Annotated in this window: 37 protein-coding genes and 1 riboswitch; of the genes, 30 read left to right on the forward strand and 7 right to left on the reverse strand. The window is 72.6% G+C overall.

What is annotated here, in order from left to right:
• Positions 1-117: 117 nt before the first annotated feature.
• A riboswitch (glycine riboswitch) is annotated at positions 118-236 on the reverse strand.
• Positions 237-360: 124 nt separating this feature from the next.
• Together C4U44_RS06900 and C4U44_RS06905 are read left to right on the forward strand one after the other, a co-directional pair.
• Positions 361-1,140 (forward strand): enhanced serine sensitivity protein SseB, encoded by a 780-nt coding sequence (locus tag C4U44_RS06900; protein WP_103884696.1) that lies wholly within the window; start codon positions 361-363, stop codon positions 1,138-1,140.
• Positions 1,141-1,303: 163 nt separating this feature from the next.
• Positions 1,304-2,032: an enhanced serine sensitivity protein SseB C-terminal domain-containing protein gene (locus C4U44_RS06905; RefSeq protein ID WP_235031848.1), complete on the forward strand. Its 729-nt coding sequence runs from the start codon at positions 1,304-1,306 to the stop codon at positions 2,030-2,032.
• 330 nt (positions 2,033-2,362) lie between these two features.
• Here the strand turns inward: C4U44_RS06905 and C4U44_RS06910 are convergent, their stop codons facing one another.
• Entirely contained in the window at positions 2,363-3,892 is a 1,530-nt protein-coding gene (locus tag C4U44_RS06910; RefSeq protein WP_103884697.1) for a DUF885 family protein, read from the reverse strand.
• 335 nt (positions 3,893-4,227) lie between these two features.
• On the opposite strand from C4U44_RS06910, the gene C4U44_RS06915 reads away from it, so the two are divergent.
• From C4U44_RS06915 to C4U44_RS06960, 9 genes are all read left to right on the forward strand, one after another.
• Positions 4,228-5,226 (forward strand): ABC transporter permease, encoded by a 999-nt coding sequence (locus C4U44_RS06915; protein ID WP_103884698.1) that lies wholly within the window; start codon positions 4,228-4,230, stop codon positions 5,224-5,226.
• A 104-nt stretch (positions 5,227-5,330) separates the two neighbouring features.
• Positions 5,331-7,073, forward strand: a complete 1,743-nt coding sequence (locus C4U44_RS06920; protein WP_103884699.1) for an ABC transporter substrate-binding protein — start codon at positions 5,331-5,333, stop codon at positions 7,071-7,073.
• A 97-nt stretch (positions 7,074-7,170) separates the two neighbouring features.
• Positions 7,171-8,184, forward strand: coding sequence for an ABC transporter permease (locus C4U44_RS06925; RefSeq protein ID WP_103884700.1), 1,014 nt, complete (start codon positions 7,171-7,173; stop codon positions 8,182-8,184).
• 14 nt (positions 8,185-8,198) lie between these two features.
• A complete protein-coding gene (locus C4U44_RS06930; protein WP_103884797.1) occupies positions 8,199-9,251 on the forward strand; it encodes an ABC transporter ATP-binding protein in 1,053 nt (350 codons plus the stop codon).
• On the forward strand, positions 9,248-10,519 hold the full coding sequence (locus C4U44_RS06935) for an ABC transporter ATP-binding protein (protein WP_407642788.1): 1,272 nt from the start codon (positions 9,248-9,250) through the stop codon (positions 10,517-10,519). The genes C4U44_RS06930 and C4U44_RS06935 overlap by 4 nt, the downstream gene beginning before the upstream one ends.
• A gap of 170 nt (positions 10,520-10,689) precedes the next feature.
• Positions 10,690-11,499: an amino acid ABC transporter ATP-binding protein gene (locus tag C4U44_RS06945; RefSeq protein WP_103884701.1), complete on the forward strand. Its 810-nt coding sequence runs from the start codon at positions 10,690-10,692 to the stop codon at positions 11,497-11,499.
• 84 nt (positions 11,500-11,583) lie between these two features.
• Entirely contained in the window at positions 11,584-12,603 is a 1,020-nt protein-coding gene (locus tag C4U44_RS06950) for a glutamate ABC transporter substrate-binding protein (protein ID WP_103884702.1), read from the forward strand.
• 9 nt (positions 12,604-12,612) lie between these two features.
• On the forward strand, positions 12,613-13,257 hold the full coding sequence (locus tag C4U44_RS06955; RefSeq protein WP_103884703.1) for an amino acid ABC transporter permease: 645 nt from the start codon (positions 12,613-12,615) through the stop codon (positions 13,255-13,257).
• Positions 13,254-14,138: an amino acid ABC transporter permease gene (locus tag C4U44_RS06960; RefSeq protein ID WP_103884704.1), complete on the forward strand. Its 885-nt coding sequence runs from the start codon at positions 13,254-13,256 to the stop codon at positions 14,136-14,138. The genes C4U44_RS06955 and C4U44_RS06960 overlap by 4 nt, the downstream gene beginning before the upstream one ends.
• Positions 14,139-14,154: 16 nt before the next feature.
• On the opposite strand, the gene C4U44_RS06965 is transcribed toward C4U44_RS06960, so the two are convergent.
• Both C4U44_RS06965 and C4U44_RS06970 read right to left on the reverse strand, forming a co-directional pair.
• Positions 14,155-15,327 (reverse strand): cysteine desulfurase family protein, encoded by a 1,173-nt coding sequence (locus C4U44_RS06965; RefSeq protein WP_103884705.1) that lies wholly within the window; start codon positions 15,325-15,327, stop codon positions 14,155-14,157.
• A gap of 262 nt (positions 15,328-15,589) precedes the next feature.
• A complete protein-coding gene (locus tag C4U44_RS06970) occupies positions 15,590-16,450 on the reverse strand; it encodes a thioesterase family protein (RefSeq protein WP_103884706.1) in 861 nt (286 codons plus the stop codon).
• Positions 16,451-16,597: 147 nt separating this feature from the next.
• Here C4U44_RS06970 and mnmA point away from each other — a divergent pair, with 147 nt between their 5' ends.
• From mnmA to gatB, 10 genes are all read left to right on the forward strand, one after another.
• Positions 16,598-17,767: a tRNA 2-thiouridine(34) synthase MnmA gene (gene mnmA, locus C4U44_RS06975; RefSeq protein ID WP_103884707.1), complete on the forward strand. Its 1,170-nt coding sequence runs from the start codon at positions 16,598-16,600 to the stop codon at positions 17,765-17,767.
• Between the two features lie 56 nt (positions 17,768-17,823).
• Complete coding sequence (locus C4U44_RS06980; RefSeq protein WP_103884798.1) at positions 17,824-18,354, forward strand: LOG family protein; 531 nt, start codon at positions 17,824-17,826, stop codon at positions 18,352-18,354.
• Positions 18,351-19,040 (forward strand): SDR family oxidoreductase, encoded by a 690-nt coding sequence (locus tag C4U44_RS06985; RefSeq protein WP_103884708.1) that lies wholly within the window; start codon positions 18,351-18,353, stop codon positions 19,038-19,040. The genes C4U44_RS06980 and C4U44_RS06985 overlap by 4 nt, the downstream gene beginning before the upstream one ends.
• Before the next feature lie 274 nt (positions 19,041-19,314).
• Complete coding sequence (locus C4U44_RS06990) at positions 19,315-20,358, forward strand: methionine synthase (RefSeq protein ID WP_103884709.1); 1,044 nt, start codon at positions 19,315-19,317, stop codon at positions 20,356-20,358.
• 48 nt (positions 20,359-20,406) lie between these two features.
• A complete protein-coding gene (ligA, locus tag C4U44_RS06995) occupies positions 20,407-22,752 on the forward strand; it encodes an NAD-dependent DNA ligase LigA (RefSeq protein ID WP_103884710.1) in 2,346 nt (781 codons plus the stop codon).
• A 233-nt stretch (positions 22,753-22,985) separates the two neighbouring features.
• Positions 22,986-25,118: a putative bifunctional diguanylate cyclase/phosphodiesterase gene (locus C4U44_RS07000; protein ID WP_103884711.1), complete on the forward strand. Its 2,133-nt coding sequence runs from the start codon at positions 22,986-22,988 to the stop codon at positions 25,116-25,118.
• A 946-nt stretch (positions 25,119-26,064) separates the two neighbouring features.
• A complete protein-coding gene (gatC, locus tag C4U44_RS07005) occupies positions 26,065-26,361 on the forward strand; it encodes an Asp-tRNA(Asn)/Glu-tRNA(Gln) amidotransferase subunit GatC (RefSeq protein ID WP_103884712.1) in 297 nt (98 codons plus the stop codon).
• Positions 26,362-26,366: 5 nt separating this feature from the next.
• Positions 26,367-27,860, forward strand: coding sequence for an Asp-tRNA(Asn)/Glu-tRNA(Gln) amidotransferase subunit GatA (gene gatA, locus C4U44_RS07010; protein ID WP_103884713.1), 1,494 nt, complete (start codon positions 26,367-26,369; stop codon positions 27,858-27,860).
• Positions 27,857-28,144 (forward strand): hypothetical protein, encoded by a 288-nt coding sequence (locus C4U44_RS42335; protein WP_235031850.1) that lies wholly within the window; start codon positions 27,857-27,859, stop codon positions 28,142-28,144. Before gatA ends, C4U44_RS42335 begins: the two co-directional genes overlap by 4 nt.
• A gap of 30 nt (positions 28,145-28,174) precedes the next feature.
• Positions 28,175-29,677 carry an Asp-tRNA(Asn)/Glu-tRNA(Gln) amidotransferase subunit GatB gene (gatB, locus tag C4U44_RS07020; protein ID WP_103884714.1) on the forward strand — a complete coding sequence of 501 codons (1,503 nt, stop codon included), beginning with the start codon at positions 28,175-28,177 and terminating at the stop codon, positions 29,675-29,677.
• A gap of 102 nt (positions 29,678-29,779) precedes the next feature.
• Here gatB and C4U44_RS07025 read toward each other — a convergent pair whose 3' ends face one another.
• Positions 29,780-30,076, reverse strand: coding sequence for a DUF3817 domain-containing protein (locus C4U44_RS07025; RefSeq protein ID WP_103884800.1), 297 nt, complete (start codon positions 30,074-30,076; stop codon positions 29,780-29,782).
• A 2-nt stretch (positions 30,077-30,078) separates the two neighbouring features.
• The gene (locus C4U44_RS07030; RefSeq protein ID WP_103884715.1) at positions 30,079-30,591 is read right to left on the reverse strand and encodes a hypothetical protein; all 513 of its coding nucleotides are present in this window, start codon (positions 30,589-30,591) and stop codon (positions 30,079-30,081) included.
• 279 nt (positions 30,592-30,870) lie between these two features.
• Between C4U44_RS07030 and C4U44_RS07035 the strand changes: the two genes are divergently transcribed.
• The 4 genes from C4U44_RS07035 (at position 30,871) to C4U44_RS07050 (ending at position 37,794) form a co-directional block, all read left to right on the forward strand.
• Positions 30,871-31,809, forward strand: coding sequence for a GlxA family transcriptional regulator (locus C4U44_RS07035; RefSeq protein ID WP_103884716.1), 939 nt, complete (start codon positions 30,871-30,873; stop codon positions 31,807-31,809).
• A 171-nt stretch (positions 31,810-31,980) separates the two neighbouring features.
• Entirely contained in the window at positions 31,981-34,308 is a 2,328-nt protein-coding gene (locus tag C4U44_RS07040; RefSeq protein WP_103884717.1) for an MMPL family transporter, read from the forward strand.
• A gap of 220 nt (positions 34,309-34,528) precedes the next feature.
• A complete protein-coding gene (locus C4U44_RS07045; protein WP_103884718.1) occupies positions 34,529-34,774 on the forward strand; it encodes a hypothetical protein in 246 nt (81 codons plus the stop codon).
• Positions 34,771-37,794, forward strand: a complete 3,024-nt coding sequence (locus tag C4U44_RS07050; RefSeq protein WP_235031851.1) for a helix-turn-helix transcriptional regulator — start codon at positions 34,771-34,773, stop codon at positions 37,792-37,794. The genes C4U44_RS07045 and C4U44_RS07050 overlap by 4 nt, the downstream gene beginning before the upstream one ends.
• Positions 37,795-37,820: 26 nt before the next feature.
• On the opposite strand, the gene C4U44_RS07055 is transcribed toward C4U44_RS07050, so the two are convergent.
• Both C4U44_RS07055 and C4U44_RS07060 read right to left on the reverse strand, forming a co-directional pair.
• Positions 37,821-39,035, reverse strand: a complete 1,215-nt coding sequence (locus C4U44_RS07055) for a PQQ-dependent sugar dehydrogenase (RefSeq protein ID WP_103884720.1) — start codon at positions 39,033-39,035, stop codon at positions 37,821-37,823.
• A gap of 238 nt (positions 39,036-39,273) precedes the next feature.
• A complete protein-coding gene (locus tag C4U44_RS07060) occupies positions 39,274-40,296 on the reverse strand; it encodes an aldo/keto reductase (RefSeq protein ID WP_103884721.1) in 1,023 nt (340 codons plus the stop codon).
• 48 nt (positions 40,297-40,344) lie between these two features.
• Between C4U44_RS07060 and C4U44_RS07065 the strand changes: the two genes are divergently transcribed.
• The 5 genes from C4U44_RS07065 to C4U44_RS07085 all read left to right on the forward strand — a co-directional run.
• Positions 40,345-41,328, forward strand: coding sequence for a 2-hydroxyacid dehydrogenase (locus C4U44_RS07065; RefSeq protein WP_103884722.1), 984 nt, complete (start codon positions 40,345-40,347; stop codon positions 41,326-41,328).
• A 256-nt stretch (positions 41,329-41,584) separates the two neighbouring features.
• A complete protein-coding gene (locus C4U44_RS42340) occupies positions 41,585-44,554 on the forward strand; it encodes a putative bifunctional diguanylate cyclase/phosphodiesterase (RefSeq protein WP_407642789.1) in 2,970 nt (989 codons plus the stop codon).
• A 201-nt stretch (positions 44,555-44,755) separates the two neighbouring features.
• Positions 44,756-46,624, forward strand: coding sequence for an acetolactate synthase large subunit (locus C4U44_RS07075; RefSeq protein ID WP_103884723.1), 1,869 nt, complete (start codon positions 44,756-44,758; stop codon positions 46,622-46,624).
• A gap of 115 nt (positions 46,625-46,739) precedes the next feature.
• Positions 46,740-47,267 (forward strand): acetolactate synthase small subunit, encoded by a 528-nt coding sequence (ilvN, locus tag C4U44_RS07080; protein ID WP_103884724.1) that lies wholly within the window; start codon positions 46,740-46,742, stop codon positions 47,265-47,267.
• 148 nt (positions 47,268-47,415) lie between these two features.
• Positions 47,416-47,882, forward strand: a 467-nt coding sequence (locus tag C4U44_RS07085) for an NAD(P)-binding domain-containing protein (RefSeq protein WP_160144990.1), incomplete at its 3' end; no start/stop codon positions are given.

Raw genomic sequence — 47,882 nt, forward strand, 5'->3', positions numbered from 1 at the left:
TCGGAACCTGAGAGGTTCACCGTGAACCCCGCTCGGGCGGGCTCCCGGTTTGCACCTTGGGTGGACGGGCCCGTGCACCCGTGGGTGTACGGAGGGACCGCCGCTTTTCAGATCTGCCTCGCCCGCGCGGTATCTGTGCCTGAGAGATTCAAGGGAGGGCTTGCTCCTTCGGCGCCCGTCCCACCGCCCGCGAGCTGGTCGCGTGCGCCGGTCCGGAACTCTCCCGCGCGGCCTCGAACGGCCGGTATGCAAGTTGTGGCCTTCATCATTGCATGCTCCGCGACCCGGGCCCCCGGCAGCGGCTAGGGTTTTCCCGGCACAGACGCCACAGACGCGGTACATGGGCGGACAAGGGTGGACATGGAGAATCCGGCACCGTACATATGGCCGGCCAACGAGCTGGAAGAGGTGCTGGGCGCGAGCCTCGGCAACCCCTCGGCCACCCCCAGGCTGCTCGAAGTGCTCGGCCGCTCCAAGGTCTGGGTGCCGCTGCCGAACGGCGGCGCACCGGACGCGGCCGGCCTCGACCTGCCCACCGTCGTGCTGGGCGGCGCGCCCTACGTGCCCGTCTTCAGCTCCGAGCAGCAGTTCCGGCAGGCGGCCGACGGCATGCCGTGCACGGTCGCCCCGGTGCACGAGTTCGCCCGCGGGCTGCCGCCGCTGGTCGGGATCGCGGTCAACCCGGGCGGGGCGGTGGGCGTGCCGCTGCCGCCCGCCGCGGTCGCCGAACTGTGCCGCCCGGTGCCGGGCGAGCGGGCGGCTGCGATCCCCGGCATCCCCGGCGTCCGCGGTGGCGACGCGCCGCCCGGCGCCCGGGTGCGGCTGTGGGAGCCGGACCACGACACCGAGCCGGTGGACTTCCTCGCCGCCTCGGCCGGCGAGTTCGCGGTCACCCCGGTGGTGCTCACCGCCCGCCGCGCGCTGGCCGCGGTGGAGGAGGAGCCGCCCGCGCTGTTCGTCGGCGTGGAACTGGACCGCTGGACGGAGGACGACCGGGCCGCGGCGATGGGCGCGCTCGGCCGGGCGATGGGCGCGGCCCCGCCGCCCTGGCCGGTGCACCTGATCCTGCTGGACGTCGCCCAGGACCCGGTGAGCGACTGGATGCTGGAGACGGTGCAGCCGTTCTTCGCCCGCGACTGAGCCCGCGCGCCGCCGAGCCGGACGGACCGGCGGGCCGGCGTTCAACGGCCGTATACCGGGCCTATAGCCGGTGCGGCTTGAGTCGATCGGCATACCGCTGGGGACACTCGACCTGGTTTGATGTCGTGCGAACAGCAAAACGAGGGGAAAGGGGCGGTCCCACGTGATCGCGGGCGCGCAAGGCGGTGCGGCGCCGGCCGGCCATGTGGAGCAGATGCTGCTCCAGGTGGCGCCCGGCCGGTTCGACGCATACGAGAACCTGCTCGCGTCACTCGCCGAGGGCCAGGTGTGGATGCTGCTGTGGCACGGCAGTTCCGGGTCGTCCGACGCGCAGTACGGCACGATGGAGATCGGCGGGTACGGCTACGCCCCGTGCTTCACCTCGCCGCGGGAGATGGCCGCCAGCGGCTGGAACCGCGAGCACGAGATGGTCTCCGGGCAGGACATCGCGCAGACCCTCTACCCGGACCGCTCCGGGCTGTGGCTCAACCCGCACGCGGCCGACGGCGGCGTCGGCATCCCCTGGGCGGACCTGCGCCGGATCGCGATCGGTCTCGACCTGCTGCCCGCCGGGCCACTCCAGATCGGGGAGCCGTCGCTCCAGATGCCGCAGTTCTACGCGTTGCTGGCGCAGGCGGCGCACCGTACCCCCGCGGTGCGGGCGCTGCGCCAGGCGTGGGTGCAGCCGGTACTCGGCGAGCCGTACCTCGCGATCGGGGTGGAGCTCTACGAGGGGGCCGGGCAGGCCCTGGAGTCGGTGCGGTTGATGATGCAGCAGGCGGTGGGCGGGGTACCGGACGGGGTGGCCGTCTCCACGGTGGCGATGGCCGATCCGTACGATGCGGTGGCGCTGTGGATGCGGACGTTCGGGCGGCCGTTCTTCGATCGCTAGGGTGCCCCGGACCCCGCCGGGGTGCCCCTGACCCTCCAGGGTGCCCCTGTCCGCCGGTTGAGGGACCACCTGCCGGTGGGGGTTGCTCGCGCAGTTCCCCGCGCCCCTTGGTTGTTGCCCTCTTCCGTGAAGGACCCGCACATCCACCAGGGTTGTTGCCCTCTTTTCGCGGAAGGACCCGCACATCCACCAGGGTTGCTGGGCTTCTTTTCGCGGAGTGAGCCGCAGATCCCTCCGGGGTTGTGACCCTCTTTTCGCGGAAGGAGCCGCAGATACCCAGGGGCGCGGGGAACTGCGCGACAGGCCACGGCGGACCGTGAGGTCCGGGGGCTACGGCAAGGGGCTGGCCTGGCGGAGGGCGCCGTCGAGAAGACCCAGCGGGGGGCTGCCCAAATGGAGAAGTGCACCGTGGAAACGGGGGAGGGAGAAGCTCGCACCCCATTCACGCCGGGCGCGGGCCCGCACGCGGAGGATCTCGAGCTTGCCCCAGGTGTACCGACCATAGGCCGCATCGAAGGTGCCGCGCCGCGCCTCCGCGGCGGCGGCCGCAGGCGACAGGTGGGCGTCGCGCACGAAGTACCCCGCCGCCTCGTCCAGTGACAACGCCCCCGTGTGCAATCCGATCGCGCAGGTGAGCCGGGTGACTCTGACCAGCGCTTCGAGTGCGACCCCGATCGCGAAGCGCGGGTCGCGCGCGCGGAAGCCCTCCTCGAGGCAGACCTCCTCGACGTAGTGCGCCCAGCCCTCGGTGAAGGAGAGGCTGTGCAGGAGCCGGCGGACCTCGGAGGGCGCGCGGCGCAACGCGCGGCCGTGGGCGAAGTGCCCGGGGGCGACCTCGTGCAGGGTGATCGACGGCAGGCTGGTGCGGCTGAAGACGGTCAGCCACTCCTCGCGCTCGTCGGCCGGCCAGTCCGCGTCGGGCGGGGTCACGTGGTACCAGGACGGCGCGTCGGGCTCGGCGGGGGCGGACCAGGTCATCATGGCCATCGCCCAGCGCCGGGAGGCCGGGGCCGGGCCGACCAGGCACTCGCCGTCGACGTAGGGGGCCAGTCCCCGCTCGCGGGTGAACTCGATGGCCTCGTCGGTGAGTCGGGCCGCCTCGGGGATGACCCCGTCCGCGGCGGGGTGGTCGGCGAGGAGTTCGGGCAGCAGCGCGTCCACGTCGCGGCGCGGGTCGAGGGCGTGACAGGAGTCGGTGAGCAGTTCGGTGAGCCTGGCGCGCTCCCGGTCGGCCTGGCCGGCGAGTTCGGTGAGGTCGACCCGCAGGCCCTCCTGCGCGCCCATCAGCGCCGCCAGTGCCGGGCCGCCGAGCCGCGGGTCGGGGTCGCCGTGCTGGGCGATGTCCTGGATGTGGGCGACCAGCCGCTCGTGGGCGCGTACGGCCGCGCGTTCGACCTCCCCCGCGTCCGGGTCGAGGTCGGCGGCCAGGCCCATCACCGAACCGAGCAGGGCCTCGGCGACCGGCGCTTTCACCTGGTCGAGTGAGGACAGTGCGGCGGCCACGGCGTCCGGCCACCGCGCGAGGTGGTCGTGGCGGGCCCGGGCGCGCGCCTTACGCGGTGCGTACTCCCGGTCGTAGCAGGCCAGTTCGAGGTTGGACAGGTGGGGATACGGGTCGCGTCGGTGCAGTTCGAGTTCGCCGTACTGCACGCGCAGGGACTGCTCGAAGATCGTCAGGTGGGCTTCGTCGTGCGGGTCCCCGAGGGCGCCGCCGCCCCGGGCGCGGTCCATCGCCGCCAGGCCGGCGCGGACACCCGCGGGGGACAGGTCCTGCACCCGGCCGTCGTATTCGTGCAGGCCGGACATCTCCCGGGCCTGGGGCATCATCAGGTCGCAGACCGCGCGCAGCCGTTCGTCCATCAGGTGACCGTACCCCCACGTACGCATCGGTAACGATGAAAGAACCACCCACATCACAGTTGCGCATCCGTTCGCGGTCAGGTCTGGCGGGTGATCACCGACGGGAAGAAGAATCCAGCGGCAAGACACCTGGACGTTGACATGTCCCACCCGCAATGCGCGTAGTGGAAGCGCACGTCGCACACATGATCACGTCGGGCGACCGCATGGGGTGACCTCCGTGTCATCTGCAACCAAACGCACCAACTGCACCAAGAGCACGAACTGATGAGGAAGCCGCTACAGCGGCGGGCGCGCGCCGGTTACCCACCGGCGAGAGGGGTCGGCACAACGCCATGACCGCACCTATCGAGACCACTTCCGGACAGGCCGAAGCGCATCCGGAGGCCGTACTCAGCGGGGCCGGGCGAAGCATGATCGAGGGCCGCTCGCTGGGACAGATCGCCTGGAGCCGGCTCAAACGCGACAAGGTCGCGATGGCCGGCGGTGTCGTGGTCATCCTGCTGGTGCTGCTCGCGATCCTCGCCAAACCGATCGAGATGGTCTTCAACCTCGATCCCAACGCCTTCCACCAGAACCTGGTGGACCCCGAACTGCTGGCGCCCAAGGGCGGGTGGGGCGGCATGAGCTGGGCCCACCCGCTGGGCGTCGACCCGAAGTTCGGCCGGGACATCCTGGCCCGGATCATCGAGGGTTCCTGGATCTCGATGCTGGTGGCCACCGGCGCCACCGTGCTGTCCAACGTGATCGGCACCGTGCTCGGCATCATCGCCGGCTACTACGGCGGCTGGGTGGACGCGCTGATCAGCCGGCTGATGGATGTCTTCCTCGCCTTCCCGCTGCTGCTGTTCGCGATCTCCATCTCCGCATCGCTGCAGGACGGCGCGTTCGGGCTGAGCGGCCTGCCGCTGCGGATCTGCGTGCTGATCTTCGTGATCGGCTTCTTCAACTGGCCCTACATGGGCCGGATCGTCCGCGGCCAGACGCTCAGCCTGCGGGAACGCGAGTTCGTCGAAGCCGCCCGCGGCATGGGCGCACGGGGGCCGTTCATCCTCTTCCGCGAGCTGCTGCCGAACCTGGTGGCACCGATCCTGGTCTACTCCACGCTGCTGATCCCCACCAACATCCTGTTCGAGGCGGCGCTCAGCTTCCTCGGGGTCGGCATCGCGCCGCCGCAGGCGTCCTGGGGCGGCATGCTGACCAGCGCGGTCGACGTCTACCAGTCCGATCCGCAGTACATGTTCGTGCCCGGCCTCGCGATCTTCGTCACGGTGCTGGCCTTCAACCTGTTCGGCGACGGGCTGCGGGACGCCCTGGACCCGCGCAGCAAGTGATCCCGCAGGGATGACCCACCGACCCCGGGTGGCACCTCGTGTGCCATTGCGGCGACCCATGGCCGACCCGGCGACTCAATAGGAAGTGAGGGGCGTAACCCGGTATGAACACCAGAAAGGTGACCTCCGCTCTCGCGCTCTGCTTGGCGATGGCACTCGGCGTGTCCGCCTGCGGCGGCTCGGGCGGTAGCAGCAGTTCGGGCAAGAAGGACCAGGCGCTCACCTCGATCGTGAACGCGTCGACCAAGAAGGGCGGGACGGTCACGGCGGACCACTCCAGTGGCCCCGACTCCCTCGACCCGGGCAACACCTACTACGGCTGGGTGCAGGACTTCTCCCGCCTCTACGCCCGTACGCTGCTGACCTTCAAGCCGGCCGCCGGCAAGGCGGGCCTGACCGTGGTCCCCGACCTGGCCACCGGGCTCGGCACCGCAAGCCCCGACGCGAAGACCTGGACCTACCACCTGCGCACCGGCGTGAAGTTCCAGGACGGCACCCCGGTGACCTCCAAGGACGTCAAGTACGCGATCGAGCGCAGCAACTTCGCGCCCGACGTGATGTCCAACGGCCCGGTGTACTTCAAGTCCTACCTGGCCGACGACACCAAGTACCAGGGCCCGTACAAGGACAAGAGCGCGAACGGCCTGGCGTCCATAGAGACGCCCGACGCGCAGACCATCGTCTTCCACCTGGCGAAGCCGTTCGCGGACTTCGACTACCTGGCGACGTTCTCGCAGACCGCTCCGGTCGAGCAGTCCAAGGACACCGGCGCCACCTACGTGCAGCACATCCAGTCGACCGGCCCGTACAAGTTCGCGTCGTACTCCGAGGGCAAGGGCGCCACGCTGGTGCGCAACCCGGAGTGGAACAAGGCCACCGACCCGATCCGCACCGCGCTGCCGGACAAGTACGTGCTGAAGTTCAACATCAATCAGCGCACCATCGACAACGACCTGCTGTCGAACAACCTGACCGTCGACCTGCAGGGCACCGGGGTCGAGGCCGAGACGCAGTCGAAGATCCTCGGCAACAAGAGCCGGCTGGACCACACCGACGACGCCATCGCCGGCGCCACCTCGTACATGGCGCTCAACCTGCACGTGGCACCGTTCGACAACGTCAACTGCCGTAAGGCCGTGCAGTACGCGGTCGACAAGAAGTCCGTGGTCGACGCCGAGGGCGGCGCGGTCAAGGGCGACGTCGCCAGCACGCTGCTGCCGCCGTCGGTGAACGGCTACACCAAGTTCGACGACTACCCGACCGCGGGCAACGCCGGTGACGTCACCAAGGCCAAGGCGGCGCTGGCGGCGTGCGGCAAGCCCAACGGCTTCACCACCACGCTGACCGCGCGCAGTGACCGGCAGCCCGAGGTCGACGGCGCCACCGCCATCCAGGCGGCGCTGAAGAAGGTCGGCATCACCGTCAACATCAAGACGTTCCCGTCCGACAAGTACTTCTCGAACTACGCGGGCGTCCCGGACTACGTGCACTCGCACGACGTCGGCATGATGATGATGGCGTGGGGCGCCGACTGGCCGACCGGCTACGGCTTCCTGGACCAGATCGTCGACGGCTCCGCGATCAAGCCGTCGGGCGGCAACAACCTGATGGAGCTCAACGACCCGCAGATCAACCAGGCGCTGGCCTCGGCGATCTCCAACACCGACGCCGCCGCCCGCACCAAGGCGTGGGGTGACATCGACAAGATGGTGATGGCCAACGCCTCGGTGGTGCCGCTGATCTACCGCAAGAACCTGCTCTACCGCCCGGACTCCGCCACCAACGTGACGGTCACCCAGGCGTACCTGGGCATGTACGACTTCCTGCTGATGGGTTCCTCGAAGTAGCCGCAAGGCTCCGTACGCACCGAAAGGCAGGTGAAGGCTCCGGCGTCCGCCGGCCCGGGTTCCAGCCCCGGGCCGGCGGGCGCCAGCCGGAACGGCCGTGATCGCTTACTTCATTCGACGCGTGTTCGCCGCGATCGTGCTGCTCCTCGTGGTCAGCATGATCACCTTCGCGATCTTCTTCCTGGTCCCCCGTATCGGCGGCCAGACCACCACCCAGCTCGCCACGCAGTACGTGGGCAAGGACGCCAACCCGGCGGCCGTCGCAGCGATCAAGAAGAACCTCGGTTTCGACCTGCCGCTGTACGAGCAGTACTGGCACTTCCTCAAGGCGCTGGTCGCCGGTGCCAACTACCACTACGGGCCCGATCCGGTGCACTGCCACGCGCCCTGCTTCGGGTACTCGTTCAAGAGCCACGTCGAGGTGTGGCCGCAGCTCAAGTCCCGTATCCCGGTGACCTTCTCGCTGGCGATCGGGGCCGCGGTGATCTGGGTGGTCACCGGCGTCGCGGTCGGCGTGGTCTCCGCGCTGCGGCGCGGCAGCATCATCGACCGGCTGTCGATGGGCGTGGCCCTGATGGGCGTGTCGCTGCCGATCTTCTTCACCGGCATCCTCGCGCTGAGCGTGTTCACCGTGCAGTGGCCGCTGTGGAGCAACGGCATGAACTACGTGTCGTTCACCCACAACCCGGCCGACTGGGCGTGGAACCTGCTGGTGCCCTGGTGCAGCCTGGCCTTCCTGTACTCCGCGCTCTACGCCCGGCTGACCCGGGCGGGCATGCTGGAGACCATGGGCGAGGACTACATCCGCACCGCCCGCGCCAAGGGCCTGCGCGAGCGGGACGTGGTGGTCAAGCACGCGCTGCGCTCCACGCTCACCCCGATCGTGACCATCTTCGGCATGGACTTCGGGCTGCTGGTGGGCGGCGCGGTCATCACCGAGCAGGTCTTCTCGCTGCCGGGCATGGGCGCCTACGCCATCCAGGGCGTGACCGCCAACGACCTGCCCATCGTGATGGCCGTGACGCTCGTGGTCGCCTTCTTCGTCGTGGTCTGCAACCTGCTGGTGGACCTCGCCTACGCCGTTCTCGACCCCCGGGTGAGGTACTCGTGAGCTCCGCCGACAGGCTGCTGAAAGCCGCCGCCGAACCGGCCACCGCCCAGGACGCGTACCTGTCCGTACGCGACCTGCGCATCCACTTCGACACCGACGACGGCATCGTGAAGTCGGTCGACGGCCTCAGCTTCGACCTCGAACGCGGCCGCACCCTCGGCATCGTGGGCGAGTCCGGGTCGGGCAAGTCCGTCACCTCGCTGGGCATCATGGGCCTGCACCGCACCGCGCGGGCGAAGATCTCCGGCGAGGTGTGGCTCGACGGCGAGGAGCTGATCGGCGCCGCGCCCGACACCGTACGGCGGCTGCGCGGGCGCAAGATGGCGATGATCTTCCAGGACCCGCTGTCCGCGATGCACCCGTACTACTCGATCGGCAGCCAGATCGTGGAGGCGTACCGGGTGCACCACCCGGTGACCAAGCGGGTCGCGGCCGAGCGGGCCATGGAGATGCTGGACCGGGTCGGCATCCCCGAGCCGCGCAAGCGGTTCCGGGACTACCCGCACCAGTTCTCCGGCGGCATGCGCCAGCGCGCGATGATCGCGATGGCGCTGGTGAACAACCCCGAACTGCTCATCGCCGACGAGCCGACCACCGCGCTCGACGTCACCGTGCAGGCCCAGATCCTCGACCTGATCCGCGACCTCCAGCAGGAGTTCGGCTCGGCGGTCATCATGATCACCCACGACCTCGGCGTGGTCGCCGAGGTCGCCGACGACCTCCTGGTGATGTACGCGGGCCGGGTGATCGAGCGCGGCACCGCGGAGAAGCTCTTCGACGAGCCCCAGCACCCCTACACCTGGGGCCTGCTGGGCTCGATGCCGCGGCTGGACCGGGAGCGCACCGACCGGCTCAACCCGGTGAAGGGCTCCCCGCCCAGCCTGATCAACGTGCCGACCGGCTGCGCCTTCCACCCGCGCTGCCCGTACGCCGAACTGACCGGCGGCTCCTCCGAGACCGTCGTGCCCGAACTGCGCGAGGTCGCCGAGGGGCACCTGGCCGCCTGCCACCTCGCCGACGAGGACCGCGCCAGGATCTGGACCGAAGAGATCGAGCCGAAGCTGTGAAGGACCAGAACGAGGAAGCCGTGAAGGGCCGGGACGAAACCGTGGCGGACAAGCTCTCGCTGGACAAGGACGCTCCGGCGGCCGGAACCGAGCCGCAGCCGCGTACCCCCGCGCCCCGCAAGCCGGTCGGGGAGCCGCTGCTGAAGGTCACCGGGCTGGTCAAGCACTTCCCGATCACCAAGGGCCTGCTGCGCCGCCAGGTCGGAGCGGTCCAGGCGGTCGACGGCATCGACTTCCAGGTCAACGCCGGCGAGACGCTGGGCGTGGTCGGCGAGTCCGGCTGCGGCAAGTCCACCATGGGCCGGCTGATCACCCGGCTGCTGGAACCGACCGCCGGGCAGATCGAGTTCGACGGCCGCGACATCACCCACCTGAGCACCGGGGCGATGCGACCGCTGCGCCGCGACGTGCAGATGATCTTCCAGGACCCGTACTCGTCGCTGAACCCGCGGCACACCATCGGCACCATCGTGGGGGCGCCGTTCCGGCTGCAGAACGTCGCCACCGAGGGCGGGGTGAAGAAGGAGGTGCAGGGGCTGCTGGAGCTGGTCGGCCTCAACCCCGAGCACTACAACCGCTACCCGCACGAGTTCTCCGGCGGGCAGCGGCAGCGGATCGGGATCGCCCGGGCGCTGGCGCTGCGCCCGAAGCTGGTGGTGGCCGACGAGCCGGTGTCCGCGCTGGACGTCTCCATCCAGGCGCAGGTGGTCAACCTGCTCGACGACCTCCAGTCCGAACTCGGCCTGACCTACGTGATCATCGCGCACGACCTGTCGGTGATCCGGCACGTCTCGGACCGGATCGCGGTGATGTACCTGGGCAAGGTGGTCGAGCTGGCCGACCGCGAGACGCTGTACAGCACGCCCTTCCACCCGTACACCACCGCGCTCCTGTCGGCGGTGCCGGTGCCGGACCCGAAGCGGCGCAACCGGCCCGCGGCGCAGCCGGTGGCTGCCGAGGGCGCCGACGGTGCCGAGACGGGAGCCGCCGAGGGGGCCGCCGGTTCCGGCGAGGACGTGCGGGACCGGACCGGGGCCGCCCCGGTCAGCAGCAACGGCCGCATCCTGCTCACCGGCGACGTGCCGTCGCCGATCGCGCCGCCGCCCGGCTGCCGCTTCCACACCCGGTGCTGGAAGGCGACCGAGGTGTGCCGGACCGACCAGCCGCCCCTGGTGGAGCTGGCCCCCGGGCACCAGGTCGCCTGCCACCACCCGGAGAACGCGGCCGACCAGCGCCCCGAGCCGGAGAAGGCGCTCGGCGTCGGATAGCCGGTCCAGCCCGTACCGCACGGCGGCGCCGCCGGCCCGAGAGGCCCGGCGGCTCCGCCGTTTTCGTGCCTCCGGGAGACGTCGCTGACACCCCACGCGCCTCACCAGTACGGTGCGGACTTGTCCGGCGGGGCTGTCTTCCGCGGTGCCGCGGCCTATCCTTCGTTGCCATGGTCGATGACGCGGGCACGACGGCGGACCGAACGGCGGACGACACGGCGGGCAACGGGACCGTCCCCTCCGGGCGGGTGCTGCTGAGCATCGAGTCGGTGAGCAAGCGGTTCGGTGACCTCGTCGCCCTGAGCGAGGTCGACCTGGACGTGCATGAGGGCGAGGTCGTGGTCGTCCTCGGCGCCTCCGGGTCGGGGAAGTCGACGCTGTGCCGCTGCGTCAACCGGCTGGAGACCGTCGACTCCGGCCGGATCGTCTTCGACGGGCGCGACCTGCCGCAGGAGGGCGCCGCGCTGGCCGCGCTGCGGGCCGACGTCGGGATGGTCTTCCAGTCGTTCAACCTGTTCGCGCACAAGACCGTGCTGGAGAACGTGGTGCTCGGCCCCACCCGGGTGCGCAAGGTGCCCAGGGCCGAGGCGGTCGAGGAGGCCAGGGCCCTGCTGGACCGGGTGGGCGTGCGGGACAAGGAGTCCCGGTACCCCGCGGAGCTGTCCGGCGGCCAGCAGCAACGGGTCGCGATCGCCCGGGCGCTGGCCATGCACCCCAAGCTGATGCTCTTCGACGAGCCGACGTCGGCGCTCGACCCGGAGATGATCCGGGAGGTGCTGGACGTGATGGTCGGCCTCGCCCGCGACGGCATGACGATGGTCGCCGTCACCCACGAGATGGGCTTCGCCCGCCGGGCCGCGGACCGGGTGGTGTTCATGGACCACGGCCGGATCGTCGAGACCGGCGAACCCGACGCGTTCTTCACCGCGCCGCGCACCGAGCGGGCCCGCGACTTCCTCTCCACGATCCTCCGGCACTGACCGGACACCCCCGGCACTGACCGGGCGACGGCCGGCGCCGGAGCGCCCCACCGCCAGGACCACCCACCGTACCGAAGGAGATCCATGATTCCCTTGAAGAACGGCAGCCGGTCGGACCTCGGGATCGGCGGCGGGACCGGAGCCCGCGGCACGCGCCGCCGCAGGCGCCGATGGGCGGTGGCGGGCGCGGTGACCGCGCTGGCGGGCGTGCTCACCGCGTGCGGCGGGGGCGGGAGTTCGGCGCTGCCGACCCCCGGCGGGAAGTCGGGCGCGGGCAAGCCGTCGGCGTACACGCAGGCCCAGGTGGTCGCGGCGGCCCCGGTGGCCCCCGCGTCCGCGATCACCGCCGGCTCCTGGATGGACAAGGTCAGGAAGCGCGGCACCCTGCTGGTCGGCGGCACCGACTCCAGCGCGATGTTCTCCCAGCGCAACCCGGTCAGCGGCCAGTTGGAGGGCTTCGACGCGGGCCTGGAGCAGATGCTCGCGAAGTACGTCATCGGCAAGCCGTCGACCAAGCTGTCCCTCGTCACCGTGGACACCCGCGAGACGATGATCCAGAACGGCACCGTCGACGCCGTCTTCGCCACCTACACGATCACCCCGCAGCGCGCCCAGAAGGTGGCCTTCGCCGGCCCCTACTACGAGTCGGGCGACGCGATCCTGGTCAAGGCGAGCACCAAGGACATCACCGAACCGGCCGACCTCGACGGCAGGACGGTCGCCACCGAGGGCAACTCCACCGCCGCGCTGGACCTGAAGAAGTTCGCCCCGAAGGCCAAGACACTGCTGTTCCAGGAGGACGGCGAGTGCGTGGCCGCGGTCAAGCAGGGCCGCGCCGACGCGTACGTCCTGGACCAGGGCATCCTGCTCGGCGACGTGGTCAGCGACCCCCAACTCAAAGTCGTCGGGCAGCCGTTCACCCAGGAGCCGTACGGCATCGGGCTGCCGAAGAACGACCCCGCGGCCAAGGTGTTCGTCGACGCGTGGCTCAAGACGATCTTCGCCGACGGCGAGTGGGCCAAGCTGTGGAAGGCCACCATCGGCACCAAGGTCGCCGGTGCGCCACCCGCGCCGCCCACCATCGGCTCCGCCGACGGATCCTGACGCGCCGCCATGCATGAGGTCGTCCACCATCTCGGTTACCTCGCGGCCGGACTGGGCACCACCCTGGAGCTGTCCCTGCTCGGTTTCGCCGGCGCCTTCGTCCTCGGCACGCTGCTGACCGTCATGCGGGTGTGCCCGATCGTCCCGCTGCGGGTGGTCGGCACCCTCTACGTCGAGGTGTTCCGGAACGTGCCGCTGCTGGCGTTCCTGGTGCTGTTCGTCTTCGGGCTGCCCGACGCCGGCATCACCTGCTCGCTGTTCACCTCCGAAGCGGTCTGCCTGGCGCTGTACTTCGCGACGTACGTCTGCGAGGCGGTGCGCGCCGGCATCAACGCGGTCCCGGTCGGCCAGGCCGAGGCGGCCCGCGCGATCGGCATGACCTTCGGCCAGTCGCTGGGCACCGTCATCCTGCCGCAGGCCTTCCGCACCATGGTGCAGCCGCTCGCCAACGTCTTCATCGGCGTGGTGCTCTCCTCGTCGCTGGGCGCGGCGGTCGGCGTCAGCGAGCTGATCGGCCGCACCCAGTGGCTCGACCTGCAGTACGACGAGCCGGTGCCGACGTTCCTGCTCGCCGCAGCCGGCTACGTGCTGGTCACCCTGGCGGTCGCGCTGCTCGCCGGGCGGGTCCAGAAGCGCATGGCGGTGCGCCGGTGAGCGCCTCCGACCGCGTGCTGTTCGACGCGCCCGGGCCCAGGGCGCGGCGCCGGATCAGGATCGCCACCGCGCTGTCCGTGCTGGTCATCGCCGGCCTGATCGCCCTGGGCGTGCACCAGTTCGCGCGGCACGGGCAGCTCGACCACGCCCGCTGGCAGCCGTTCGAGCAGTGGCCCTACCAGCGCTTCCTGCTGCGGGGCCTGGTGAAGACGCTCAAGGCCGCCGGGATGGCCGCGCTCCTCGCGCTGCCGTCCGGCGCGCTGCTCGCCCTCGGCCGGCTCTCGCCGCACCGGGTGCTGCGGGTGGCGGCCGGCGGGTTCGTCGAACTCTTCCGCTCGGTGCCGCTGCTGCTGGTGCTGTACGTCTTCCTGATGGGCATCCCGCGGGCCGGCTACACCTTTCCGGTCTTCTGGGAACTGGTCATCCCGATCGTGCTGTGCACGTCCGCGCTGTTCGCGGAGATCTTCCGGGCCGGCGTCCTCGCCCTGGACCGCGGCCAGTCCGAGGCCGGCCAGGCCCTGGGCCTCCGGCGCCGCCAGGTGATGTGGCTGGTGGTGCTGCCGCAGGCGGTCCGCCTCGTGGTGCCCACCCTGGTCTCCCAGCTGGTCAGCCTGCTCAAGGACACCACCCTCGGCTACGTGGTCAGCTACGGCGAGCTCCTCAACGAGGGCAAGGTGCTGGGCTCCTACACGCACGACTTCCTGCAGAGCTACCTCACGGTCACCGTGATCTACGTCGTCGTCAACGCGGTGCTGTCCCAGCTCGCCGAGGCACTGGAACGCCGCGGCCGGCGCCGTCCGAAGGCGGGGGCCGCAGGGGTGGGGACGTTGGTGCCGGAGCCGCGCGGGGAGCTCAATGCGGAGATGCTGCACGGCGGTTAGGGGCGGGCGCGCAGGTTCAGGTGCGGCCGGCGGCGCGGGCGCGTTCCACCGCGCCGCCGATCGCCCCGGTGAGCGCGGCCACCTCGTCGGCCGTGGAGGTGTGCCCGAGGGAGAAGCGCAGCGTGCTGCGGGCGTCCGCGTCGGAGCGGCCCATCGCGAGCAGCACATGGCTCGGCTGGGCCACGCCCGCGGTGCAGGCCGAACCGGTGGAGCAGGCGATGCCCTGCGCGTCGAGCAGGAGCAGCAGCGCGTCCCCCTCGCAGCCGGGGAAGGTGAAGTGCGCGGTGCCGGCCAGCCGTCCCTCGGGGGAGGGGTCGCCGTTGAGTACCGCGTCGGGGACGGCGGCCCGCACCCCGCGCACCAACTCGTCCCGCAGCGCGCCGACATGGCGGACGAATTCCTCGCGGTGCTCGGCCGCGAGGGTGCCCGCCGTGGCGAACGCGGCGATCGCGGGCACGTCGAGGGTGCCCGAGCGGCTGCGCTCCTGCGCGCCGCCGTGCAGCAGCGGCACGGGCGTGTCCTCGCGCCGCAGAAGCAGCGCGCCGACGCCGTACGGCCCGCCCACCTTGTGCCCGGTGACGGTCATCGCGGCCAGGCCGCTCGCCGCGAAGTCGAGATCGACCTGGCCGAACGCCTGCACCGCGTCCGAGTGCATCGGCACGCCGAACTCCCGGGCGATCGAGGCGAGTTCGGGCACCGGAAGCAGGGTGCCGACCTCGTTGTTCGCCCACATGGTGGTGATCAGCGCCACGTCGTCGGGGCCGGCGCCCCGCTCCAGCGCGGCCCGCAGCGCCTCCGGCCGCACCCGGCCGTCCCCGTCGACCGCCAGCCACTCCACGACGGCGCCCTCGTGGTCGGCCAGCCAGTACACCGCGTCCAGCACCGCGTGGTGCTCCACCGGGCTGGACAGCACCCGCACCCGCCGCGGGTCCTCCGCGCGGCGGGACCAGAACAGGCCCTTCACCGCGAGGTTGTCCGATTCCGTGCCGCCGGCGGTGAAGACCACTTCGCTCGGGCGCGCGCCGAGGGCCGCGGCCAGCGCCTCCCGGGACTCCTCCACGGTACGGCGGGCCCGGCGGCCGGCGGCGTGCAGTGCGGAGGCGTTGCCGGTCACCGTGAGGTGCGCGGTCATCGTCCGGACCGCCTCCGGGAGCATCGGCGTCGTGGCGGCGTGATCGAGGTAGGCCATGATGCGTCCGATTCTAGGGTGCCCCTGACCCCCCAGGGTGCCCCGTCCTGTCGCCACGGGACCTCGCGGTCCGCGGTGGCTGTTCGCGCAGTTCCCCGCGCCCCTCGGTGGTGACCCTCTTTTCGCGGAGGGACCGCACCAACCCAGTCTTTTCGCGGAGGGACCCGCACCAACCAGGGGCGCGGGGAACTGCGCGACGAGCCACCCTGGACCGCAAGGTCCCGTGTCAAGGGGACGGGGCAGCCCGGGGGGTCCGGTCGGACTAGCCCCGCGGCACGCGGGCGAGTTGGCGGGACTGGGCGACAAGCCGATCCTCCGCGTCCCAGACCTCCGCATCCTCCTCGAGTAGCCCCCCGGCGAGGTTCCGCGTGGTGAGGGAAACCCGTACCGGCCCGGGCGCGGGCCGGCACCGTACGTGCGCGGTGAGCTCCAGCGTGGGCGTCCACCCCTTGAGCCCGAGGTCGAACGCGGTCGGCGGAAGCGCGTCGACCGCCAGCAGAAGGGACAGCGGATCGTGGTCGCGCCCATCCGCCAGCCCGAGCCACCCGCGAATCGCGCCGACCCCGGAAGGAGCCCCGACCGCCCACCCGGCGGTCGCCGGATCGAGCCGCAGGTCCAGCCGATCCAGGATCGCCGTGTCCCCGGCCACCGGCCGCCCCCCGGGCGCGCTCTCGCTGCCTACGCAGTCGCCGTACCCGGGCATGACCGGCGGCTTCGCCGAGGTCCGCACGTCGTCGGGCAGCGCGTCGAGCTCGCCGTAGGCCGCCAGCACCCGCAGCCGCTCCACCTCGTTGCCCTGCTCGTCGCGCTGGAAGAGCGACGCCTGCCCGGTCGACATGGTGCGGCCCGCCCGCACCTGCTGGGTCCGGACCACCGCGGGGCCGGGCTGCGACGGGGTGAGGTAGTGCGCGGTGATGCTGAACGGGTCGGGGTGCGGCAGCGCGTCCCGCAGCGCGCGGGCGGCCACCGCGAGCAGGTAGCCCCCGTTCACCGCCCCCATGATCGTCCAGCCGCGGGACAGCCCGGTGTCGTACGCCCCCGGTTCCGCCGCCCGCGCCGCGACCGCCGTGTCCCGGTCGAACTCGCTGTCACCAAGGGCCGCTGGGGCCGTTCCCTCTGCCATGCCGACAGGTTACCCATCGGTAAAGTCCTTTTGTCCAGCCCTCCCGGGCAAAAACTGAGCGAGCGCTTAGTGACCGGCGGTCGACGGACCGACCGGGCCGGAGAAAGGCCGCGCGGGCGGCGAAGGAGCGGCCGTTACCCTGGACGGGTGACCGATTTCCCGACTGAGCCCCCGCGACGGCTCCGCGTGCTCGCGGCGATGAGCGGCGGCGTCGACTCCGCGGTCGCCGCCGCCCGCGCCTCCGAGGCGGGCCACGACGTGACCGGGGTGCACCTCGCCCTGTCCGCGAACCCGCAGAGCTTCCGTACCGGTGCCCGCGGCTGCTGCACGCTGGAGGACTCCCGGGACGCCCGGCGCGCCGCCGACGTGATCGGCATCCCCTTCTACGTGTGGGACCTGGCCGACCGCTTCCGCGAGGACGTGGTGGACGACTTCGTCGCCGAATACGCCGCCGGCCGGACCCCGAACCCCTGCCTGCGCTGCAACGAGAAGATCAAGTTCGCCGCGCTGCTGGACAAGGCGCTGGCCCTCGGCTTCGACGCGGTCTGCACCGGCCACTACGCGGCCGTGCGCACCGGCCCCGACGGCAGCCGCGAACTGCACCGCTCCGGCGACGCGGCCAAGGACCAGAGCTACGTGCTCGGCGTCCTCGACCAGCGCCAGCTCGCCCACGCGATGTTCCCGCTCGGCGACACCGCCGCCACCAAGGACGAGATCCGGGCCGAGGCGGAGCGGCGCGGCCTCGCGGTGGCCCGCAAGCCCGACAGCCATGACATCTGCTTCATCGCCGACGGCGACACCCAGGGCTTCCTCGCCCAGCGGCTCGGCACCCGCGAGGGCGCGATCCTCGACGAGAGCGGAGCGGTGGTCGGCAGCCACACCGGCGCGTACGGCTTCACCGTCGGCCAGCGCAAGGGCCTGCGGCTCGGCGTCCCCGCCGACGACGGCAAGCCCCGCTACGTGCTGGACATCTCGCCGGTCGACAACACCGTCACCGTCGGCCCCGCCGACGCGCTCGACGTGACCTCGCTCACCGCGATCCGCCCGCGCTGGTGCGGCACCCCGCCGGCCGGCCCGGCCGCCTACACCGCCCAGCTGCGCGCCCACGGCGAGGACGTCACCGCCACCGCGGAGCTGGTCGACGGCACGCTGCACGTCGCCTTCGCCCGGCCGTTGCGCGGCATCGCCCCCGGCCAGGCGGTGGTGCTCTACGACGGCACCCGCGTCGTCGGCTCGGCGACGATCGCCACCACCGACCGTGCCGGCGGGTACGAACGGCGCTCCTCCGCCCCGGCTGCCGCGGGGCGGACCGCATGAGCGATCCGACGACCGACCCCGTGACCGGTGCGGCCCCCCAGGGCCCGACCCGGCGGCTGAACGTGTGCGTGTTCCTGTCCGCCGCCGACCTGCCGGAGCACTACACCGCGCCCGCCCGGGAGTTCGCCGAACTGCTCGGCAAGGGCGGCCACACCCTGGTGTGGGGCGGCTCGGAGTCCGGCCTGATGAAGGTGGTGGCCGACGGCGTGCGGGAGGCGGGCGGCCGGCTGGTCGGCGTCTCCGTGGAGTTCCTGCGCGCCAAGGCCCGCGCCGACGCCGACGAGATGGTGGTCACCCCGGACCTCGCGACCCGCAAGGCCGAACTGCTGCGCCGCAGCGACGCGATCGTGGTGATGGTCGGCGGCACCGGCACGCTCGACGAGGCCACGGAGATCCTGGAGCTGAAGAAGCACGGGCTGCACACCAAGCCGGTGGTCCTGCTCAACAGCGCCGGCTTCTACGACGGCCTGGCCGAACAACTCCAGCGGATGGACCGGGAGGGCTTCCTGCCCCTGCCGCTGTCCGACCTGGTGCACTTCGCCGCCGACGGCGCCGCCGCCCTCGCCCTCATCCAGGAGCACGCATGAGCGTCCACCTCGTCACCGGCGCCGGGTCGGGGATCGGCGCCGCGTCCGCCCGCCGGCTGCTGGACCGCGGCGACGAACTGTGGCTGCTGGCCCGGGATGCCGGACGGGCCCGCCAGTTCGCCGTCGAGTTCCCCGGCGCGCACACCCTGGTCGGCGACCTCGCCGCGCCGGCCCGGCTGTCATGGGCGCTGGAGCAGCAGGCGCTGCCGGACCGGCTCGACTCCCTGCTGCACATCGCCGGCACCGTCGACCTCGGACCGGTCGGCGACCTCACCCCGAAGGTCTGGGACCACACCCTCGCGGTGAACCTCGTCGGGCCGGCCGAGCTCACCCGCCTGCTGCTGCCCCAACTCCGCGTCGCCCGGGGCACCGTGGTCTTCGTCAACTCCGGCGCCGGACTCCAGGCGAGCCCCGAGTGGAGCGCGTACGCCGCGAGCAAGCACGGCCTCAAGGCGCTCGCGGACTCCCTCCGCGCCGAGGAGCGGTCCGCCGGCGTGCGGGTCACCACCGTGTACCCGGGCCGCACCGCCACGCCCATGCAGGAACGGGTGCACCGGCAGGAGGGCAAGCCCTACGACCCCGAGCGCTGGATCGATCCCGAGTCCGTCGCCACCGTGGTGCTCACCGCGCTGGACATCCCGCGCGACGCGAACATCGCCGACCTCGCCATCCGCCCGGGCACCTAGGACCTGTCCGGCGGATCCTGCCGGGCCCGCGGCGCCCGGCACCGCACCTCCCAGCGTTGTCGAATCATCCATGGACGACCCGGTACGAGGATGATTCTCCGCCTTGCGATGCTCGGCACCGGACGCCGCGAGCTCGACCGGCAGGATCCGCCGGACAGGCCCTGGTCCGACGCCTCCTGGCGACCGCCGCCCGAGCGGGGTCCCGGCCCGCGCGGCACCGCCGGGCCACCCGGCCGTCTACGCTGCGCAGATGAGCACCGAGGAGGGCATGGGCATGGGCACGGGCAGGGACGCGGCCGACGGCACCACGACGGCGCTGGAGCTGGCGCCGGGCACCGCGACAGGTGTCGGATCGATGCCGGGAGGCGACGCCCGGGAGGCGGCGAGGGTCGCGGTGGAAGCCGTGGACACGCTGCCGTACCTGCCCGAGCTGCCGGCCCGCGGCCCGGGCGCGGACATGATCGGCCGCACGCTGGGCCTGCTGGTCGAGCTGTACGCGCGGGTGGAGCCGAGCGGCTGGCGGTTCGGGGACCACCCGGGACGGGACACCAAGCGGGCCCGGTCCTGGATGGGCGAGGACCTGGACGCGCTGGAGGAGTTCACGCAAGGCCACCAGGGCCCGCTGAAGGTGCAGGCGGTCGGCCCGTGGACGCTCGCGGCCGCCGTGGAACTCCACAACGGCGAGGCCGCCCTGCGCGACCCGGGCGCGGTCCGCGACCTGACCGCGTCGCTCGCCGAGGGGCTGACCGCGCATCTCGCCGACGTCCGGCGCCGGGTGCCCGGCGCCCGCCTGGTGCTGCAACTGGACGAGCCGAGCCTCACCTCGGTGCTGCGCGGCCAGGTCAGGACGGCGAGCGGCTACCGCACCCACCGCGCGGTGGACCGCGTGGTGGTCGAGGGCGTGCTGCGCGACCTGATCGGCGCGGCCGCGACGGCGGGCGCCGCCGTCACCGTGCACTCCTGCGCACCCGATGTGCCGTTCGCGCTGCTGCGCCGCTCCGGGGTCGCGGGCATCTCCTTCGACTTCGATCTTCTCACCGAGCGTGACTGGGACGCCTTCGGTGAGGCCGTGGAGGGAGGCACCGCGCTCTTCGCCGGTGTCGTGCCCGGCAAGGATGCCCCGTTGTCGGACCCACCGGGTAGCGTCAGTGGTGTTCGGGCGCTGTGGCGCAGGTTGGGACTGGCACCGGGGGCGTTGGGGTCCTCCGTCGCCATCACCCCGTCCTGCGGTCTGGCGGGGGCCTCACCGGCCTACGCCCGTGCCGCGCTCGTGCACTGCGCGAGGGCGGCACGCTCGCTCGTCGACAACCCAGAGTGACGCCGGAGTGCGGCCGCTTGCGGCCCGAGTGGTAGGAGGGACACGGACGTGGCAGCCGAGCAGGAGGCCGGCCGGGCGGACATCCCCGCCGAGGCCCGCGACGAGCACGCACGCCTGGCCGAGCAGGTCGAGGAGCACCGCTTCCGTTACTACGTCAACGACGCGCCGGTCGTCAGCGACGCCGAGTTCGACCGGCTGCTGCGCCGCCTGGAGGCGATCGAGGGGGAGCACCCGGCGCTGCGCACCCCGGACTCGCCCACCCAGAAGGTCGCGGTGGCCTACGAGACGGAATTCACCTCCGTCCAGCACCGCGAGCGCCTGCTCTCGCTGGACAACGCCTTCACCGACGAGGAGTTGGCGACGTGGGCCGAGCGGGTCGCGGCCGAGCTCGGCCCGCCCGACAACACCCGCAGCCCGTACCACTTCCTGTGCGAGCTGAAGGTCGACGGCCTGGCGGTCAACCTGACGTACGAGGACGGCCGGCTCACCCGCGCCGCCACCCGCGGCGACGGCCGCACCGGTGAGGACATCACGCCCAACATCCGTACCATCGCGGACATCCCCGACCGGCTCGCCGGCGACCAGGTGCCCGCCCTGGTGGAGATCCGCGGCGAGGTCTACTTCCCCGGCGAGAAGTTCGACGAGCTCAACGCCCGGCTGGTCGAGGGCGGCGACAAGCCGTTCGCCAACCCGCGCAACGCCGCGGCCGGTTCGCTGCGCCAGAAGGACCCGAGGGTCACCGCCACCCGCCCGCTGCGCATGGTGGTGCACGGCATCGGCGCCCGCGACGGCTTCGACATCGACTGCCAGTCGCACGGCTACGCGCTCCTGCGCGACTGGGGCCTGCCCACCGCCCGCTACAACAAGGTGGTCGACTCGCTGGCCGCCGTCCGCGAGTTCATCGCGTACTACGGCGAGCACCGGCACGACGTCGAGCACGAGATCGACGGTGTCGTCGTCAAGGTCGACGAGATCCCGCTCCAGGGCCGGCTCGGCTCCACCTCCCGCGCCCCGCGCTGGGCCATCGCCTGGAAGTACGCCCCGGAGGAGGTCAACACCAAGCTGGTGGACATCCGGGTCGGGGTCGGCCGCACCGGCCGGGTGACGCCCTACGCGGTGGTGGAACCGGTCACCGTGGCCGGCTCCGAGGTCGAGTTCGCCACCCTGCACAACCAGGAGGTGGTGAAGAAGAAGGGCGTCCTGATCGGCGACACCGTGGTGCTGCGCAAGGCGGGCGACGTCATCCCGGAGATCCTGGGCCCGGTGGCCGACCTGCGGGACGGCAGCGAGCGGGAGTTCGTGATGCCCGCCGAGTGCCCCGAGTGCGGCACCGCCCTCCAGCCCATGAAGGAGGGCGACATCGACCTGCGCTGCCCCAACGCGCGGCGCTGTCCGGCCCAGTTGCGCGAGCGGATCTTCTACCTCGCCGGCCGCCGCTGCCTGGACATCGAAGCGCTCGGATACGTGGCGGCCACCGCCCTCACCCAGCCGCTCGCCCCCGACCAGCCGCCGATGGCCGACGAGGGCGACCTGTTCGACCTCGACATCGAGCGCCTGCTGCCGATCCGCTCGTACGTCCTGGACCAGGACACCGGGCTGCCCAAGCGCGACCCGGAGACGGGCGAGGAGAAGGTCGTCACCTTCTTCGCCAACCAGAAGGGCGAGCCGAAGAAGAACGCGCTGGCCATGCTGGAGAACATCGCGGCGGCCAAGGACCGGCCGCTGTCCCGGGTGATCACCGGGCTGTCCATCCGCCATGTCGGCCCGGTCGCCGCCGAGGCGCTGGCCCGCGAGTTCCGCGACCTGGACCGGATCAAGGACGCGGCGGAGGCCGAACTCGCCGCGGTCGACGGGGTCGGCCCGACCATCGCCGCCTCGCTGACGCAGTGGTTCGCGGTGGACTGGCACCGGGAGATCATCGAGAAGTGGCGTGCCGCGGGGGTGAAGTTCACCGAGGAGGGCTCCGACGAGGGGCCGAGGCCGTTGGAGGGGCTGACCGTGGTGGTGACGGGCACCCTCACCGGCCACACCCGCGACGGCGCCAAGGACGCGCTCGGCAGCCGCGGTGCGAAGGTCACCAGCGCGGTGTCGAAGAAGACGCACTTCGTGGTGGTCGGCGACAACCCCGGTTCCAAGTACGACAAGGCGGTCCAGCTGAAGGTCCCGATCCTCGACGAGGAGGGGTTCGGCGTCCTCCTCGAACAGGGGGCCGACGCGGCCCGCGCGATGGCCGTCAACCCGCCGGAGCCCGAGCCGGAGCCGGGGACCGAGTCGACGCCGGCGTCGAAGTCGAAGTCCGCGGCGAAGTCGGCGTCGAACTCGAAGTCGGGCGCGGAGCCGGCAACCGAACCGGTGAGCGATCCGGAAGCGGAATCCGACGGCGAATCAGACTGACCTAGCGGCACATGTCACCCGATCGGCCTATATCAGAGAGGGGAGTTCGGGCGCGAACCGGTGGGGGTGCACGGAAGCATTGGCAGCCGATCGGTGCCCGCGGCGGCGCGCGGCGGCCTACTGTTGAGGAGCGCTCCCGTCGGGACGCGGTATCGCGGTGGCCCAACGGTCGGCCTCCGTCACCCGGCGCCGGCGCACCTGCTTGCAACACGGGCCGGGAGAGTGACACGGGTATGGAACCCACGGAGAGCGTCGGAGCGGTGCGGCTGCCCCGAAGCAGCGCGGCCGCGCCCGTCCTCCCGTCGAGCCCGGCGGCCTTCGTACGGTGGACCGTGCCGGTCGCCGCGGCGGCCGCGCTCGCCATCGGCATCGGCCGGCTGCTGGACCGCGGCGACGCGCTGTTCCCGGGCGGCCGGGTCGGCTGGGCGCTGGCCGTCCTGACGGGCATCATCGTCGGCCATCTCGTCGCGATGGGACGCGACCGCTGGTGGGGCGGCACCGGATCCGGTGCCGCCCTCGTGCTGGCGGTGCTGCTGATGTTCGGCTGGGTGCCTGCGGTGCTGGTCAGCCTCGCCGTGGTGGTGCTGGTCGGCGGTGCCCGCCGGCACCGCTGGCGGCAGGCCGGGCTGCACGGCGCGATCGACATCCTCGGCATCGGCGCGGGCTCGCTGGCGCTCGACCTGCTCGACGTGCACCCCTCGGTGGAGCATGCGTGGGCGCCGGAGGACTGGAGCTGGTCGGCGCTGCCCAGCGTCGTCGTCACCGCCCTGGCCTATCTGGCCGCGACCCGGGTGCTGCTGTGGGCGGCCTTCGCCCCCCGCGGCGGACTGCCCACCGTGGCCCGCACCGCACTGGTCCGGCAGGGACTGGTGGGCGCGGCGCTGCTCGGCATATCCCCGCTGATCCTCGTCGTCGGCTCCGCCGAACCCACACTGCTGCCGCTGTTCGCGGTGCCGCTGATCGCCCTCGACTCGACGCTGTGGATCGCCCGGGCCCGCGCCGAGGAGCAGCTGCGCGATCCGCTGACCGGACTGCCCAACCGCCAGTGGCTGCTGGAGCGCACCTGGTCCGCGATCGACGCCGCGCAGACGCTCGGCGGGGCGGAGTCGGACACCCCCGGCGCCCGGGGCCGCGGCCGGGTCGGACTGATCCTCATCGACCTCGACAAGTTCCGCTCGGTCAACGACACCCTCGGGCACCTGGCCGGCGACCGGTTGCTGCTCCAGGTCGCCGACCGGCTCCAGCTGGCCCTGCCGCGCGGCGCCGAGGCGGCCCGGCTCGGCGGCGACGAGTTCGCGGTGCTGCTGCCCGCCTGCGACTCCGCCACCCGCGCCCAGCGCGTCGCGCGCACCCTGGTCGCCGCGCTCGGTTCCCCGCTCAGCCTGGACGGCCTGACGCTGGTGCTGGAGGCCAGCGCGGGCGTCAGCATCTTCCCCGAGCACGCGCTCGACGCGGAGGGGCTGCTGCGCCGCGCGGACGTGGCGATGTACCAGGCCAAGCGGGACCGCAGCGGCGCGGAGGTCTACGAGGCCACCCGCGACGCCAACACCCCCGACCGGCTCGGCCTGCTCGGCGATCTGCGCAGGGCGCTGGACGCGGGCGACGTCGAACTCCACTACCAGCCGAAGGTGCGGTTCGACGGGCAGGTGGTGGGGCTCGAGGCGCTCGTCCGCTGGGTGCATCCGGAGCGGGGCCGGGTCAACCCGGAGGAGTTCATCGCGATGGCGGAGACCTCCGGGTTGATGCCGAAGCTCACCGAGTACGTCCTGGACACCGCGCTCGCCCAGATCGCGAAATGGCGTGCGCTGGGGCTGAACGTCCCGGTCGCCGTCAACGTCTCGCCGCGCGATGTGCACAGTCCCGGGTTCGCCGGGGCGGTCGCCGCGCGGCTGGCCCGGCACCAGGTGCCGCCCGGCTCGCTCCAGTTGGAGATCACCGAGCACGTCCTGCTGGAGGACCCGCAGCGCGCCGCCGACACGCTCAACGGGCTGACCGGGCACGGCGTGAAGATGTCCCTCGACGACTTCGGCACCGGGTACTCCTCGCTGGTGCATCTGCGGCGGCTGCCGGTCAGCGAGCTCAAGATCGACCGTTCCTTCGTGGCCCGGCTGATCGTCGACGCCGAGGACGCGGAGATCGTGCGCTGCACGATCGACCTCGCCCATTCCCTCGGGTTGATGGTGGTCGCCGAGGGCGTCGAGGACGACGAGACGTGGGAGCGGCTGCGGGATCTGCGGTGTGATGCGGTGCAGGGGTGGTTGGTCGCTGCCGCTATGCCTGCGCAGGAGGCGACGCACTGGTTGCAGGCGCGGGGGGACCGGGGGTGGCAGCGTCCGGCCGCCGCCCTCCCCGCGAAGCGGGCGTAGCCCGACCTCCCGGATCGCCCTGCCCCCCTCCCGAAGAGGGGTGCCCTCCCGGTCGACGGTGCTTTTCCCGTGCGGGGTGCCGTCGCGATCGACGGCGCCCCCGTGCGGGGTGCCCTTGCGGCTGAAGGTGTCCCTTCCCCGGGGCCGGGGTGCCCTTGCGGGCTGAGGGTGCTTTGCAGGGGCGCGGGGAACTGCGCGAGGAACCGGCCACCGGCCGGTGGTCCGGGGGCTTCGCCGTGGGGGCTGGGCGTGTGGGTCCCCGGCTGCGCCGTGCTGGCTGAGCGCGCAGTTCCTCGCGCCCCTGGAGGGTGCGGTCCTGCCGCGAGGGTGCCCCACTGCCCGTGCCGGGGGCCCTTGCGGGCTGAGGGTGCTTTGCAGGGGCGCGGGGAACTGCGCGGGCAACCGGCCACCGGCCGGTGGTCCGGGGGCTTCGCCGTGGGGGCTGGGCGTGTGGGTCCCCGGCTGCGCCGTGCTGGCTGAGCGCGCAGTTCCTCGCGCCCCTGGAGGGTGCGGTCCTGCCGCGAGGGTGCCCCTTCCCCGGCCTCGGGGTGCCCTTGCGGGCAGAGGGTGCCTTACAGGGGCGCGGGGAACTGCGCGAGGAACCGGCCACCGGCCGGTGGTCCGGGGACTTCGCCGTGGGGGCTGGGCGTGTGGGTCCCCGGCTGCGCCGCGCCGGCTGAGCGCGCAGTTCCCCGCGCCCCTGGTGGTTGCCGTCGCCCGCAAGGGCGCCCCCGCCCCCGGGGGAGGGGACACCCTCTATCCGCAAGGGCACCCCCGTCCCGGGGAGAAGGGGACACCCTTCATCCGTGAGGGCACCCCGCCCCCGGGGGAGGGGCACCCTCTATCCGTGGAGGCACCCCGCAGGGGAAAGCGGGGTGCGGGTGGGGGCGGGGAGGGCCGTAGGATTGGGGCCCCAAAGACATCTCACCCCGCAGAGGACCGCTGCATGCCTGGCATCACCCCCGAGGAGGTCGCCCACCTCGGCCGGCTGGCGCGGATGGAGCTGTCACGCGAAGAGTTGGACCACTTCGCCGGACAGCTCGACGACATCATCGGCGCCGTAGCCCGCGTATCCGAGGTGGCCGGCGAGGACGTCCCGCCGACCTCCCACCCGCTGCCCCTGACCAACGTGATGCGCCCGGACACCGTCCGGCCGTCGCTGACCCCGCAGCAGGCGCTGTCGGGTGCGCCCGCGCAGGAGCAGCAGCGCTTCAAGGTCCCGCAGATCCTGGGGGAGGACTGACCGCCGTGACGGACATCATCAGGCTCACCGCCGCCGAGACGGCGCGCAGGATCGCGTCCGGCGAGCTGACCGCGGTCGAGGTGACCGAGGCGCACCTGGCCCGGATCGAGGCCGTGGACGAGAAGGTGCACGCGTACCTGCACGTGGACCGGGAGGGCGCGCTCGCCCAGGCCCGCGCGGTGGACGCCAAGCGCGCCGCCGGGCAGGAGCTGGGCCCGCTCGCCGGGGTCCCGCTCGCGCTGAAGGACATCTTCACCACCGAGGGCGTGCCGACCACCGTCGGCTCCAAGATCCTCGACGGCTGGATCCCGCCCTACGACGCGACGGTCACCCGGAAGCTGAAGGCCGCCGACGTGGTGATCCTCGGCAAGACCAACATGGACGAGTTCGCGATGGGCTCCTCCACCGAGAACAGCGCCTACGGCCCGACCGGCAACCCGTGGGATCTGACCCGCGTGCCGGGCGGCTCCGGCGGCGGCTCGGCCGCCGCGCTCGCCTCGTACCAGGCGCCGCTGGCGATCGGCACCGACACCGGCGGCTCGATCCGGCAGCCCGCCGCGCTGACCGCCACCGTCGGGGTCAAGCCGACCTACGGCGGGGTCTCCCGCTACGGCATGGTCGCCTTCTCCTCGTCGCTCGACCAGGGCGGGCCGTGTGCGCGCACCGTGCTGGACGCGGCGCTGCTGCACGAGGTGATCGCCGGGCACGACCCGATGGACTCCACCTCCGTGGACGTCCCCGTGCCGCCGGTGGTGGAGGCGGCCCGCAGCGGTGACGTCAGTGGCCTGCGGGTCGGCGTCATCCAGGAGTTCGGCGGCGAGGGCTACCAGGCCGGCGTGGTCCAGCGCTTCGAGGAGTCGGTCGAGCTGCTGCGCGGCCTCGGCGCGGAGATCGTCGAGCTGTCCTGCCCGTCGTTCGCGTACGGGCTGGCGGCGTACTACCTGATCGCGCCGTCGGAGTGCTCCAGCAACCTGGCCCGCTTCGACGCGATGCGCTACGGCCTGCGGGTCGGCGACGACGGCACCCGGTCCGCGGAGGAGGTCACCGCGCTGACCCGCGAGGCCGGCTTCGGGGCCGAGGTCAAGCGCCGCGTCATCCTGGGCACGTACGCGCTGAGCTCCGGCTACTACGACGCGTACTACGGCTCGGCGCAGAAGGTGCGCACCCTGATCACCCGCGACTTCGAGCGGGCCTTCGAGCAGGTCGACGTCATCGTCTCGCCCACCACTCCCACCACGGCGTTCCCGATCGGCGAGCGTGCCGACGACCCGCTGGCGATGTACCTGGCCGACCTGTGCACCATCCCGGTCAACCTGGCGGGCAACGCGGCGATGTCGCTGCCGTGCGGGCTGGCCCCGGAGGATGGTCTCCCGGTGGGTCTGCAGATCATCGCGCCCGCGCTCAAGGACGACCGGCTCTACCGGGTCGGCGCCGCCGTCGAGGCCGCCTTCGTGTCGAAGTGGGGCCACCCGCTACTTGAGGAGGCACCGCAGCTGTGAGCACCCAGACGAAGTCCGCGGCGAAGAGCACCGGCGGAAAGAAGGCCGGGTCGGCCGACGCGTCGGCCAAGGGCGGCAAGGGCAAGAAGGGCACCTACCTGTCCATCGGCACCTCGCTGTTCAGCGCCTTCACCGCGGTGAAGAAGGTGCGGACCGCCCGCAGCGAGGAGGACAACCTCCAGCTGATCGACGCCGTGCTGCGGGCCGCCGCGGTGACCACCGGCATCGTGCTGCTCGTCCGCGAGCTGCGCCGGCTGAGCGATGAAGACGTCCTCGCGGACTGACGGACCGACGGAAAAAGAGGTACACGAACAGTGACCGTCACGGACCTGCTGTCCTACGAGGACGCACTCGCGTCGTACGACCCGGTGATGGGTCTCGAGGTCCACGTCGAGCTGGGCACGCGGACGAAGATGTTCTGCGGCTGCTCCACCGAGCTCGGCGCGGAGCCCAACTCGCAGGTCTGCCCGACCTGTCTGGGCCTGCCCGGTGCGCTGCCGGTGGTCAACGAGATCGGCATCGAGTCCGCCGTCAAGATCGGACTCGCGCTGAACTGCGAGATCGCCACCTGGTGCCGGTTCGCCCGGAAGAACTACTTCTACCCGGACATGCCGAAGAACTTCCAGACCTCCCAGTACGACGAGCCGATCGCCTTCAACGGCTACCTGGACGTCCAGCTGGAGGACGGCGAGGTCTTCCGGGTGCAGATCGAGCGCGCCCACATGGAGGAGGACACCGGGAAGTCCACCCACATCGGCGGTGCGACCGGCCGTATCCACGGCGCCTCGCACTCCCTGCTGGACTACAACCGGGCCGGCATCCCGCTGATCGAGATCGTCACCAAGCCGATCGAGGGCGCCGGAGCCCGCGCGCCCGAGGTGGCCCGCGCCTACGTCGCCGAACTGCGCGAGCTGATCAAGGCGCTGGGGGTGTCCGAGGCCCGCATGGAGATGGGCCAGATGCGCTGCGACGTCAACCTGTCGCTGCGCCCGCACGGCCGCGAGAAGTTCGGCACCCGCAGCGAGACCAAGAACGTCAACTCGCTGCGCAGCGTGGAGCGGTCGGCCCGCTTCGAGATCCAGCGGCACGCGGCGGTGCTCTCCTCGGGCGGCACCATCGTGCAGGAGACCCGGCACTTCCACGAGGAGGACGGCTCCACCACCTCCGGCCGGATCAAGGAGGAGGCGGAGGACTACCGCTACTTCCCCGAGCCGGACCTGGTGCCGGTCGCGCCGGCCCCGGAGTGGGTCGAGCAGCTGCGTGCCGGGCTGCCGGAGCTGCCGCTGGCCCGCCGCAAGCGGCTCAAGCAGGAGTGGGGCATCTCCGACTTCGAGATGCAGTCCGCGCTGAACGCCGGTGCGATCGACCTCATCACGGCGACCATCGACGAGGGCGCGGACGCGGCCTCGGCCCGCAAGTGGTGGATGGGCGAGCTGGCCCGGCACGCCAACGAGACCGGCGCGGAGCTGGCCGAGCTGGCGATCACCCCGGCGCAGGTGGCCAGGGTCGCCGCACTGGTGGCGGCCGGCGACCTCAACGACAAGCTGGCCCGGCAGGTCATCGAGGGCGTGCTGGCCGGCGAGGGCGACCCGGACCAGGTGGTCGAGAAGCGCGGCCTGAAGGTCGTCTCGGACGACAGCGCGCTCGGCGCGGCCGTCGACCAGGCCATCGCGGACAACGCGGCGGTCGCCGAGAAGATCCGCGGCGGCAACCTCGCGGCGGCCGGCGCCCTGATCGGCGCCGTCATGAAGCTGACCCGCGGCCAGGCGGACGCCAAGCGGGTGCGCGAGCTGGTGCTGGAGAAGCTCCAGGGCTGAACCGGCGACAGCCCACGGCACGGCGAAGGCGGCACCTCCGAGTGGGGTGCCGCCTTCGTCGTACCCGGGGCTCGCGCCCGCTGCCCCGCGCGAGCGCCCTCTTCAGGTGCGGACAGCTTCCTTGCCGTCCGCCGCGACGGCGGTCGCAGGGGCGGCGCGGCGCAGCCGGCGCACCGCGAGCAGGCCGCCGACGCCAGGAATGAGGGCCGTGGCCCTGGTGGCGCGCCCGGCGGGCCCGGCCCGCAGGACCGCCACCACGACGAAGAGGTAGACGCAGCCGTGGGCGGGACCCACCAGCGCGGCGACGGTCCTGTCGTCGACGGTCGCGAGGTTGGCGAACAGCGCGGTCAGCGAGAGGAGTTCGGCGTGCGCGGCGATGCGCAGGCTGCGGAGGTCCACGTTCACACCCCCGTGGTGGAGCCGGGGCGGACGATCATCAGGACGGTGACCGTGGCCCACAGCAGGTTGAAGACGCCGGCGAGCATGGCCAGTCGCCGGGCCGAAGCGGCGAGGCCGGTGACGGTGCCCGGCGCCCCGCCGGAGGCGGCGGCGAGCGCGCCGTCCTGGGCGGGCAGGATCAGCAGCGCGAGTAGCCCGGCGGCGACCGCGGTCAGCAGGATCGAGGCGATCAGCCACCCGCTACCGAGGACGCCGAGGCTGCCGGCCGTGGCGAAGCCGAAGACGGGGACGGCCACCCCGATGCCGGCGTAGACGCGGCAGACGCGGTGCAACTGCCGCAGGCCGGCGAGCGCGCCGGGGCCGGCGGGGTCACCGGGGCCGGCGGGGTCACCGCCTCCCGCGGCGGCGCCGTCGATCCGGCGCAGGGCCGCGGGGAACATGCTGGCGGCCACGGCGACCGGCCCGATCGCCAGCACGGCCGCCAGGACGTGCAGGCTGAGCAGGACCTTCGTCATGACCGGCGGCCCTCGGGCCGGGCGGTGGGGGCGTGCATGGGGGACTTCCTTCGGGTGCGGGTGGCACCGGCACCGTGCCGGCCCGACCCGACGCTATGCGGGCTCCCCGCGTACTCCCAGTGGCAGTTGTGACAGGTTTCCACGGGATATCGCCAGCGCGCTGATCGGGGTGGGGCGCGGCAGGACATGGGCGGCCGATCAGGCACATCGACCCTCGGCTGCACGCGTCCGGCACCCCGCGCCTCCGTCCGTTTCCCGGCGATGGGGTACGTTCTCGCCATGCACACCGTGGCCGTCCTCGCCCTGGACCAGGTGATCCCGTTCGACCTGTCCACCCCGATCGAGGTCTTCGCGCGCACCCGCCTCCCCGACGGCCGCCCCGGCTACCAGGTCCGGGTGTGCGGCGAGGGGCCCGAGGTCGACGCGGGCGCCTTCACCCTGCGGGCCCGCTGGGGCCTGGAGGGGCTGGTCGGCGCGGACACGGTGATCGTGCCCGGCACCGCCCTCCCGGAGGCGCCGCTGGCCCCGGCCGTGCGGGCGGCGCTGCTCGACGCCGCGGCGGCCGGCACCCGTCTCGCCTCCATCTGCACCGGCGCCTTTCCGCTCGCCGCCACCGGGCTGCTCGACGGACTGCGCGCCACCACCCACTGGCTCGCCGCCGGTGCGCTGGCCGCCGCCCATCCGCAGGTCGAGGTCGACCCGGACGTCCTCTACGTGGACAACGGGCAGATCCTCACCTCGGCCGGCGCGGCCGCCGGCCTGGACCTGTGCCTGCACATGATCCGCGCCGACTACGGCTCGGCGGTCGCCGCCGATGCCGCCCGGCTGTCCGTGGTGCCGCTGGAACGCGAGGGCGGCCAGGCGCAGTTCATCGTCCACGATCACACGCCCGCCCCGCAGGGTGCGCAGATGGACCCGCTGCTCGACTGGCTTCGGGGCAATCTTGCCAGCGCGTTGACGCTCGCGGACATCGCGGACCGGGCCGGGGTCAGCACCCGCACGCTGATCCGGCGCTTCCGCGAGCAGACCGGTGTCACCCCGCTGCAGTGGCTGCACCGGGCCCGGGTGCGCCAGGCCCAGCACCTGCTGGAGACCACCCGGCACCCGGTCGAACGCATCGGCGCGCAGGTCGGTTTCGGTTCGGCCACCGCGTTCCGGGACCGCTTCAAGCGCACCACCGGGGTCAGCCCGCACGCCTACCGGCGGTCCTTCGGCTGACCGCCGGAGCGGGCGAACGGCCCGGACTTATCTTTTACGGACACTTGTGAGGAGGAGCACGAAAGCCGCAAAGGATCACTTTCTCCTGGCACAGTGGGCGGAACGTATCGCCACGGGACTCGCACGGGCGTACCGACCACGCATTCCGCACCCGCAAGGGGACAGCAGCCCATGGCCGTACTCGCCCGGTGGTGCCTCAGTCGCCGACTCACCGTCGTGCTGCTGTGGCTCACCGCCCTCGTCGGGCTCACCGTCGCCGCGTCCGTCGCGGGCTCCGCGTACTCGCAGCAGTACGACGCCCCGAACACCGAGTCCAGCCACGCCGCGACCCTGCTGCGCGAGGCGTTCCCCGGGCAGGCCGGCGACTCCGACACCATCGTCTGGCACACCGACCACGGCACCGTGCGCGCCGGCGACGTCGAGCAGACCATGACCAAGGTGCTCGACCAGGCCCGTTCGCTGCCCGGTGTCACCTCGGTGACCAGCCCCTACGGCTCCTCGGGCGCCGGCCAGATCAGCCGCGACGCGCACACCGCCTACGCGGCCGTCGACTACGGCAAGGACGCCGACAGCATAAGCCGGGCCCAGGCCCAGGCCCTGGTGGACACCGCCAAGGCCGGCCAGGGGCCGGGCCTGGAGGTCGAACTCGGCGGCCAGGCGATCGGCAACACCGAGGCCGCCAGCGCCCACCTCAGCGAGGTGGTGGGAGTGGCGGTGGCCGCCGTGGTGCTGCTGATCGCCTTCGGATCCTTCGCGGCGATGCTGCTGCCCATCGCCACCGCGCTGGTCGGCTGCGGCACCGCCTACATGGGCACCGTGCTGCTCGGCCACGCCATGACCGTCGCCGACTTCGCCCCCATGCTCGGCATGCTGATCGGGCTCGGCGTCGGCATCGACTACGCGCTGTTCATCGTCACCCGGCACCGCAAGGGCCTCAAACGCGGCCTGCCCGTCGCCCGGGCCGCCGAGGAAGCCGTCGCCACCACCGGCAAGGCCGTGGTCTTCGCCGGCGGCACCGTGTGCGTGGCCGTACTCGGCATGCTCCTGCTCCGGCTGAACTTCCTCAACGGTGTCGCCGTCGCCGCCTCGCTCACGGTGCTGCTCACCGTGGCCGCGTCCGTGACCCTGCTCCCCGCGCTGCTCGGGCTGATCGGTCACCGGGCACTCAGCCGGCGGGAGCGGCGCGTGCTGGCGCACGGCGGCGGCTGCCCGGCCGAGCAGCACCGGCGGGCCGAGGAGCACACCGGTTGCCGCGGTGCCGACGCGCCCGCCGCACCGCCCACCGGTGTCGCGGCCCGCTGGTCCGGGTTCGTCGCCCGCCATCCACGCCTGCTCGGCGCGCTCGCCGCAGCCGTCATGGTGGTGCTCGCGCTGCCCGCCTTCTCGCTGCACCTGGGCACCTCCGACCAGGGTCTCGACCCCTCCACATCCACCACCCGCAAGGCGTACGACCTGATCGCCGACGGGTTCGGCCCCGGCACCAACGGGCCGCTGACGCTGGTGGCCACCACCGACAGCGCGGGTGCGCTCGTCGCCCTGGACCACCTCCCGCAGACCCTGCGGCACACCCCCGGGGTCTCCTCGGTCACCGGCCCCGACCTCGACGGCGCCGGCCGCGTCGGCGTCATCACGGTGGTGCCCGACAGTTCCCCGCAGTCCGCCGCCACCTCGCACCTGGTGGACGAGTTGCGCCACGACGTGCTGCCGGCCGCGGAGAAGGGCACCGACCTGAAGGTCGACGTGGGCGGATCCACGGCCAGTTACGACGACTTCGCCGCCGTGGTGATCGGGAAGCTGCCGCTGTTCGTGGGCTGCGTGGTGGGACTGGGCTGCCTCCTGCTGCTGGTCGCCTTCCGCTCGCTCGGCGTCCCCCTCAAGGCCGCGGTGATGAACATCGCGGCCGTGGCCTCCTCCTTCGGCGTGGTCACCGCGATCTTCCAGTGGGGCTGGGGCAGCGAGTGGCTCGGCCTGGGCCGGGCCGGCCCGATCGAGCCGTTCCTGCCGGTGATCCTGGTCCCGGTGCTGTTCGGGCTCTCGATGGACTACCAGGTCTTCCTGGTCAGCCGGATGTACGAGGAGTGGCGCCGGACCGGGAACAACCGCCGGGCGGTGCGCGTCGGGCTGGCCGAGACCAGCCGGGTGATCAACTCCGCCGCCGTCATCATGGTCGCGGTCTTCCTCGCGTTCGTGCTCAGCGGGGACCGGGTGATCGCGATGTTCGGCATCGGCCTGGCCGCCGCGGTGGCCCTCGACGCCTTCGTGCTGCGCACCCTGCTCGTCCCGGCGCTGATGCACCTGCTCGGCCCGGCCAACTGGTGGCTGCCCGGCTGGCTGGAACGGCGGCTGCCGCGGCTCGACATCGAGACGGTGCCGGACACGCGGCCACCGGTCGCCGCGCCGACCGTCCCGCTGCCCGCGGGAGCCCTGGCCGCGCCGGGCGAGCCCCGCCCCGCGGAGCCGTCCGGGTCGCGCGTGACCGTCAAGGCCCATGTGCCTTAGGCCGCTGCGCCCGCCTGAGGTGTTTCCGCCGCGTCTAAGGACCCCCGCGGCCGGATAAGGCACCCTCTAAGGCGTTCCTCGGCACGGTGATGCCGTCACCTAAGCATTCGAAGGTCGATGACCCGACCTGAACTTCGGGAAGCTGCCCGATGTGGCCCAACCCCCTTGGAGACGAAGATAGGAGGCACAAAGAGAGAAGCACTTCCAAGGAGAAGCCACGATGTTCGCTCACGAACTGCAGCAGGCCCGCAACGCCGAACTCCGCCGCCGCGCCGAGGAGTGGCGGCTCGTCCAGGCCGCCAAGGCCGCCCGCACCGCCCAGCGCCGTACCCGCACCCAGGCGCGCCGCGTCCAGGCGCACTCCGCGGTACGCCAGGACGCCGAGGGGGTGCCTTCCTCCGATCGCTCCGGCGCGGGCCCCCTCGGCCGTGTGCACCAGATGATGCACCCGCACAGCACGGTATGACCGGTCAGCTAATCGGTGTCGCGGCGGGCGCCGGGCATGCCATGCTCGGCAAGGTGCAGACCCAGTCCCTCAGCCCCGAGTTCATCGGCCGCGACACCGAGCTGACCCGGCTCGCCGCCGTACTGGCAGCCGCCGACGGCGGCGCGCCGCAGGCGGTGCTCATCGGCGGCGAGGCGGGGGTCGGCAAGACCCGGCTCACCGAGGAGTTCATGGCGGCGGCCGGCGCCGCGGGCGCCGTCACCGCGATAGGCGGCTGCGTGGAGATCGGCGCGGAGGGGCTGCCCTTCGCGCCGGTCTCCACCGCGTTGCGCCACCTCTACCACCTGCTCGGCGCCGAGCTGACCCAGGCCGTCGCCGGACAGGAAGCCGAACTCGCCCGGTTGCTGCCCGAGTTGGGCGACAGCGGCGCCGGCCGCCGTGACCCGCACGACGAGGAGGGCCGGGTCCGGCTCTTCGAGCTCACCGCCCGCCTGCTGGAGCGGCTGGGCGCCGAGCGCACCCTCGTCGTGATCGTCGAGGACCTGCACTGGGCCGACCGCTCCACCCGCGAGCTGCTCGCCTACCTCTTCCGGTCGGTGCAGCACTCCCGGGTGCTGATCGCCGCCACCTACCGCAGCGACGACATCCACCGCCGGCACCCGCTGCGACCCTTCCTCGCCGAGACCGACCGGCTGCGTACCGTCGAGCGCATCGAGCTGAGCCGCTTCAGCCGTGACGAGGTCAGGCGCCAGCTCACCGCGATCCTCGCCGAGAGCCCCGTCGACGCCGTGGTCGACGACGTGTTCGCCCGCTCCGACGGCAACCCGTTCTTCGTCGAGGAACTGGCCTGCAGCATCCGCGGCGACTGCTTCACCGGCATCAGCGACTCGCTGCGCGACCTGCTGCTGGTCCGGGTCGAGCAGCTGAGCGAGTCCGCCCAGCGGGTCGCGAAGTTCGTCGCGGAGGGCGGCAACGCCGTCGAGTACCGGGTGCTGGCGGCCATCACCGGGATCGGCGAGGACGACCTGCTCGACGCGCTGCGCAGCGCGGTGAGCGCCAACATCCTGCTGCCCTCCGCCGACGGGGACGGCTACCGCTTCCGCCACTCCCTGGTCCGTGAGGCGGTCGGCGACGACCTGCTGCCCGGCGAGCGCAGCCGGATCAACCGCCGCTACGCCGAGGCGATCGAGGCCGACCCGTCGCTGGTCCGCGCCGACGAGCGCGCCGCCCGGCTGGCCAGTTTCTGGTACGCCGCGCACGACCCGGCCAAGGCGCTGCCCGCCGTGCTGCGCGCCGCCGTGGAAGCCCGTGACCGGCACGCCTACGCCGAGCAGTACCGGCTGCTGGAACGCGCGTTGGAACTGTGGGACGCCGCGCCCGCGGAGGTCCGCGACGCGCTGCGGCTCGTCGACTTCGCCGAGGCGTACGCCCCGCTCAGCCCCGCGGAGTACACGTCGGCGGCCGGGACCGGCGACCCCGACCGGCCCTTCCGCTTCCTCGACCTGCTCGCCGAGGTCACCGTCGCCGCCCGGCTCGGCGGCGAGCGCGAACGCGCCTACACGATGACGAAGCGCGCCCTGCGGCTGATCGAACTCGACGGCGACCAGGAGCCGTTGCGCGCCGCCTGGTTCTGGTCCCAGCGCTCCCGGCTGATCGAGGACCTGGGCCGCGGTGACGGCTGGGAGGAGCTGGGCCGGGCCCAGGAACTGGTCCGCGGCCTGCCGGCGTCGGCCGCGCACGCCGAGGTCCTCTCGCACACCGCCGGCTGGATCATGATCCACAACCCCAGTGAGGCGGGCATCGCCGCCGCCGAGCAGGCCGTCGACCTCGCCCGGCGAACCGGCGTGCGGGACACCGAGTTCCAGGCGCGGATCACCCTCGGCATCCTCCAGGCCGACTGCGGCGACGTCGACGGGGGCCTGGCCGAGATCGAGGACGTGCTGAAGCAGCTCGCGAAGCTGCCGCTGCCGAGCATCACCGCGCGCGCGTACGGCAACCTCGCCTCCGTCCTCGAAGGCGCCGGACGCTCCGGCGAGGCGGTGCGGGTGGCACGCGCCGGGCAGACCCTCGTGGACTCCCGGATCTCCGGGCCGACCCGGGCCTGGCTGCTGCTGGACGAGGGCGAGTCGCTGATCTCGCTCGGCCGCCTCACCGAGGCCGTACCCCGGCTCGCCGAGGCCAACCGGCTGGTGCAGACCGCCTATCTGAAGGCCGGCGGCGAACTGCTGCTCGGCCACGTCGCCCTCACCACCGGCGACATCGATGCCGCCGTCACGCACCACGCGGCAGCGGCCGAAGGGCTTCGCCGCGACACCCAGCCGCAGCACCAGCTCCCGCTGCTGAAGCTGGGCATGCAGGTCGCCCTCGCCCAGGGCAGGACCGCCGACGCCCGCGAGGAACTCGCGCGGGCGGTCCGGCACGGCTTCCCGCCCGGCTCGACCCGGTTCTCCTGGCCGATGATGGTGGCCGGTGCGGCGCTCGACCCGGAGACGGTACGCGCCGGCGCGGCGGAACTGCCCCGGCCCACCCCCCTGTGCGAGGCGTACGCGCTGCTGCTCGCGGCCGAACTCGACGGCGGGGAGCCCGCGTTGTGGGCCGCCGCCGAGGAGGCGTTCGCCGCCGAGGAGCGGCCGCTGGAACTGGCCGGCATCCGGCTGCGGCGCGCCGAGGCCCTGCTCGCGGCGGGCGGCCCCGGCGCGCGGGACGAGGCCGGCCGCCTGCTCGGCCTCGCCGACGGCATGGCCGCCGAAGCCGGCGCCGCGCCGCTCGGCGCGCGGATCGCCGCGCTCGCCCAGCGCGCCCGGCTGCGCACCACCCCCGAGGACCCCGCCGAGACCTTCGGTCTCACCGCCCGGGAGCGCGACGTGCTGCGCCTGGTGGCCGACGGCCGCACCAACCGGCAGATCGCCGAGGAGTTGTTCATCTCCCCGAAGACCGCGAGCGTCCACGTCTCCAACATCCTGGCCAAGCTCGCCGTCTCCACCCGCACCGAGGCCGCCGCCCTCACCCATCGCCTCCAACTCCTGCCGAAGGCGCGGTGACCCGAACTCGGTGACCCGAACGCGCCCTAAGAGACGGTGAGTTGGAGGATGCGGTCGTCGCCGGGGTGCGGGGTGCCGCGGTCGTCGGTGTTGCTGGTGGTGAGCAGCAGGGTGTGGTCGTCGAGGGCGACCACCGTGCGCAGCCGGCCGTACTTCCCGTTCAGGAAGGACTGGGGCGCGGCGGACGGCTTGGCACCGGCCAGCGGGATGCGCCACAGCCGCTCGCCCTTGAGGGAGGCCATCCAGATGCAGCCTGCGGCGTAGGCGACCCCGCTCGGCGACGCGACGTCGGTGTGCCACTGCTCGACCGGATCCACGAACCCCGGGTGGTGCGCGATCCCCTCGACCGTGGGCCAGCCGTAGTTCGCGCCCGGCCGGATCAGGTTCAGCTCGTCCCAGGTGTCCTGGCCGAACTCCGAGGCCCACAGCCGCCCTTGCGCGTCCCAGGCCAGGCCCTGGACGTTGCGGTGGCCGGGGGAGTAGACGAGCGAGCCGGGGGTGGGGTTGTCGGACGGCACCTGGCCGTCGGGCGTCATCCGCAGGATCTTCCCGCCGAGCGAGGACATGTTCTGGGCCAGCGCGCGCTGGCCGGTCTCGCCGGTCCCCGCGTAGAGGTCGCCGTCGGGGCCGAAGGCGATCCGGCCGCCGTTGTGGAGGGTGCCGGTGGGGATGCCGCGCAGGATCGTGTCCGGCGCGCCCAGTTGCTCGCCCTTGGGCCGGGACGGGTCGTACAGGAAGCTGGCGATGCGGTTGTCGGACTCGGTGGAGAAGTACGCGTACACCAGGTGGTCGGAGCCGTAGTCGGGGGAGATCGCCAGCCCGAGCAGGCCGTTCTCGCCGCCCTTGGTGTGGGTGACGCCGGGCACCAGGCCGATCTGGGTGACGCTGTGCGTCTTGGGGTCGACCCGCGAGATCCGGCCGGTGTCGCGCGCGCCGACCAGCAGGGTGCCGTCGGGGAGCTGGACCAGCCCCCAGGGCGCGCTGAGCCCGGTCGCGACGGTACCGGTGACCTTCACGGTGCCCTTCGCCGGCGGCGTGGACGTCGCGGCGGAGGGGGAGGCGGACCCGGAGGGCCCGGCGCCGCCGCTCGCGGGCGTCCGGCCGGACGTGGCGGATGCGGAGGGGCGCGCCAGGTTGGGCGACGCCGAGGAGGAGCACCCGCCGACCAGCAGCGCCGCCAGCAGCGCCGCGACCCACGCCCCGCCGCGTGCCGGCGTCCGTACGGACCTGCCGCAAGCCATCACCGTCAGCTCCCGCAACCGTCGACCGGGCAGCCCTGCCGTGCCCGGAGTCCCCGCGTCCTCGTCACCTTCGTCTCACCTTCGTCCAGGCAAGCACACCACACCCCGCGCCGGTGTCGCGCGCGTTCGCGATCAACCGGGGCAGGCGGCCCGGCCGGTGGGCGATCCGCCCCCTCCAGCCGGGTGGCCCGCGGCCTCGGGGACGCGCCTCCCCGGGACGGGCCGGCCGGCCGCGGGGTCAGTCCCACGACTCCTGGGCTGCGGGCAACTCCGCGATCTCCGCCAGGTCCGCCGCGGTCAGCGCGAGATCGGCCGCGGCCGCGTTCTCCGCCGCCCAGCGGGCCGTCTTCGTGCCGGGCACCGGCACCACGAAGGGTCCCTGCGCGAGCACCCAGGCGAGCGCGACCTGGGCCGCCGTCGCGTCATGCCGCGCGGCCACCCGGCGCAGGCCGGCCACGATCGGCTGGTTCGCGGCCATCATCTCCGCGGTGAACCGGGGATGCCTGGCCCGCAGGTCCTCGCGTTCGAAGCCCTCACCGGGGGTGAGGGTGCCGGTCAGGAAGCCGTTGCCGAGCGGCATCGCGGCCAGGAAGCCGACCCCGCGCGCCGCGCACCACGGCAGCAGCTCGGCCAGCGCCTCCGGCGCCCACACCGACAGTTCCGCCTGCACGCAGCCGACCGGGAAGACCTGCTGGGCCCGGGCCAGGTGGCGGATCGTCTCGTCGTGCAGCCGGTCGCCGCCGCGACCGCCCCTGACCCGCCCGCCGCGCGCGCCCACGGCGCACAGGCCCAGCGTGCGCACCTTGCCCGCGGCGACCAGCTCGGCCATCGCCCCCCAGGTCTCCTCGACCGGCACCTCGGGGTCGACCCGGTGCAGCTGGTAGAGGTCGATCGTGTCGGTCTGGAGCCGGCGCAGCGACGCGTCGCACGCCCTGCGGACGTACGACGGGCGGCCGTTGGCGACGAGGTGCTGCTCGCCGACCAGCAGCCCGCACTTGGTGGAGACGAACGCGTCCGCCCGCCGCTCCCGCAACACCCGCCCGAGCAGCAGCTCGTTGGTGAACGGGCCGTACATGTCGGCGGTGTCCAGCAGCGTCACCCCCGCGTCGAGCGCGGTGTGCACCGTCCGCAGCGAGGCCTCCCCGCTGCGCGGCACGCCGCCGCCCGCGCGCGACGTGCCGTACGCCCAACTCATCGGCATGCAACCGAGGCCGACCGCGCCCACGTCGAGCGCCGTGGCCCCGACCTTCCTGCGCTCCACCCGTCCCAACCTCCTCGCGCCGCCCCACTGTGCCATAGCCTCCTGACCATGACCGACACCACCCGAACCGACCGCACCCCAGGCCAGGACCCGTCCGCCGCCCGACCCACGGTGTGGCTGTCCCTGCCGCCGGACGAGATCGAGGGACTGCCCGACGCCTTCGACTACGTCCACTGGGACGGAGAGGACGACTTCCCCGCCGATCCTGCCGACGCCTCCTTCTACGTCGTCCCCTACATGAAGGGGCCGGTCGCCGGCGCGCGGCCGCTCGCCGCGATGCGCAACGTCAAGGTGGTGCAGACGCTCAGCGCCGGCGTCGACCACATCGCCCCCCACCTGGGGCAACTGCCGCCCGGCGTCCGGCTGTGCAACGCCCGCGGGGTGCACGAGGCCAGCACCGCCGAGCTCACCCTCACCCTCATCCTGTCCTCGCTGCGCGGCGTCCCCCGCTTCGTGCGCGGCCAGGACAACGAGAAGTGGTACGCGGGCTTCTACCCGGCGCTCGCCGACCGCCGCGTACTGATCGTCGGCTACGGATCGATCGGCGCGGCCGTCGAGGACCGGCTGGTGCCCTTCGAGTGCACGGTCGAGCGGGTCGCCCGCAGCGCGCGCCCCTCGCCGCGCGGCCCGGTGCACGCCATGGACGAGCTGCCCGGCCTGCTGCCGTCCGCGGACGTGGTGGTGCTCACCACCCCGCTGACCGAGCAGACCCGGGGCCTGGCCAACGCCCCGTTCCTGGCCGCGATGAAGGACGGCGCGCTGCTGGTGAACGTCGCGCGCGGGCCCGTGGTGGACACCAAGGCCCTGCTCGCGGAGACGGAGTCGGGCCGGCTGACGGCGGCACTCGATGTCACCGACCCCGAGCCGCTGCCGGCCGGCCACCCGCTCTGGCACGCGCCGGGCGTGCTGATCAGCCCGCACGTGGGCGGCAGCACCTCCGCGTTCCTGCCCCGTGCGAAGCGGCTGGTCGTCGGCCAGTTGCGGCGGTTCGCGGCCGGAACGCCGCTGGAGAACGTGGTCGCCGAGAGCTGAACGCGCCGGACGGCGGCCGGGCAGCGGCGGGACGGGAGTACGCTCCGGCCGACCCCTGACGGTTACGCACAGTAGGACGTCCCTATCCCAGAGTGACCAATCTGGTGTATCGTCGGCATACGGGGGCACGTCGTGACCGAACGGCCATGGGCGCGACGCTGCGAACGACGACTGGATGAGGGGGGCGGGCGATGCAGGACCCGAGGCGCGAGCCGATCACGCGGCGCCGGCGCACCGCGGCACACCGGACCGCGCCGTGAGCGCCGGAGAAGCCGTGCTCACCGCACCGCCGACCACCGCCGAGGACGACGGCCAGGCCGTCGGCCTGCTCCCGCAACTGCTGCTCGCCCTGGTCTGCGCCGGCTACACCACAGGCGCCACCCTCGGCTGGGGCCGTCATGAAATCGCCCTGGTCATGGGCGACTTCGGGCTCGCCGCGGCCGCCGCCGCGGCCAGCGTCTCCTCGCTGCTGTACGCACGCCGCGCGGCCGGCCCGCACCGCCCGGCCTGGCTGCTGTTCTCGTGCTCCTCGGCGATGACCGCGCTCGGCAACGGCATCTGGGGGTGGTACGAAGTGGTGCTGCGCCGCCCCGTGCCGCAGACCTCCGCCGCGGACTTCTGTTTCCTGATGTTCGCCCCACCCGCGATCATCGGACTCCTGGTGCTCGCCAAACGCCCGGTGACCAGGGCAGGTTGGGTGTGTCTGGCACTCGACACCTGGCTGATCGGCGGCTCGCTGCTCACCTTGTCATGGAGCCTGGCGCTGGCCCGCACCGCCACGATCGACGGGCCCAGCACCGCCCGAATGGCCCTGTCGCTGGCCTACCCGCTGCTGGACATCGTGCTGGTGAGCATGGTGCTCGCGCTGCACTTCCGGCGCGCCGGGGTCAACCGCGCCGCGGTCAACACCGCGATCGCCGCCCTCGCGCTCACCGTGCTGTGCGACGCGCTGTTCACCTCCCCGCTGCTGCGGGAGCACTACCGCTCGGGCCAGGTGCTCGACGCGGGCTGGTTCGCCGGCAGCCTGCTGCTGGCCTACGCCCCCTGGGTCGGTGCCCGGATGTCCGCCTCCCCGCACCCCCACCCGCCGCGCCGGGCCGGGGCCGCCACCCGCAAGGTCGCCACCTCCCTGACGGCCCTCACCCCGTACCTGGCCGCCGCGGTCTGCACCCTCGGCATCCTCTACAACGTGATCAACGGGCAGAAGTGCGACCGCGTGGTCCTGCTCACCGGCTGCACCGTGGTGATGGCCCTGGTGGTCCGGCAGGGCATCATGCTGCTCGACAACATCGCGCTGACCCAGGAACTGGCCCAGAAGGAGAACCACTTCCGCTCCCTGGTGCAGGGGTCGAGCGACGTCATCATGATCGCCGCGCCCACCGGCGTGCTGCGGTACGTCAGCCCCGCCGCCCAGGGGGTCTACGGCCGGGACCCGGAGGAGATGGTCGGCACCGAACTTGCCGCCCACATCCACCCGGACGACCTGGGCCGGGTCCTGCACGAGGTGCGCCGCTTCCTGGCCGCCCCGCCCGGCGACGAACCGTCCACCCGCATCGAGTGCCGGATCCGTGCCGACCGCATCGAGCGCCCTGACCGTCCCGACCGGCCCGACCGTCCCGGTGTCCGGCACGGCTGGCTGGACATCGAGTCCAGCGTCACCCGCTACCAGGGCGGCCTGATCTTCAACAGCCGCGACATCACCGAACGCGTCCGGCTGCAGGCCCAGTTGCAGCACAACGCGTCGCACGACCCGCTCACCGACCTGCCCAACCGCGCCCTGTTCCTGGAGCGGCTCGGCCGGGCCGTCGGCGGCCGCCGCGCCGGCGACGCCCGGACCGCCGTGCTGTACGTCGACCTCGACGGGTTCAAGGCGGTCAACGACACCGTCGGCCACCAGGCCGGCGACGACCTGCTCGTGCAGGCCGCGCGGCGGCTGCGCGCGACCCTGCGCTCCAGCGACGTCGCGGCCCGACTCGGCGGCGACGAGTTCGCCGCGCTCATCTCCGGCCCGGAAGGCGCCACCGCCGCCTCCCCGGCCCCGTACCCGGCGCACCCCCACCCCGGGCACCCCGGCCACCCCGCCGACCGCTTCGTGTTCGGCGCGCACGGCCCGATCCCCGCGCCCCGCACGGCCACCGCGGACCCGCCGAAACCGGGCCCGCGGCCCACCGTCGAGGAGCGGATCCGCGACATCGCCGACCGGCTGCGCACCGCGCTGTCCGAGCCCTATCGGGTCGACGGCATCGAGGTCCGGGTCGGCGCCAGCATCGGCATCGCGTTCGCCGAGCCCGGCGCCGCCCCCGGCGAGGTGATGCGCCACGCCGACCTGGCGATGTACCGGGCCAAGCAGTCCGGCAAGGGCCGGGTGGAGCTGTACGCGCCGCGGCTGCAGGCCGAGGCCGTGCGCCGGACCGAGCTGGCCGGCCGGGTCAGGACCGCCCTGGACAACGGCGACTTCACCCTGCTCCACCAGCCCGTCGTGGAGCTGTCCGGCGGCCGGATCACCGGCGTCGAGGCGCGCGCCCGCTGGCGCACCCCGCAGGGCATACTCTTCACCCCAGCGGAGTTCCTGTACCCCGGTGACGGCGCCGAGCGCGACTTAGAGACCGCGCGGCTGTTCGACCACCTGCTCGACCAGGCCGTCGAACAGGCCGCGCTCCGGTACGGCGCCGGCCATCGTGTCCCGGTGACCGTACGGCTGTCGGCTCGCCGCCTGCTGCACCGCGACCCGCCCGCCACCGGCATCGAGCACCTGCTCGCCCGGCACGAGCTGCCGCCCAGCGGCCTGGTGGTCGAGCTGGCCGGCGACGACCCGCGGATCGCCCCGGAGGAGCTGGAGCGCCGGCTGACCTGCCTGCGCCGGCTCGGGGTGCGGATCGCGCTCGGCGGCTTCGCCGCGGGATACGGCTCGCTGGGCGCCCTGCGCACCCTGCCGGTCGACGTGATCAAACTCGACCGCGCCTTCACCGACGGCGTCGTCGAGTCCACCCGGCTGCACAAGATCACCCGGGGCCTGCTCGGCATCGCCGCCGACCTCGGCATCCGCACCGTCGCCGACGGCATCGACCGCCCCGAGCAGGTCCAGGCGCTGCGCGAGATGGGCTGCGCGCACGGCGTGGGGATGGCCTTCTCCGGCCCGCTCGACGAGCACCACCTGCGCGGCTCGCTGACCCGCGGCGGCTACCCGGTATGTTCGAATGCTGAGACGCCCGTCCCACCGGCTTGACACCCGGATGGGGACGGGAGGAAGGTCAGGGCCATGCGCACCCGAATTCTCGTACTTGGACAGCGCGCCGGCTGACCGAGGCATCCTCCGCCTCGCACCGCACCGGCGCGCTCCCCTCGCTTGCCTCACGGCACGAGGGGTTTTTTGTTGTCCGGCACCGGTTCCACAGCAAACCCTCATCTTCGAGAGAAGAGAACGCAGATGACCGAGCAGGCCACCGGGTCCCACCACCCGCAGCGGAACCGCAGCGCGGTGCCCGCCGCCCCCGCGGAGCGCATGACTGGTGCACAGGCCCTCATCCGCTCCCTCGAGGCCGTCGGCGCCGACACGGTATTCGGCATCCCCGGCGGGGCGATCCTGCCGGCGTACGACCCGCTGATGGACTCGTCGAAGGTCCGCCACGTGCTGGTCCGCCACGAGCAGGGTGCCGGGCACGCCGCCACCGGTTACGCGCAGGCCACCGGCAAGGTGGGGGTGTGCATGGCCACCTCGGGCCCCGGCGCGACCAACCTGGTCACCCCGATCGCCGACGCGCACATGGACTCCGTGCCGATCGTCGCGATCACCGGCCAGGTCGCCTCGAAGTCCATCGGCACCGACGCGTTCCAGGAAGCGGACATCTGCGGCATCACCCTGCCGATCACCAAGCACAACTTCCTGGTCACCGACCCGGACGAGATCCCGCGCACCATCGCCGAGGCGTTCCACATCGCGGGCACCGGCCGCCCCGGCCCGGTGCTGGTCGACATCGCCAAGGACGCCCTGCAGAACCAGACCAGCTTCAGCTGGCCGCCGCAGCAGGACCTGCCCGGCTACCGCCCGGTGACCAAGCCGCACGCCAAGCAGATCCGGGAGGCCGCGCGGCTGATCAACGAGGCCCGCCGCCCGGTGCTCTACGTCGGCGGCGGCGTGCTCAAGGCCCGCGCCACCGCGGAACTGCGTATCCTCGCCGAGCTGACCGGCGCCCCCGTCACCACCACCCTGATGGCGCTGGGCGCGTTCCCCGACAGCCACCCGCAGCACGTCGGCATGCCCGGCATGCACGGCGACGTCTCCGCGGTCACCGCACTGCAGAAGTCGGACCTGATCATCGCGCTCGGTGCCCGCTTCGACGACCGCGTCACCGGCCGGCTGGACACCTTCGCGCCGCACGCGAAGATCGTGCACGCCGACATCGACCCGGCGGAGATCTCCAAGAACCGGGTCGCCGACGTGCCGATCGTGGGGGACGCCCGCGAGGTGCTCGCCGACCTGATCGTCGCCGTCCAGGCCGACCACGAGGCCGGCCACCGCGGCGACTACACCGACTGGTGGCGGCAGCTGTCCTTCTGGCGCAACACCTACCCGCTCGGCTACGAGGTGCCCGACGACGGCAGCCTCTCCCCGCAGCAGGTCATCGAGCGGATCGGTGAACTCGCCCCCGAGGGCACCCTGTTCGCGGCCGGCGTCGGCCAGCACCAGATGTGGGCGGCCCAGTTCATCAAGTACGAGCAGCCCGGCACCTGGTTCAACTCCGGTGGCGCCGGCACCATGGGCTACGCGGTGCCCGCCGCGATGGGCGCGAAGGCCGGCCGGCCCGACGCCACGGTCTGGGCGATCGACGGCGACGGCTGCTTCCAGATGACCAACCAGGAACTGGTCACCTGCGCGCTGAACAACATCCCGATCAAGGTCGCCATCATCAACAACGGCGCCCTCGGCATGGTCCGCCAGTGGCAGAACCTCTTCTACGGTGAGCGGTTCTCCAACACGGTGCTGCACTCCGGCGCCGAGAGAGTGCCCGGCTCCACCCAGGGCGTCGGCTCCATCCGGAACCACGGCACCCGGGTGCCGGACTTCGTCAAGCTCTCCGAGGCGATGGGCTGCGTGGGCCTGCGCTGCGAGTCCGCCGCCGAGCTCGACGCCGTCATCGCCAAGGCGAACGAGATCAACGACCGCCCCGTCGTGGTGGACTTCATCGTGCACGAGGACGCCATGGTCTGGCCGATGGTGGCGGCCGGCACGTCCAACGACGAGATCATGGCGGCCCGCGACGTCCGCCCGGACTTCGGCGACGGCATGGAGGACTGACGCACGAGCTCCCGTAGTGGGCGGCCGACGAAACGAGGCGGCCCGCGGACGGAGTGAGCAGGAGGTCCGACCCGAGAACCGGCAGACCTGACGCCCGACGAAGGAACCTGAATCCATGTCCAAGCACACCCTCTCCGTCCTGGTGGAGAACAAGCCGGGCGTCCTGGCCCGGATCACCGCACTGTTCTCCCGCCGGGGCTTCAACATCGACTCGCTCGCGGTCGGCACCACCGAGCACCCGGAGATCTCGCGGATCACCATCGTCGTCAACGTGGTCGATCAGTTGCCGCTCGAACAGGTCACCAAGCAGCTCAACAAGCTGGTCAACGTGCTGAAGATCGTCGAGCTCGACCCGGCCGCGGCGATCGCCCGCGAGCTGGTCCTGGTGAAGGTGCGGGCCGACAACGAGACCCGCTCGCAGATCGTGGAGATCGTGCAGCTCTTCCGCGCCAAGACCGTCGACGTCTCCCCGGAGGCCGTCACGGTCGAGGCCACCGGCGGCGCCGACAAGCTGGAGGCCATGCTCAAGATGCTGGAGCCGTTCGGCATCAAGGAGCTGGTCCAGTCCGGCACCATCGCGGTCGGCCGCGGCGCCCGGTCCATCACCGACCGCAGCCTGCGCGCGCTGGACCGCTCCGCGTGATCCCACCGGCGGACCGTCCCGCGCGACCCGCGTGACCCACCCCTGAACCGCGGTGCCCGCAGCGATCCGCATGGCGAGACCCCGCATCCCCCCTCCGCCCACCCGTCGTACGGTGGGCCGTACCAACCGATCCAAGGAGAGACCAGAAGTGGCCGAGCTGTTCTACGACGACGATGCCGACCTGTCCATCATCCAGGGCCGCAAGGTCGCGGTCATCGGCTATGGCAGTCAGGGCCATGCCCACGCGCTGTCGCTGCGTGACTCCGGTGTCGATGTGCGCGTCGGTCTGCATGAGGGTTCCAAGTCCAAGGCGCAGGCCGAGGAGCAGGGTCTGCGGGTGGTGACGGTGGCCGAGGCCGCGTCCGAGGCCGACGTCATCATGATCCTGGTGCCGGACCCGATCCAGGCGCGTGTGTACGAGGAGTCCATCAAGGACAACCTGAAGGACGGTGACGCGATCTTCTTCGGTCACGGCCTGAACATCCGCTTCGGCTTCATCAAGCCGCCGGCGGGTGTGGACGTGTGCATGGTCGCGCCGAAGGGTCCGGGTCACCTGGTGCGCCGGCAGTACGAGGAGGGTCGTGGTGTGCCGTGCATCGTGGCGGTCGAGCAGGA

The sequence above is a fragment of the Actinacidiphila yanglinensis genome (assembly GCF_900107965.1).
In the GTDB taxonomy this organism is placed as follows: Bacteria; Actinomycetota; Actinomycetes; order Streptomycetales; family Streptomycetaceae; genus Actinacidiphila; species Actinacidiphila yanglinensis.

Excerpts from the sequence above, each read along its gene's own strand:
- C4U44_RS07075 (WP_103884723.1), top strand. The coding sequence starts at position 44,756 with ATGACCGAGCAGGCCACCGGGTCCCACCACCCGCAGCGGAACCGCAGC.
- C4U44_RS06990 (WP_103884709.1), top strand. The coding sequence starts at position 19,315 with ATGGGCACGGGCAGGGACGCGGCCGACGGCACCACGACGGCGCTGGAG.
- C4U44_RS06920 (WP_103884699.1), top strand. The coding sequence starts at position 5,331 with ATGAACACCAGAAAGGTGACCTCCGCTCTCGCGCTCTGCTTGGCGATG.
- C4U44_RS06970 (WP_103884706.1), bottom strand. The coding sequence starts at position 16,450 with ATGGCAGAGGGAACGGCCCCAGCGGCCCTTGGTGACAGCGAGTTCGAC.
- C4U44_RS06950 (WP_103884702.1), top strand. The coding sequence starts at position 11,584 with ATGATTCCCTTGAAGAACGGCAGCCGGTCGGACCTCGGGATCGGCGGC.
- C4U44_RS07065 (WP_103884722.1), top strand. The coding sequence starts at position 40,345 with ATGACCGACACCACCCGAACCGACCGCACCCCAGGCCAGGACCCGTCC.
- C4U44_RS06945 (WP_103884701.1), top strand. The coding sequence starts at position 10,690 with ATGGTCGATGACGCGGGCACGACGGCGGACCGAACGGCGGACGACACG.
- C4U44_RS06915 (WP_103884698.1), top strand. The coding sequence starts at position 4,228 with ATGACCGCACCTATCGAGACCACTTCCGGACAGGCCGAAGCGCATCCG.
- gatC (WP_103884712.1), top strand. The coding sequence starts at position 26,065 with ATGCCTGGCATCACCCCCGAGGAGGTCGCCCACCTCGGCCGGCTGGCG.
- C4U44_RS07030 (WP_103884715.1), bottom strand. The coding sequence starts at position 30,591 with ATGACGAAGGTCCTGCTCAGCCTGCACGTCCTGGCGGCCGTGCTGGCG.
- C4U44_RS07040 (WP_103884717.1), top strand. The coding sequence starts at position 31,981 with ATGGCCGTACTCGCCCGGTGGTGCCTCAGTCGCCGACTCACCGTCGTG.
- C4U44_RS06900 (WP_103884696.1), top strand. The coding sequence starts at position 361 with ATGGAGAATCCGGCACCGTACATATGGCCGGCCAACGAGCTGGAAGAG.
- C4U44_RS07045 (WP_103884718.1), top strand. The coding sequence starts at position 34,529 with ATGTTCGCTCACGAACTGCAGCAGGCCCGCAACGCCGAACTCCGCCGC.
- C4U44_RS07055 (WP_103884720.1), bottom strand. The coding sequence starts at position 39,035 with ATGGCTTGCGGCAGGTCCGTACGGACGCCGGCACGCGGCGGGGCGTGG.
- C4U44_RS06965 (WP_103884705.1), bottom strand. The coding sequence starts at position 15,327 with ATGGCCTACCTCGATCACGCCGCCACGACGCCGATGCTCCCGGAGGCG.
- C4U44_RS07050 (WP_235031851.1), top strand. The coding sequence starts at position 34,771 with ATGACCGGTCAGCTAATCGGTGTCGCGGCGGGCGCCGGGCATGCCATG.
- ilvN (WP_103884724.1), top strand. The coding sequence starts at position 46,740 with ATGTCCAAGCACACCCTCTCCGTCCTGGTGGAGAACAAGCCGGGCGTC.
- C4U44_RS07035 (WP_103884716.1), top strand. The coding sequence starts at position 30,871 with ATGCACACCGTGGCCGTCCTCGCCCTGGACCAGGTGATCCCGTTCGAC.
- C4U44_RS06910 (WP_103884697.1), bottom strand. The coding sequence starts at position 3,892 with ATGGACGAACGGCTGCGCGCGGTCTGCGACCTGATGATGCCCCAGGCC.
- C4U44_RS07000 (WP_103884711.1), top strand. The coding sequence starts at position 22,986 with ATGGAACCCACGGAGAGCGTCGGAGCGGTGCGGCTGCCCCGAAGCAGC.
- C4U44_RS06985 (WP_103884708.1), top strand. The coding sequence starts at position 18,351 with ATGAGCGTCCACCTCGTCACCGGCGCCGGGTCGGGGATCGGCGCCGCG.
- C4U44_RS06955 (WP_103884703.1), top strand. The coding sequence starts at position 12,613 with ATGCATGAGGTCGTCCACCATCTCGGTTACCTCGCGGCCGGACTGGGC.